32 protein-coding genes (1 of these 32 running past the window's edge) are annotated in these 45,094 nt (G+C 52.8%); 1 reads left to right on the top strand and 31 read right to left on the bottom strand.

Features of this window, described 5'->3' with window-relative positions; all coding sequences use genetic code 11:
* Nucleotides 1-131, top strand: partial view of a tyrosine-type recombinase/integrase gene (locus EKN00_RS02405; RefSeq protein WP_127848551.1) — the 3' end only. It extends 946 nt beyond the left edge of the window; 131 of the gene's 1,077 nt are visible here — the last part of the coding sequence; the start codon falls outside the window, past its left edge; the stop codon is at nucleotides 129-131.
* Between the two features lie 65 nt (nucleotides 132-196).
* On the opposite strand, the gene pglX is transcribed toward EKN00_RS02405, so the two are convergent.
* The 31 genes from pglX to priA form a co-directional block, all read right to left on the bottom strand.
* Nucleotides 197-3,835: a BREX-1 system adenine-specific DNA-methyltransferase PglX gene (gene pglX / locus EKN00_RS02410; RefSeq protein WP_127848552.1), complete on the bottom strand. Its 3,639-nt coding sequence runs from the start codon at nucleotides 3,833-3,835 to the stop codon at nucleotides 197-199.
* A gap of 20 nt (nucleotides 3,836-3,855) precedes the next feature.
* Nucleotides 3,856-7,500, bottom strand: coding sequence for a BREX system P-loop protein BrxC (gene brxC / locus EKN00_RS02415; RefSeq protein ID WP_127848553.1), 3,645 nt, complete (start codon nucleotides 7,498-7,500; stop codon nucleotides 3,856-3,858).
* 25 nt (nucleotides 7,501-7,525) lie between these two features.
* Entirely contained in the window at nucleotides 7,526-8,104 is a 579-nt protein-coding gene (locus EKN00_RS02420; RefSeq protein WP_127848554.1) for a DUF1788 domain-containing protein, read from the bottom strand.
* 1 nt (nucleotide 8,105) lies between these two features.
* A complete protein-coding gene (locus EKN00_RS02425) occupies nucleotides 8,106-8,699 on the bottom strand; it encodes a DUF1819 family protein (RefSeq protein WP_164847994.1) in 594 nt (197 codons plus the stop codon).
* A gap of 590 nt (nucleotides 8,700-9,289) precedes the next feature.
* Nucleotides 9,290-10,363 carry a hypothetical protein gene (locus EKN00_RS02430; protein WP_127848556.1) on the bottom strand — a complete coding sequence of 358 codons (1,074 nt, stop codon included), beginning with the start codon at nucleotides 10,361-10,363 and terminating at the stop codon, nucleotides 9,290-9,292.
* 292 nt (nucleotides 10,364-10,655) lie between these two features.
* On the bottom strand, nucleotides 10,656-11,459 hold the full coding sequence (locus tag EKN00_RS02435) for a DUF2399 domain-containing protein (protein WP_421825368.1): 804 nt from the start codon (nucleotides 11,457-11,459) through the stop codon (nucleotides 10,656-10,658).
* Nucleotides 11,452-14,568: an SbcC/MukB-like Walker B domain-containing protein gene (locus EKN00_RS11025; protein WP_241559444.1), complete on the bottom strand. Its 3,117-nt coding sequence runs from the start codon at nucleotides 14,566-14,568 to the stop codon at nucleotides 11,452-11,454. The genes EKN00_RS02435 and EKN00_RS11025 overlap by 8 nt, the downstream gene beginning before the upstream one ends.
* A 22-nt stretch (nucleotides 14,569-14,590) precedes the next feature.
* On the bottom strand, nucleotides 14,591-15,586 hold the full coding sequence (locus EKN00_RS02445; protein ID WP_127848557.1) for a hypothetical protein: 996 nt from the start codon (nucleotides 15,584-15,586) through the stop codon (nucleotides 14,591-14,593).
* Entirely contained in the window at nucleotides 15,564-17,102 is a 1,539-nt protein-coding gene (locus tag EKN00_RS02450) for a hypothetical protein (protein WP_127848558.1), read from the bottom strand. Before EKN00_RS02450 ends, EKN00_RS02445 begins: the two co-directional genes overlap by 23 nt.
* A gap of 341 nt (nucleotides 17,103-17,443) precedes the next feature.
* Nucleotides 17,444-18,379: a phosphoglycerate dehydrogenase gene (locus tag EKN00_RS02455; RefSeq protein WP_127848559.1), complete on the bottom strand. Its 936-nt coding sequence runs from the start codon at nucleotides 18,377-18,379 to the stop codon at nucleotides 17,444-17,446.
* A 28-nt stretch (nucleotides 18,380-18,407) separates the two neighbouring features.
* Entirely contained in the window at nucleotides 18,408-19,715 is a 1,308-nt protein-coding gene (locus EKN00_RS02460; protein ID WP_127848560.1) for a cation:dicarboxylate symporter family transporter, read from the bottom strand.
* Between the two features lie 342 nt (nucleotides 19,716-20,057).
* On the bottom strand, nucleotides 20,058-21,014 hold the full coding sequence (locus EKN00_RS02465) for an ABC transporter substrate-binding protein (protein WP_127848561.1): 957 nt from the start codon (nucleotides 21,012-21,014) through the stop codon (nucleotides 20,058-20,060).
* Nucleotides 21,015-21,398: 384 nt separating this feature from the next.
* Nucleotides 21,399-22,148, bottom strand: a complete 750-nt coding sequence (locus EKN00_RS02470; RefSeq protein WP_127848562.1) for a TIGR02452 family protein — start codon at nucleotides 22,146-22,148, stop codon at nucleotides 21,399-21,401.
* Between the two features lie 73 nt (nucleotides 22,149-22,221).
* A complete protein-coding gene (locus EKN00_RS02475) occupies nucleotides 22,222-23,484 on the bottom strand; it encodes a methionine gamma-lyase family protein (protein ID WP_127848563.1) in 1,263 nt (420 codons plus the stop codon).
* Nucleotides 23,484-24,503: a signal recognition particle-docking protein FtsY gene (gene ftsY, locus EKN00_RS02480; RefSeq protein WP_127848564.1), complete on the bottom strand. Its 1,020-nt coding sequence runs from the start codon at nucleotides 24,501-24,503 to the stop codon at nucleotides 23,484-23,486. The genes EKN00_RS02475 and ftsY overlap by 1 nt, the downstream gene beginning before the upstream one ends.
* Before the next feature lie 37 nt (nucleotides 24,504-24,540).
* Nucleotides 24,541-28,116, bottom strand: coding sequence for a chromosome segregation protein SMC (smc, locus tag EKN00_RS02485; RefSeq protein ID WP_127848565.1), 3,576 nt, complete (start codon nucleotides 28,114-28,116; stop codon nucleotides 24,541-24,543).
* A 12-nt stretch (nucleotides 28,117-28,128) separates the two neighbouring features.
* A complete protein-coding gene (gene rnc / locus EKN00_RS02490) occupies nucleotides 28,129-28,830 on the bottom strand; it encodes a ribonuclease III (protein WP_127848584.1) in 702 nt (233 codons plus the stop codon).
* A 234-nt stretch (nucleotides 28,831-29,064) separates the two neighbouring features.
* Nucleotides 29,065-29,310, bottom strand: coding sequence for an acyl carrier protein (gene acpP, locus EKN00_RS02495; protein WP_164847995.1), 246 nt, complete (start codon nucleotides 29,308-29,310; stop codon nucleotides 29,065-29,067).
* 106 nt (nucleotides 29,311-29,416) lie between these two features.
* Nucleotides 29,417-30,436 carry a phosphate acyltransferase PlsX gene (plsX, locus tag EKN00_RS02500; RefSeq protein ID WP_127848567.1) on the bottom strand — a complete coding sequence of 340 codons (1,020 nt, stop codon included), beginning with the start codon at nucleotides 30,434-30,436 and terminating at the stop codon, nucleotides 29,417-29,419.
* 102 nt (nucleotides 30,437-30,538) lie between these two features.
* Complete coding sequence (recG, locus tag EKN00_RS02505) at nucleotides 30,539-32,578, bottom strand: ATP-dependent DNA helicase RecG (protein WP_127848568.1); 2,040 nt, start codon at nucleotides 32,576-32,578, stop codon at nucleotides 30,539-30,541.
* A gap of 15 nt (nucleotides 32,579-32,593) precedes the next feature.
* Entirely contained in the window at nucleotides 32,594-34,258 is a 1,665-nt protein-coding gene (locus EKN00_RS02510) for a DAK2 domain-containing protein (protein ID WP_127848569.1), read from the bottom strand.
* Between the two features lie 32 nt (nucleotides 34,259-34,290).
* Complete coding sequence (locus EKN00_RS02515) at nucleotides 34,291-34,653, bottom strand: Asp23/Gls24 family envelope stress response protein (protein ID WP_127848570.1); 363 nt, start codon at nucleotides 34,651-34,653, stop codon at nucleotides 34,291-34,293.
* A 242-nt stretch (nucleotides 34,654-34,895) separates the two neighbouring features.
* On the bottom strand, nucleotides 34,896-35,081 hold the full coding sequence (rpmB, locus tag EKN00_RS02520; protein WP_054677482.1) for a 50S ribosomal protein L28: 186 nt from the start codon (nucleotides 35,079-35,081) through the stop codon (nucleotides 34,896-34,898).
* Nucleotides 35,082-35,256: 175 nt separating this feature from the next.
* Nucleotides 35,257-35,925, bottom strand: a complete 669-nt coding sequence (locus EKN00_RS02525) for a thiamine diphosphokinase (RefSeq protein WP_127848571.1) — start codon at nucleotides 35,923-35,925, stop codon at nucleotides 35,257-35,259.
* On the bottom strand, nucleotides 35,922-36,575 hold the full coding sequence (gene rpe / locus EKN00_RS02530) for a ribulose-phosphate 3-epimerase (RefSeq protein ID WP_127848572.1): 654 nt from the start codon (nucleotides 36,573-36,575) through the stop codon (nucleotides 35,922-35,924). The genes EKN00_RS02525 and rpe overlap by 4 nt, the downstream gene beginning before the upstream one ends.
* Nucleotides 36,576-36,650: 75 nt before the next feature.
* Nucleotides 36,651-37,547 (bottom strand): ribosome small subunit-dependent GTPase A, encoded by an 897-nt coding sequence (gene rsgA, locus EKN00_RS02535; RefSeq protein WP_127848573.1) that lies wholly within the window; start codon nucleotides 37,545-37,547, stop codon nucleotides 36,651-36,653.
* A gap of 156 nt (nucleotides 37,548-37,703) precedes the next feature.
* Nucleotides 37,704-39,443: a Stk1 family PASTA domain-containing Ser/Thr kinase gene (gene pknB / locus EKN00_RS02540; protein WP_127848574.1), complete on the bottom strand. Its 1,740-nt coding sequence runs from the start codon at nucleotides 39,441-39,443 to the stop codon at nucleotides 37,704-37,706.
* Entirely contained in the window at nucleotides 39,436-40,185 is a 750-nt protein-coding gene (locus EKN00_RS02545) for a Stp1/IreP family PP2C-type Ser/Thr phosphatase (RefSeq protein ID WP_127848575.1), read from the bottom strand. Before EKN00_RS02545 ends, pknB begins: the two co-directional genes overlap by 8 nt.
* A 17-nt stretch (nucleotides 40,186-40,202) precedes the next feature.
* Nucleotides 40,203-41,537, bottom strand: a complete 1,335-nt coding sequence (gene rsmB, locus EKN00_RS02550) for a 16S rRNA (cytosine(967)-C(5))-methyltransferase RsmB (protein WP_127848576.1) — start codon at nucleotides 41,535-41,537, stop codon at nucleotides 40,203-40,205.
* Nucleotides 41,537-42,481, bottom strand: coding sequence for a methionyl-tRNA formyltransferase (gene fmt / locus EKN00_RS02555; protein ID WP_127848577.1), 945 nt, complete (start codon nucleotides 42,479-42,481; stop codon nucleotides 41,537-41,539). Before fmt ends, rsmB begins: the two co-directional genes overlap by 1 nt.
* Before the next feature lie 85 nt (nucleotides 42,482-42,566).
* On the bottom strand, nucleotides 42,567-44,855 hold the full coding sequence (priA, locus tag EKN00_RS02560) for a primosomal protein N' (protein ID WP_127848578.1): 2,289 nt from the start codon (nucleotides 44,853-44,855) through the stop codon (nucleotides 42,567-42,569).
* Nucleotides 44,856-45,094 lie beyond the last annotated feature (239 nt).

Consider the following 45,094-nt stretch of genomic DNA (forward strand, 5'->3'; position numbering starts at 1 on the left):
GCGTTCTATCGGTATCAAAACGCTTGGGGCACGCAAACATCACCACGACACAAGCGACATATCTGCACGTAATTAAAGAATTAGAAGAACAAGATAACGATAAAATTATTTCAATTTTAGATAATTTATAATTTGGCACATTTCAAGGCACAACAAAGGCCCGTCGACATTTTTTCGACGGGCCTTTGCATTGAATCTATTTGAGTGGCGCCAGTAATTTTTCGCCACACTGTACTTTTTCATGGTTTAAAAGAACACCATCATCTAAGTCCAAAACCACATGTTGATTAGCAACATGTTGCAATACTTGGTCGTACTTAACTAGTTCATCTAATTGGGAAAGAACCTTATCAAGCTCCTTTGAAGCCACAATCTTATCCCGACCATCTAAACCCTGATCGAGCATTTTTCTAAGCTGAGTGATGCGGTTTTCGTACGCCGCTTGTAGTGGGTGCAAGTACCTTGTCCGAATTGTCGCCATCGTATTTTCATCATAACGATGCAGATACATTAACGCCTTAAACCCGTTCTTCTTACCAGACTGAAGCTGCCAGTATATCGGGCGCTTTTGGTATGTTGATAGATGGTCTTTCTTATAAAAATCATCTAAGAAGTACTTGCGTATTTGAGCCTCTGCATTGTCCCCCTTCTTGCCAAGAGCACCAGCAATGAACTCAAGATTTTCTTGCAAATGTGGTTCGCCAAACGTTACCGTCAAAAACTCCTTTAACCGATTGATTATGTCACGATTATCACCGAAGTAGTCTTCATCAGTAATCATTACCACATCATCGGTATTTGGAATGTAAGAAGTATACTTGCTGGCATCCCAATCGCCACCAGCAAACGCCAGTCCTGGTACATCTAGTGAGTAGCGGCCAAACGTGACACCAATAAAATAGGACAATAATGCCTTCATATCACGTTCATAGCATGCACGACGTACTGAAACATCCTTGTCCGCCACTTCCGGTGTCAATTCATCTTGTAAACCATATAAATCAATGAAAATACGGTTTAATTCTTCCTCGTTCGCCTTCAACTGATTGAAACGGTCATCAGCTTCTTTCTTCCAGTCGTTAAATGCCTCCTCAACAGTCCAATTTCGATTATGGTCAGCAATATGGTTAAATAAATTTAGTTTCTCAAAATTCCAACTGGTTTCAAAACCATCCCAATCTTTTTTCTCCAAATTTATCAAATGATTTATCAATCTGTCTTGAGCTGAAGAATCAGTAACATCTCTTAATACAGGAAAATTCGTAAAATCACCAACCTGTAAATTGATAGTTGGGTTTAGCATTTTAAATACATAGTTTCCAATCGGTGTATTCATTAGCCCTAGTATTCTTAACAAGTGGTCATGGCTTTCTGAAAAGGCAGACATACCAGAAACATCATGTATACTTCCTGGCTCCCGATACCTCATACTGAATCCACCACTTGTAATTAAAGACCAGGTTATCGCTTCACGAAAGTAATAATCTGGATTTCTGATAACGGATCGTGTCCGGCCGTCCGGCCAAGTAAAGTTTCTTATCTTACGTCCATCATGTTCCCAATTAACCACGTAATCGTAGTTTCCATACCATTTATGGAAAGATCCTCCTTTATTGTATGGAAACCATTTTTTGTTTGATAAGACCGAATCATTAATCGAAGTTGCATCAAATTTTATGTCATCAAAACTAACTTCAAACCATTGACGTAAAAAGCGATTGTTATCACCTGTCTGAAGGCCAACTTTTGGTTTGACAACTTTATCCATGGGTAGGCCACCGACAAAATCTTGAATTAATGATATCGGAGCCCAGTACACAATTGGGCTTCCTGGAATCTTCTCAAAGTTCGTTTGGTTAGTTCGATACACATAATTAATTTGCGGGTTTGAGACCGCATCTAAATATGCATTTTCTTTCTTTTGCTGTGAATCAAAGTCTACCAGTCGTTCATAAGTACCCAAATAATCATCAGTAAGTGTCTTCTTAAACACAAACGCTACTGACTGAACAACTTCGCCGCCAATTTCTTCAAATGCCCTCGTTCCCAAATGTGCCAAATTTATTAAGGTGTCTCTACGTAGAAGTACACGTAAATTCTCAAAACTAGATAGAAACATCCACTGATGCTGAGTAATCATTGCGTAATACCCTGCGCCTTCAGTAAACTCATGCAACCGTTCCATAAAGACGGCAAACAAATCAGACTTACTATTTGGATAGTTCTTCTTCACAAACTTCTGGAGTACACTTGGCATTTTACCCGATCCCATATAAGGGGGATTTGTCACGGCAATCGTATAGCGTGCCGACAGTATCTGAGCAACCGTAATTGCTTGCTGCAGTTCGCCTCGTAACTCGGTCAAATGAGTTGCTTCTAACGATAGTTGACCGTTAGCCGCATCATCACTGGAAATTTTCATTAACGTCTGTAAATCAAAACTCTTTGGAAAACTAATGACCGAACCAAGTTCATCACCAGACTCAAACATCGTTATCAACTTAATTAAATTATCTTTGTTTCCTACACTATTGCTACTTTTGATTACTAAATCAAGGTCATCTTGACTCCAATTCAGCTGTGGAACATCAAAAACATGCACCGAAATATTTAGTGTCAAAGATCGTCGATTATACTGGCGCAGCTTCATCATCAATGCAAAGTAGGTGAGCTGGTAAGCACGAGTGTCTATGTCCAAACCATAAAGATTATTCTCAACAATGCTTAACGCAGCTTCGCGTCGGCTATACCCCTCAGATTCGTAAAGTTGCAAGAAGACATCAAACGCGTATACCAAAATGTGTCCAGATCCCATTGATGGATCAATAAAAGTTATTTCGTCCAAAGTAAGCCCATTGAGGGGCTGATCATTTTCGCGTAAGTGTAAGCTAACCTGTTCTGGTTGAGTTGCATCTGGCATAAAGTATGCCCACCCAAATTCACTAGCAATTGTTGCTGGTTCACGCTCGTCACCATTTGAAATTAGCCGATTAATCCAAAGTCGTCCAAGCGAATTTTCAACCAAATATTTCACAATCCAATCCGGAGTGAAAAGCTGAGTAACTGCTGGAATCTCTGCACGCGTGTATTTAGATTTTTTGAATGCGGCGTCTTTGGGTTCTTCATTGTAATACTGATACAGCCACCCAATAATTTCGACCTGTCCTTCACGCTGCACGTCAAAATCAGCTTCCGGCACATCCGTCACCAGCGCCTTAATCACGCCGTTGTTATAGCTGGGGGTGAACAAAAGCTTCATGTAGTCGTCAGTATTCTCAAACAACTTCGGCAGATTCTGGTTAAGGGCATCGACCTGCTTTAGGAACAACATACGGTACAAGCTGTCCATTTTGGCAGGTTCTTGCGTTGCCCAAGCGTCATCATACAACTGCTTTTCCGCCGCACTAAAACCACCTAAGTCATCAGGAATCGCCATGGCTTCGGTCATAATGTCGGGTTCATTCCGCCCATCCGCAGATGACAATACACGTACATGGCTGGGAAGATAATCGTTAACTTCCATGAAACGAATTGCAACGATTCGGTTAAACCAGGTATACGCCACTTCCTCAACTAAATCGTTGTATGCCACTGACCATTTGTCACTCTTAGCGGCTTTATTTAACCGGTCCACAATCGCCCGACGCCAGGAGATTTCATCCCCAGTAAGTGGCCGATCCTGCCTAGCGTAAAATTCTGCCTCCCGTGTAGAACGGTCCTCTTTGTCACTAGCACCCTTATCGTCAATTCCGAGTTGTGCCAGGCGTAACTTAATTTCCTCAATCAAGTGTTTGCGCGCGTTTACGGCAAACTTTTCAATTACATGTTTGTCCATTCATGAATCCTTTCAATGAACTAAAGCGTTAGTTCAATTCCGGCAGTATCCTTCTCATCAAGCTTCGCAATCAGAATTTTGCGTAGTTCATTCAACTTCGCATCGACATCCTGCTCATCTTTTAATACCCAGGTTTGTTCTGCTCCTAGTTCCCCGTAATTTAGATACTTCGTGGTAGCAACCGGCTTCGTTTTAGGTTTAGGCGTAGCAGTTGGTTGTGGTGTAGGCGTCGGCTGCGGGTCTACTACAGTAATAGTAGTAGGATGTGTCCGCTTATATTCTTCATCGGCAAAACGCTGTACCTCTCGCTGCAAATCCTGTGAATTTCGGTCTAATACAGTGCGAGCACGGTCCGATTTTGTGCGTAGAGTCCCAATATCCTGAGCGTTACGGTTTCTAATCTCATTAATTTCATTCTTAAATGACTGCGATATGTGCTGCTTGTACTCATCACTTACGACAGCCCGGTCAAAGCGCGCCAATCCGTCTGCCTGAATTCGCTCAATTTCGGCATTTTGCTTTTCTTCCTCAACGTCAAATACTTCACTGAACCGCGTATCAAATTCTTTATCTAGTGACCCAATTTTAGGCGTGTTGCCCATCGGTTTGTTGGACCGCAGTAACTTAGTCAACTCAGCCACAATGTTTTGCAACTTGTCATCAGCGATAAATTCCTTGGAAGCTTCGTAGATGTCCAGGTCAGTCAGACCAGCTTTCCAAATTTCCTGTTGAGATTGATTCATATAGAAATCAGAAACACCACTATCCTCATAGTCATCGTGCCAATCAAGCAGTTCATCACTGATAGCCCGCAGCTTGCTAAAGAATGTGTCCGTATCATTCGTTTCAATCAATTGCTGCAGCAGATTAATTCCGTTGCTAATAATATTTTGTCCTGGGAATCTAACATTTTTCTTGGCAAAATCCTGCAAATTATGCAGATCAGTCGTAATTTTAGCCTTCAGTTCCACAATCCGCTGATCAATGTTATCCGAACTAAATGTCGTCTTATTAAAGACGTCACGCGCAATGTCGCGGAATAAGCGCAAATCACGCTCTGAGGTCACCTTTCGTAGTTGAAGTTCCACACGGTCAAGATTCTGCTTGCGGGTCAGCAAATCAGTAATTCCCTTATCCGTAAACTTATCCCTAGAAACAACAACCCCGTTGTACGTCAACTTTACCTTGCTCGATGCATATAGCTTAGCTAGCAACCACTCGATGTCTTCTTCTGTGTAGCCATACGGAATACGCTTGAATTGATCTAATACTGTATGCAGCGTAACGTGCGCCTGAGTCTGATTAATACGTTGAATGTAGTTTGCAACTTCGTTAACCGCTAACTCGTTTTCACTTGTTTCGACCAAGTCACCACTAGCGAGCAACTGCATGATATCCTTTTCGCCCTTTGCGGCGGTGATATAGCTGAGATTCCGGTAATTATTATCAACCAACGCCTGCTCGGCATCTTTTAACCGCGTCTCAAAATCACGCTTGGATTCAAGCAACTGACCGCCAACAATGAGTTTCGCATTTTCCAATGCATTAGTCACCTGTCGCTTAGCTTCAGCTTGCAGTTCTGTCCGTTCAACTGAGCGTGCTTGACTGAGAAGCTGAAATTCAGCATCGGCGTTGCTGTAATTCGAGCGCAAAAACTTATCAATTTTCAAGGCACGACGAGTGTTATCAATGTATTCTTGGTCGGCTTGCCCCGATGGTAATACAATCAGAACCGATTTAGCCCCTTCACCTGCTGAGTACATCAATTGCATGGTTTCATCAGCCAGCTCAAACTGCAAGGGTGTGATAACCTTCAGGGATAGTTCGTTGCTTGTCTTCCCAACTGGTGTATCGTCAATGTAGGCGTTCAGTGCAAAGGTGTAGCGTCCGCCTAATTTCGGGTATGAATACTTATTCCTAATAATGTTCCCACTGAAAACAAACTCACCAAGCTTACCTGCAACCTCAGCAGGGCTAACACTTTGATTTTCGATTTCCTGATTAATATCCTGTTCAGCATCAGTCAAAAAGACGTAAACACCAAGGTTTCTTTCAACCAAATTCTGCCGAATTAGTATGTTCAAAGCATTCTGGACATTCTTCTGTAGCTGAACCCGATCTGAATCAATGCTGTCAATCATCAGTGTGGTGATATTAGTCAAAGTTGCTTTGAAGTTCTTTACGTACTTCACCATGAATAGAGTCTTCAGTACTTGAACTGCAAATGGGTTGTCTTCATGGCTGGGGTTAATTGCATCATTTTCCTGGGCTCTTGTGATGACAATCTGGTGTGTGTTATCCAAGAATTGGTCGAGACCATCAAAGAACAAACTAAATGGCACCAACATCCCTGTCTGTTCATGCATCACTGCCTTTGCGGACTTTTGGAAAATAGCCAGCATTGACCGCTCACCCTCTGACAGATGCTTACCGTAAGAGCCATGTGTCCGAATCGCAGTCAACACGTCCTGAAGCAAGTTGAACTGGTAAGGCACAAATGGGTAGTTATCGGCAAAGTTTTTTTCAGATGTATACCGCGTGCGCGTTACTTCCCCGTCAAAATCAATGCTATTGTTAATAGAAGCCGAATTCCCGCTGTATTCCGTTTCTAGAGCCCGCTGCGCAGGTTCATTCTTTGCCAGAATTCGCTTTCTAATAACCTCATCAACGTTAGCGGAACTCATGTTGATACGAGTTTTAAACCGTCCTTGAATCTTAGAAAAGTCCTGGCCATTGACGTTTTTCGTTACTTCATTAATTGCTTGCTGAGACGTTACGATGACCCAAGCCTTGCCCCTAGCTGCTATCCCCAGTTGTTCCACCATCGTCTGGAGATTAAGCATGAGGGAAACACTGTCCCCAACAAACTGACCAACTTCATCCACTAGAAAGACCACACGCCGACCGCTTGATTCAATATGCTTTGCAACTAACTGTGCAAATTCAGCAATACTCATCGGATATGGTGTATTCCACTGTTGCGTGAATCCATCCGCGTCCGCAGCATTCATAAACCCAGACGCAACTAGTGCCTCTTTAATTGCACCGGTATTAAAGGCATACAGTTCGCGTCCGTCCTGATTCCAGACCAGGTTGTGCGTGTTGTGTGCATTGAAGTATTCCTGAAAATCATCGTATTTGCCATCAGCAATTAGCTGCCTCTCAAGATCTGCAATCCAAGCTGTATCAGACAATCCCTGGCTCTTGTTGAATTCTTGCAAGAAAACATCCAGAATTGCGCTGTCCTTTGACTTAGCCGAGGCCTTAGACACCGCGTCGATGTTAAAAGAAATCACATCAGTCGGCTCACTTGCAGCACGGTCCATTTGATTTAGTGTCATCTGATCAACAATCTTATCCTGAAAGTACTCAACCGGCCTCTTACCACCAACTGGAGTATCTTCCAGAACATCAGCAATAATCTTCATGAAGTGGGATTTACCTGATCCAAAGAACCCTGAAATCCAAACACCCATTTCATCAGTCGGCTCGTTAAGACTGCGTTCATATGCACTAAAAAAACGTGCAAACAGATTCTGCAACTCGTTAGTTACGACATATTCGTCCAGCTCCTGCTGCAAGACGTTATCCTGGTCTTGACCAATCTTAATCACCCCTTGGATGTGGCGGTCAATCGGCTTCAAAAAAACATCTTTAATTTCCATTAATAGTTCCCCCTGTCACACATTCCTAATTCAAACTAAATGCACGGTAATAGTTGTCATCCTTCAATTCACCAAACATCTCGAGCCGTACACTGTCATAATTTCCCGGATAAAACATTACAACCGGACCTTCATCAATAATTTGATTCATCGTGTTCAGCACTTTGTGTGCTCTTACCAACGGAAATACAGCACCAACTCCAGTTAAAAATATGATTATTTTTCCAGGTCTAAGATGTTGCTGAATATACTCCACAATACGATTGCTTTCACTGTTCATTCGTAACAATCGTTCCATTTGTTCAATGACAAATGTCATTCCGTACTGTTTTTCAAACTCTTCAAATTGCTTCCGATAACCAAATTCATCGACTATGCTCATCATGATTTTGAACAAATCGAAAACCTGAATCGATGCACCATTAAGCATTGGTGGCAGTGTTTGAATCAGATTATTGATTTCCTCACGCACTCGCATTTCCTGACTAGGGTCATAGCTAAAAATGTAATACCCTACTTCGTTAGAAAGCCCCTCGTTAGCTTGAAACGAGGGCGACTTAATTTTATCTCGTAACTTCGCAAAATCTTCGGTTAGTTTATCCATCCTACATGCCTGTCAGCGCCGTAACGTACTCGCTGTAGCCTTCCTCATGTAATAATGATTCAAGTTCATAACTCAATATTGGCCGCTGAATAATCAAATTATCCCCATCGGCCACGGCCAGACCTGCCATTTTCAAATAGTTTTTTATAGTTCTGCTCAATCTGTGAATGGTTTGATCAGTCCACTGCGCAACGTCTTCATGAGTTGCCTGCAGATGATCAAAGAAAGACTGAATCTCATAGGGTTCAATCGTGGAGTCACCTAGAATCAACTCATCGCGAAATTGCTCAACAACAAATGTTTTTATGAGCAACTCGGTGTTCATGATTGCAATTAAATTAATAATCTTCTGGCTATCCAGATCAAATGTTGGTATGCGATCAACTATGGGCATTGGTAATGAAGATAAGCGCCGGTTCATGACGCCATACATTTGCGTTGCCCGTTGCCTTGACGAAATGAGTAAAACATTGTCATCAACCATTGCGGACTTAATGGCGGCCCAATCATCACCATCCAGTCGCATCTCTGCAACTGTCACAAGTTCATTGAGCCAAAACCCATTCTTGTTAATCCCAGCACTGTATTTTGCCAAGGTTTGGTCCTCCCTCATATGTACTAAACTATATTCTATCAAATTTTGGCACATAGTAGAGCATATTTGGCACATGTTTAGAAAACGCCATCATCGCCGAGATTAAGTTTGTTTTCTAGAAGTCGAGTGAACTAAAAAAGCCCTCGAAATTGATGAGATTTTTCGAGAGCTTTTATTTAGCTTATTCTTTAAATTATGCCTAGGAATATCATCCGGCTGTTTTTCTTAGCAATGGATAATTATAGGACTGATTTACCAGAGGTTTAATGGCGTATGGCGACATATTCCACTCACCTACAACCCGACCTAACAGTCTCTAACTTCTTCCAGTTACCAAGCGTTTCATGAATGTATCCCGTCCAGTTGGTTAAGCTGACGGTGCCATCTTCTCCAATAATTAACGTATACCAGAGTTAACTCTCGGTGGAATTATTGAACTGGATAAACGTCACTTAATCACCCTCAACAAGTTCCTGTTGAATGCTAGGTTCATCCATTCGCTCATCAAATCGGCAAGTAATACCATGGTGAGAACGAATGGTAACATTTAATAGCCATGTTGCCTATAATAGCCGCTACATCCGTGTTGCTTAATATTCAGGGTCAGGAGCAGGCAGGCCCGCTAGTTTTCTAACGTTTTCTTCTGATTGTGCCAAATCAGAATTTGTAGCATTACCTACCCCCGCCATGGCCTTCATAATTAAGCTGTCCGGAATATTATTGATATCGTCAGCATTGTACCCATCATCAATCATTTTCTGTCTCATGTTTTCACAAATCTCTTTATCTGCATCGTCAATCGAACCTGAATCTGAGTCTGATGAAGTAAGAATATTTGGATACTGATCCGCCAGCAACGACCCAGTATAACTAGGGTCACCGCCTGCAGCGTCTGATTTATTAGTTGCAGCCAAAATCGCTGAGTCCGGAATCTTTTCCAGTTGGGCCACCGTGTAGCCCAAACCAGAATCGGCAATTAGCTTGCGCATAAACTCAGCGTCGGCATGATCCTTGCTGTTGGTTGCCTTGCTGGTTGCCTTGTCGGATGAGCTGTTGGCTGACTTGGTTGCGGTACTAGAACTTGCTACCGCCGCAGCCTTATCATAAGCGTCGGTGCTTTGCTTAACCTTAGTTTGCAGTTTCTTCAGGTAGGTCTTCTTGTCCCAATCAATCTTATTCAGTGCCTCGGCGATTGGCTTTGCTTGTGTATAATTCTTAGCCTTAAGTGCTGCTTCTAGGTCGTGCAGCTGCTTTTCGACAGCGGTGTACTCCTTATACTTGGCTGAAACGTCTTTCTTCAGGGCTTTTAGCTTACGTGAAAGTGCCGCTGAGCCGTTTTTAATTTTTACCAGTGAACTGATTTTATCTTTCGCTTTTTTCAGTTCCCCGTTCTTAACGTCCTTCTTCACATTAAGATAACCCTGAGCCTGCTTAAGATAGACCGTTGCCTTCTTGTCTTTAGCCTTCTGGTCAAGGGCCGTCTCAAAATAAGTGACGGCCTTATCCATGTCATCCTCGGCAACAGCACTGAGACCTATAGAAATAGCCGTGTCATAGCCCTTGTTGTCATTGTTAGCGGTTTTCTTAGCCCCACATCCGGTGATCACGAGCAAAGCTAGTAATGACACTAGTAATACCCAATACCGCTTAAACTTGAACTTCATGATATTCCTCCAATTTTACTGTGCCATTCTCCTAGGTCAACTAAAGCCTTCCAACTTCAGTATAGGCAACTAGGCGACGACAAAATTCGTGGTTAGATGCACGTTCATTTAATAGTATTGTGCCAATGCACTTGATACTCCTAAACAATTGTTCTTGCTGAGTATTGGCGATACCCGGCTGTCAATAAAGCATATTGATTGATGTTGGTTTCGAGTCCAATTCCTACACCTTCTGCCGCTGTTTACAGCATAAAACACCACCAGCTTCCCGCCGATGGTGTCTCTATCGCCCTTATCCCTGCAGCCACCGTCCAATTCTCAGCTCGTACTCCTCGACTAACTGTTCCTGCTCCACAAATCGCTGCGTAACAACAACCGCATCCATTTGTGCCTGAAGAACTGGGTCTTGAACCTGCCGGCGCTTGGTCCGCTTCACATCCTGTTGCCCGTATGCGCCCAACCAGTAATTCACATCTGCCAGTGGCTGCAACGCCATGATGTCAGTATCTGGCTGGTCCAGCAATCCACAGAAATGGTCCGCCATCTGAATTCCTTTGCTGTCAATATCACCGAGATATGCGTAGTGCAAGCCGCGACTGGCGAGTTGTTGAATCAGGGCTACATAAGTTGAATTAAAATCATTCCCACTCTGCAGTATCAGTGGCCACTGCGGGTGCATTTGGTGCAACAAAGCAAAGACCCCATTGTTTTCCAGGACCACCACCCGCATATGTGCGAGCGGAAAGGTCGCCATTGCCTCTTCCTGCCACGGATTAATGGTCAGTGGCTGGGGCAGGTCCGTTTGAAAGACGTTCGCGGAAGTGAAGGCCATGCCGATTAGCTTCGCTGTCACCTCATTAATGGGCCGCCCAGCAAATGCATGCGTTAAGACCCACGTGTAATAGTGGTACAAATTGGGGTCCACGTGCGAATCAGTTAACGCATGTGCTGTTAGTCCCAGATCAGTTGCCTGCTGGCCGCGATTGGGCAATGCTTGACCGTCTACAATCGCCGCGAATAACCGGTTCAACACGGCCGCATTAATCGGCAACGGTCGACCAGTTTGGCGGACATACTCGGCAGGAACATCACTCAACGAAATCATCATCAAAATCCCCCCACTGGCCGACCTCAACCACCGAATTAACCCGAAAGTTCCTATCGCTGACGCTTGGGGCAATTACCTCATAAATACCATTGGTGACACCGTCAGCCAGGACCTTGTTCTGCGCACCACTTGGCATCGTGGCGATAAAGGTAAAACCAAAATTGGCAATGGTCTTAGTGAATGCCCGCGCTGTGTCTGGGTCAAGCTTGTCAGCAAACTCGTCGAACATCACTAGGTGCGGGACATCCTTGCGCGTGGCTTGTTGCAGCAACATTTTCGGTACTAGTAGCAACGGGAGCACCATGGCTTGAGCCTTCTCCGCTCCTGACCCAGCAGCTTGGACAAAATTATCGTCAACCTCTTCGTACGCATCGTCAGCCTGGTGGGCACGACGAATCAACACGACGAAATCGGTCCAGTTCCGTACATCAAACTTTTCTGCAACTTCATCGGCAAACGTGTCATCGTCGTTTTCGAGCTTAGCGTCATTTTCAAGCAACTGCATCCGACTTTTAATCTCAGCACGTAGCAATGGTCGGTCGGTTAACAACCCATTCATCGATTCCTCAATTACCGCTGCATCAACGCTGCTGGCCCGCAATTCGACCTTCAGCGCAATCCCGCCGTTGCGATTGAGCCCATCAGCAAGCATTGCGTTGTAGACCTCAATTTGCCGGAACTGTTCCTTGATTAAGTTAACCGCAGCAACCATGTAGTTGGTCAAACTCAGCTCACTGGCAGTTTTGGCAACATTCAGGGCCTCCTCAACTCCGGCAGCCCGCCTGTTCAGGTATTCAATCTCCTTGCGAATGTCAAAATGGACCCCAATCACATCATTAGTTAGCTTGACGGCATGCTCATCCAGGCGGCTGACCAAATCTGTGCGGGCTAACTCATCAAACAGGACATCGAGTGCATAGCGGTCGTTGTCCCCGCCATCCCCATGAATCACGCGGCGAATGCGGTCAACCAGCTGCATGATGTCTGCGTTCTTCACCCGAGACCGGTGTTCCCGAACAAAAGTAGTCACTGCCGTCACATCAGTCAAGTCAGCATTAGCGGGAGCATACGGTTGCAAAATTTTAATTATGGCCATGATTTTATCAGCACAGGCCGTCAACTGTGCTTGCAACGCGTCACTGCTGACAACAGCCGCACGGGCCTTTGCCGCCGCGGTACTATTCTTGGTGGTCAAATCTGTGACCATCTGTTCAAAGTTGGTCACTTGTTTCTTGGCCGTATTGATTTTCTCGTCAATTTGCGTGTCCAAGTGAATCTGACTTAGCCGCTCCTGCGCATTGTTAATTTGCTGCTTCAGCCCAGAAAGATCCACCCGGTGCATACCGCCAACCAATTGTTCCCGCTGGGCAAAAAGGTGCTGTTGGTTGGCTGTTAGGTTCTTTTTTTGCGCAACGAGATGGTCGATGTCCTCAGTCACTGCCTGTAGTTCCTTAACTGCAGACTGCACCGTTTTAAGCCGACTAGCATCATTCAAATATACTGGCACGTCAGGATGCGCCGCAACTAGGTCGGATTGCTTCTGGCGTAATTTTGCAAACTCCGCATTCATTTTCGCGGCACCGTCTTCGTGCACTTCGAGGTTGTCTTGGTGCAAAACGGTGCGGACGTGACTGGCCATTGGCATTTGCACGTGCTGGTTAATGCGCTCATCCATTGAAACCCGCATCCCCGAGACAATCGCCACATCTTCTTCAAGCGTGTCCATCAGTTTGGCCGTGCTCCGATAAGTCGTTAGGTGCCGGTCGATACTTCGCACATACTTTTTGAGCGCCGTCACCGTTGCCGCCAGATTCGCCTGAGCCATAGCTGACGCTAATTCCGTCAACTGTGCACTCTGCGTACTCAGTGTTGCCTGCACCTGGCGCAGTCTACCCGTTTGCAGAGCACTTGTCGCTTGCTCGTTGTCCTGAATTTCAGCAGCGTTTGCGTTGATATTGCCTTCGAGTGTGACCAAGCGTTTGACCGCCTGAACAAAGTCGTCAATTGTCTGCTGCTTGGTTGCAATTTCCTGTTGCAAGAATTGACGCAGTTCCGCGGCACTCGCCTGCTGCACCTTCTTTTCACGGAGAGTGTCCAGTCGCTCCGTTGCACTACCCAAATTTTCGCGTGCAGTCACCAGCTGCTTAGAATAGTTGTCCGCAGCTTCCTGCGAAGTAGCAGCAATCTGCCTTTGTTCGTTCAGCCTTGCACCAGTGTCAGTGTATTCTGCCAACTGCTTGAGCGACAGCTGGTTGAGGTTGCGCCAGAATATTTCATCCTGCAGCTCTCCCAGTTTTTCAATTCCCCGCTGAATTCGGAAAAGCAATGCGGAGCGAGAATTGACCAACCGTTCCTTGGTTGCTGCGCCATTCATCACGTCGGGATCAATCCCCGCCTGTGAAGCCTTAAGTGCCTTCTTGATTGGCGTAAACTTCGCACCACCACTAGTCAGAATTGGCGAGGCAAGTAGTCGATAAGCATTTGCCAGCTGGTCCAGTTGCGTGCGCTCGGTGAAACCATAAACATGGCTAGCGACAAAATCATGGTACTCATTCGGCCGCGTAAAAATGTGCAAGCTATCACCCAAGTGTGCATTAGCCGCGATGAATTCTTTGTGGCCTAGACTTTTACCCGCGTCCGTGACCGTCTGCAAATCAATATTCACACCGGGTTCAGCATCAACCACGAACCACCACGTCGGCGCATTTGTGTCACCGACACCGCGGTAGGCACCAATACCCAAAATCACCTGCCGCTCGTCACTAACCATCCGCATGTACGTGTACCCGGTCCGGGCCTTCATTGCGCCAGGCCCCCAGCTTAGTAACATGCTCTCAAAGTTACGCGGTTCACGTTTGCTGTTCCGGGCCTTACCGTCTGAATCCAGCTTTTCAGTCCCACGAACAGGATTAAACGAGGCGGTGGTAATCGAGCCATCCACTAGCACTGGGAAGAAACAGTTAGCGAGCGTGGTTTTCCCGGCCATGTTTTCGCCAACCAAAGTCATATTACCAAGCTCAGACGCACTCAAATCCAGCTTGAGGTATTTGTTGAAGTTACGAAGATGAAAACTCACTGGTGTCAAAAATTGTGGCATAACGTATCCTTTCCGTTCCATATTAAACTGGCTTCACATCAAACCGAACCATCAACGCTGTCGGCACCACATTATCCCCACGGAAGTTAGCAAGATCGAACTCCTTCATGGCCTCGCGAACGTTGTATGCCTGCGAACTTTTATCATCAGGAAATAATTCAGCCTGTTTGGTTTTAATCAGTGCACTAAGTTGGTCAGCCGGTACGCCTACACCTAGATCTTTCGCCACCGACAACGCGATGAGGTAAGGCTTGGACTGGCTAATCTGGCGCTGTTCATCCAGAAGCAATGCGTAGCCGTCACCCACTTCAAGTGTCAACCGGTGTAATACCGACCATGTTTCGGCAACCGCGCCCTTGTTTTCCTTAAGCAGCGCCCACAACTCGGGATTTTGGGCCGCGCTCAGGTATCGCCTGGTCAAAAGTTCGCGATTGAGGCGCTGCAGTGACGTAACTTCCGTGTCAGAGGTCCCGCGAGAAATCGCATCAACCATGCACCGCGCAATATTGGTAAAATCCGCATCGACGCTCCAAAAAGCGGCTGCATCCGGGCCCATTTCTGGATCTGGTTCAGCCAAAACTTCTGGTGTGAGCAAATGCCACCGGTCGACAAACAATCGACGCACAATTTGCAGTGCCTCTCTTGGTGATAGTTCTGTCACCTCACTGCAAATTTGCGTTAACGTTGACTGCACTGCAATGATCCAATCATCACCGGACCCCTCAACATTCGGTTGGTTAATTACAGCCCGCAGCGTCGCGAGCAGTACATGTACCGCACTTGCATCGAGGCTGTCGGCGCCCACGAGCAGCAAGAGGTTGCCTTGAAACTCAAGGGGCACCACGCCAAGCAAATCCGACAAGTACCGGTTAATTCGCTCCTTCGTCCGCGTCTTGCGTAGCGCCATGATGGCCTGTTGCCGGTTAGCTGGTGTGCGCCTCGTAACCGAACGTGTGAATATCCCGCGGTCAATAAGCTCATTGACAATAAATTGTTCATCCTTCGTTAGTGGTGCCACTATGCCTTACCCCCCGCTTGTTTGGAACCGCCTTTAGTGTCAACTCAAATCCCTGGGGCAGTCGGTAGGAGAACTGCTCACCGGCGCAATCTAACACAATTGGGCCCCCACCTAACGCAGTCGCTGCCACCACGGGCCGACCAAACACGGCAAAGGCGCCGTACTTACTGTATTTAACTGCTGCGTACAATCGCACCGCCTCATCTCTTGCTCTGGTGGTAGTGAAAGTGACGTTTTGATTAATGACCACGTGATTGGCATCTGGCATTAGTTGTTGCCTGAATTCTTTAAACGCCGCCTGCATTTTGTTTGCTGTAATCGTCGTCGCAACAACCGGTGGATTATCCGCTTCAGTAGCAGCTGTTCGCACGGTCGCCGTTGCATGATATTCGACGAAGCCAATATCTGCCGCATGCAATAAATCAGACTTGTTTTCAACATCGCGGTCATACGGTAAATGGCGCGGAATTGCCACTGGGATTTTGATTGACTGATAATGCCGCAAAAGATGATCGATCTCGTTAGTTAATGCCTTAACGTCGACGCTCTGTTGCTGTGCGTGCTCGTACTCATCCCCCAGCATCTGGAGAGCCCCATCGATGGTTTGATACAGGGCAAAAAACGAATCCATGCTTCGGTCAATGACATTCGTGACGCCGACGAAGCTGTCAGCAAGCCGCCGCAACTGCCTGGTGACATACTCCTGCACTTGCTGGCCGCGCAAAACCAGCGACTGTTCATCACTGGTGGCCTTGTCGGCATTAAGGTCGTCACTGCCTTGCTGTGAACGCGCAACCGCCTCAATGAATCTGTCGTTGTAGGCAAGCGAGTCCAAAATGTTGCCGCGCTCAATCATCTTGCCGTACGCTGGAATTGCCTTATCCATGAGCATCGAGCGCAGTTGCTTAGCTGCGATTCCCTCATGGTTGAAGGCCAGGTTCGTGGTGAGGCTGGCCAAATCATCATCCAGTTTGTGCATGCCCTTCATCACATCATCAAAATTGGCGACCATATCCCGAAAGTTATTAAACAAGCGGGTCGTCGTGTCTGACAGGTCTGCCGCCTGCAGTTTGGCCAGGTTGGTACAAAAATCGCCAATGCGCAGAGTATTTGCCGTAACCGTGGTGTCCGCGTCAACCACTTGCTGCATCGCCCGCATGTATTCAATGCCGGCGCTGGTAATCCGGTAAACATCTCTGTTCACCCGCGTCCGTTTGCCAGAAGTCGTAAACACCCGCACGCGGCGAAAATTAACTGTCACCAAATCCGTCTCGTCAACTAAAACATGCATGATTTTAATCAACGCACCCTTACCCACTGGCTCTTCCGCTGATTGTTGATCCAAGTACTCTGAATTGTACCGCCGCATAATGTAGTCGAACGTCGACGCCTCGTTACTTGTTGCGCTGTCACGGTACAGCATCGTCAGAATCGACCACCCAGCAAGCGGGTGGTTCATGTTATTTCCTAGCCCAACACCGAGCAATAATTTTCGCAATTTGGTTGCGTACTGCATTGCGGCACCTCCTAATTAAAGACTTGGGTTCAGTATACCAAACACATGGAAAGCGGTGTCGTGGTGCGGAAATATTTGGCCCGCTTTTTTGGTTAACTAGTAGTTAAAGCATGCTCGCCGAAGCTTTTCCACTCCTCTTTCTGCATGTTGCCGACAGTTTGCGCCTCAGCAGCTGTCGTAAACCTGTTGCCATCGAAAAACGGCCCCGCGCCGGATGCCAGGATGGCGGTCGGAAACTGGACACCGTGGTAATAGCAGTAACGCACGTAGATGTACCCGCTGTCACCAGCCACACAAAAAGGCGCCGACCATCCGTCAACGCCCCTTTACTTCTATCTGGTTTACACCCGGTTAACCGGATGCTCCGGCTTTTGCCCCGACAGCACCCGGTCGATTTCCTGCGCCGCAATCAGCGCCATCTGCCGGTTGGCTTCCTCTGTGTTGGCCCCGACGTGCGGGGTGAGCACAACGTTCGGTAGCTTCAGCAACGGTGAATCCGCGGGCAGTGGTTCCTGCTCGAAGACATCAAGCGCGGCACCGCCAATCTGGTGGCTGGTCAGCGCACTGATGAGTGCCTGCTCGTCGACGATGGTGCCGCGGGCTAGGTTGACCAGTCCGGCAGTCGGCTGCATGAGCGCGAACTCGTGTGCCCCAACCACGTGCCGCGTCTCGGCATTGGCGGCTAGGTGCAGCGAAATGAAATCGGACTTGCTAAATAACTCATCCCAGTCAACAAAAGTTCCGTCCGTGGATTCCCGCGGCGTCCGGTTGTAAATCAAAACGGACACGCCCAGGCTGTGCAGCATCTTGGCGACCTCCCGCCCAACGGCTCCGTACCCGACAATGCCGACGGTGGCCGACGTCAGGTCGCGGCCGAGCAGCTTGTACGCGCCGCCCCAGTCGTTCGCCCGGGTCTTGCGGTCAACCTGCGGGAAGTTCCGCGCCAGCAGCAACATGTCCATCAGCGCCATCTCGGCCACACTATGCGCGTTGGCACCCGGCGTGTTGGTCACCCACACGCCGCGGTCAGCCGCGTAATTCACGTCAATGTTATCGTAGCCGACCCCACGCCGCGCCAGGATTTTGAGCTTAGGCATTTGGTCATAAATGGTGTTGGGCAGCTTCTTGCTAATCATCATCACCGCCGCAGCATCTGGCGCCAGCTGCAAGATTTCGTCCGGCCCCGGATTCGGGCACGTCAATACCTCGTAGCCGTGCTTGGCCAGATAATGATCCGTCAATTCATCCGCAACAGTTGGGACAATCACCTTTTGCATTGTTTACTTCCTCCAAACTAACGCGACATTAATCCCCATGGGTGGCAACGGCCGCGCCGCCATTGTGCAGCTGCGCGAGGTAGGCCTCCGCCTTGGCCTCGTCGAATTCGCCCTCGGACTTGGCGACCACGATGGATGCCAGTGAGTTCCCGAAGACGTTCACCGCGGTGCGGCCCATGTCGATGATGCGGTCAACCCCGGCGATGAACGCCAGCCCGGCAGTCGGCACGCCAATCGTGGACATGGTTGCCAGCAGCACAACGAACACGGCCCCGGTAACACCCGCGGTCCCCTTGGAGGTGATCATCAGGACGAGCACGAGTGAAATTTGGGCGCCGATGCTCAGGTTGATGTTGTACGCCTGGGCGAGGAACAGCGCCGCCAGTGATTCGTAAATCGCCGCGCCATCAAGGTTGAACGAGTAGCCGGTGGGAATGACGAAGGAGGTCATGCTGCGGCTAACCCCGAAGCGTTCCATCTTGTCCATCAGCCGCGGCAGAACGGTTTCGGAACTGGAAGTCGAAAACGCGAGGACGACCTCATCCTTCACCACGCGGAAGACGTTGCTAATCCGCAGACCGAAGATGCGCGCCACGATTCCGAGCACCACCACAATCAGCAGGGCAAAGGCGGCGTAGGCCAGGAAGATAAAGTAAGCAAGTGGCTTCAGTGCACCCAGCCCCATTTGGGCAATGGTGGAACCAATCAGGGCACACACGCCGATTGGGGCGGTCTTCATGACCCAGTTGGTCACCTTGAACATGACTTTGGAAACGGCATCGAGAAAATCAATGATAATCTTCCCCTTTTCGCCCAGTGCCGCGGTCCCGAGGCCGAACATGACGCAGAAGAAAATAATCGGCATCATGTTGCCGGCGTTCAGCGAGGCGAAGATGTTGGTCGGGATAATCCCCATCAGCAGGTTCCACATCCCGCCGTCCTTGGCCACGGTCTTGGCGCTGGCAACGTACTGGCTGATGTCCGTTGCCTTCAGTGCGTGAATGTCAACCAGCGTACCGGGGTGGAAGATGTTACCAATAATCAGCCCCAGAATGATGGCGATGGTCGTGATGATCTCGAAGTAAACCAGGGTTTTGACCCCGACGCGCCCGAGCTTTTTCACGTCGCCCATCCCCGCAATCCCCACGGTGAGACAGGTCACCACGATTGGCAGGACAATCATTTGAATCAGGTTAATGAACATCGTCCCAATATTGGCCATGGCCGTAATTGCGGTCTGGTTCTGGTAGAATACAGTGCCCAGGATGACCCCGAGCACCAGGCCGATGGCGATTTGCCAGCTTTGCGAAAGATGCCACTTTTTATGTGCTTCCATTATTATTTGTCTCCTAACGTGAAAATGCTAACTTACACAGTTAACCACCCAAATTTGACGAAAATGTGAACTTTAGAAGATTAAGCTCATGAAAACGCCATCAACAGCGTTACTCCCCGAAATAAGCTACGTTCAACCCGGGCAAACCGCGGCCGGGCAAGCTCACGGCACACAAAAAGGGGCGACCCGTTACGCTTGGCAGGCCGCCCCTTACTCATTCTTGTACCGTTCGTACACGTCATTTTACCACCATTAGCGCCAGAAACCAATCTGAAAACGGCGTAACCACAGCGCTTTGTGGGCCTTTTTTGCGGTACTTGTGTAAAAAGTTCGCAGGGAGCGTTATTTCAGCACGTCCGCGCTCACCCCGAAGAACTGCATCCGCTTCTTGTTCATCACCAGGTGAATCTTGGCGGGACCTTCAACTGGGATGTCCTGAACCTTCTTGCCCTTCAGCACCTTGATGGCCATGTCGGCGGTCTGCTTGCCGATGTCCTCGAAGTTCGCCCCCTTGGTGGCCACGCCCGCGAACTGAATCATCGTTGGGTCCGTGTTCACAACCGGCGTCTTGGTTTCGGTTGAGACCTTACCAATCGTGTTCATCCCGACAGCCGCCACGTGGTCGTTCGGAATGAAGAAGGCGTCTGACTTCTTGGCCAGAGCCCGCGCCGTTGCTTCAACGTCGGAAGCGTTCGCCACCGTCATCTCAACCGGCGTCATTCCCAGTTGCTTCATCGCCTTGCGTGCGAGCTTGACGATGGCCAGGGCGTTGGGTTCGCCGGCGTCGTACATCATGCCGATTTTCTTAGCTTTGGGGAACATCTTGTGCAGCAGTTCAAGCTGCATCTTGACGTTGACGAGGACGGTGACCCCAGTCGCGTTCTGGTTCGGGTGCAACAGGTTCGCCTTCGTAATCAAGCCGGCCGCAACGGGGTCGGTGATGGCGGAGAACAGTAGTGGCGTCTCGTTGCCGGCTTTTTCCATGGCCTGAGCCGCCGCGGAACCAATGGCGATGTTCACGTTGTTGCCCATGCTGGTCAGTTGGTGGCTCATCTGGTTCAGGTTCGTCTGGTCCCCCTGGCCATTCAGCACCTTAATCTTGGCCTTGGTGTACCCCTTGGCCTGCAGTTCCTCGACGATACCCTTCTTGGTGTCATCGAGTGCGGCCTGATCGACCTGCTGCAAAATCCCGATTTTAACGGTCTGGCTGCTGCCTTCCTTGGCATCAGCCTGTTTCCCGCAGGCTGCAAGTAGCAAGGCAGATGCGACGGCGGCGATGGTGAACAAAGATTTTTTCATAATTTTTCCTCCAAGAATGAATGCGTGATTAGAATAAAAACAGCCATGGCGAGAATCACTCACCATGGCTGGCCACATTCTTTCTGACGAAAAAATACCACATGTGAGTAATTCCCCCATGTGGTATTGATGATTGCAGATTGCATATCAATCAAACGGCCACATGGATGCGAGCGTCGGCCCGCACCCATGTGCAAGCCCACTATCCGTAATAGCCGTAGTAATAATTGTTCAGCTGTGTCGAAATTCGTTTGTTCATAATTTAACACTCCTGTCGTGGGTATGCAGTGAACTATACGCCGGTAAATTATAAACGTCAACTACTTTTTTAATTTTTATTTCACCGTATTCTTCTTTTACGCAAATTTGCGCAATCTATTAGCCTTAATCCGCCGCGCTGGCGACCAGCCCCCGCCTGAATTCGCTGCGCACCGCATCATCACGGTCGTAGATGGCAAAGACCACCTGATCAAAGGCGCCGTTGAACTCACTGCGCCGTAATTGCCGCCCGAAGATTGCGCCGACTGGGGCCACCGGGTTACCAAACACGCCCGTGCCGAACGCACCCAGAATCAACTTGCGCGCGCCGTTTGCCTTGAACGCGCGCAGTGTCTGGCTCACCTTCACCTCAATGTCACGCAGGCAGACATCTTCGGTGAGGTCCGGCCACGCCCGCCGGTTCGGTGCCGCAATCGTCATCACGTCCACATAATGCGGCTCGAGTCGCCGGCCACCCTGGTCAAACACTTGCCGGCAGTGGCGCGTGTAGATGCCCGCCGGCGAGTACAGTCCATCGTTCGGGTGAGCCTGGTTCGCAGCGTACCAGCTCTGAAACTTGCGCAACTCCGGCAGCAGGTACGTGCACTTGGCGATGCTTTCTTCTTGCGCCCTAGCGCCGTATTCGACGCCGCCACCCGGGTTAGTCGGACTGGCGAAGTTCATCACGCCGACGCGGCCCTGCCAGCGCGCCATTGCCGCCACCACGTCCAGATTTTCGACCGTCCAGTTCGCGCTTGGTGTGTTCCCCAGCGCCGGCGTTTCCGGCAGCCGCTTAGCGATGAGGAAGCTGTCCGGCTTATCCGCATCCGTTTGGTACGCCGCCAGACTCGCCTTCAGCATTGTCACCTGATCCAATTGCTATGCCCCCTTTTACAATCAAACCGCCGTCAAAAAAAGGGCAGCCCAAGTGCGCTGCCCGCAAAACCGGTTATTTGTCATCGCTGAAGAACGTGTCTGCCGCCGCACCAATGATGGCGAGCTTGACGTGTGCGTAGGTCAAGCCACCCTGCAGGTACAGCGTGTATGGTGCACGCAGCGGGCCGTCAGCGGAGAATTCGATGGTCGCACCCTGAACAAAGGAGCCGTCCGCCATGATGACGGGGTCTTCGTAGCCCGCCATGGTTTCGGGAATTGGGGTCACGAATGAGTCGACCGGCGAGTTGTGCTGGATGGCCTTGGCGAATTTCACCATGTCGTCCGCATTACCGAAGTTGACGGTCTGAATCAGGTCGGTGCGTGGTGCGTCCCACTTCGGCGCAACATCCAGGCCGAGCTCTTCAAGCAGGGCCGCCTCGAAGATTGCCCCCTTGATGGCGTTCCCGGTCGTCTGGGCCGCGATGAAGAAGCCCTGGAACATGTCACCGAGCGCGCCGTAAGTTGCCCCTTCAGCGCCACCCAAACCGGGCACGGTGAACCGGTAACTGACCCGTTCGACCAGGTCCTTGCGCCCAACGATGTACCCACCGGTCTTGGCCATGCCACCGCCAGCGTTCTTAAACAAGCTACCAGCCATGAGGTCCGCGCCAACATCGAGAGGCTCGGTTGTTTCGGACAGTTCACCATACGCGTTGTCGACGAAAATCCAGGTGTCCGGCGCCACTTCGCGCACGGCCTTAATCATCTCGGCAATCTTGGCCACCGTGAATGAATCACGGGTGGCGTAACCGCGCGAACGCTGGATGGCCACCACGGTGGTCTTCGGCGTTACGCGCTTCTTGATGGCGTCCAAATCTGCATCCCCGTTTGGCAGCAGGTCAACCCAGTCCACGCCGATGCCGTATTCCTTGGGGCTGCCAATGCCGTCACCGGTAATCCCGAGGACTTCCTGGAGCGTGTCGTACGGCTCGCCGGTGATGTAAACAATCTCATCCCCAGGGCGCACGAGTCCGAGCAGTGCCACCCCGATTGCGTGCGTGCCGGAAATCAGCTGGGGGCGCACCAGGGCGTCCTCGCCGCCAAGGACGTCGGCATAAATGGCCTCGAGCTTGTCGCGACCCTCGTCGTAGTGCCCGTAACCGGTGGAACCGTTCAGGTCACTTTCGGCAACGTTGTGGTCTTGGAATGCCCGCAGTACCTTCGCCTGGTTTTCGAGAATCACATCATCCATCTCTGCTAACTTAGGGGCAATCTTCTTGTCCACCCGGTCAACAGCATCCAGCAATTTAGCGTCGTAACTATCACGCCAACTCATTAATCGTTATCCTCCTCAGTTGTCTCTGGTTCTGGCGCATCAATCAGGCCCTTGAACAGGCCGTAAACGAACTTGGTTGGGTCAAAATCAGCTAAATCATCAATACCTTCGCCCAGACCGACCAGCTTAACCGGAATATGCAACTCGTTGCGCACGGCCAGCACGATGCCCCCCTTACCGGAGCCATCCAGCTTGGTCAGCACCAATCCCGTCATTTCGGTGGTCTGGTTGAATTCCTTGGCCTGGGTCAACGCATTTTGGCCGGTGGTCCCGTCAACGACGAGTAGCACCTCAGCCGGCTGCTCCGGCAACTCACGCTGAATCACCCGCTTAATCTTCGCGAGCTCCTTCATCAAGTTGACCTTGTTCTGCAGCCGGCCGGCCGTGTCCACAATTAGCACGTCGGCGTTTTCCTTCTTGGCGCGAATCACGGCATCGTAAACAACCGCCGCCGGGTCGCCACCTTCAGGGCCCGCAACCACGGGCACACCGTCGCGTTCACCCCATACCTGGAGCTGCTGAATCGCACCGGCACGGAACGTATCCGCCGCGGCCAGGAGCACGGATTTGCCCTCCTTGTGCAGCCGGTTGGCGAGTTTACCAATCGTCGTCGTCTTGCCGGCACCGTTAACGCCAACGAAGAGGAACACGGTCGGGCCCTCAGGTGCAAAGTGCAGGCTGTTGTCCTCATCCTTGCCGGCCTCACCGTAGAGGTCAACCAGCTTCTGCACGATGACGCGCGCCACTTCACTTGCATCCTTCACGTTGCGCAGCTTCACTTCTTCGCGCAGCTCGTCCGTGATTTTAACGGCCGTTTCAAAACCCACGTCGGCGCCAATCAGGGTTTCTTCAAGGTCATCGAAGAAATCCTCATCAACCGTCCGGAAGTTGGCGAACAGCTTGTTCAGCCGGGCACCGAAACTGTCGCGGCTCTTCTCGAGGGCGGCGTCGTACTTTTCGGTCTCGGCGGTCTCGTCCTTGCCCCCGAATGCTTTTTTAATGCGGTCAAAAAATCCCATAATCAGCCTCCATTAGTATAGTGTTGAACGTCTAGCGTCAATTCGATGCTTTTGGTTGCTCATTGACTTTTGCCTCAACGGCCTCATCCAGCGAGACGGCCACCATCCGGGAAACCCCGGATTCCTGCATCGTCACCCCGTAAAGGACGTCCGCGGCCACCATCGTCCCGCGTCTGTGCGTGATGACGATGAACTGGGTCGAGCTGGAGTAGTGCTGCAGGAAGGCGCCGAACCGGTCGACATTGGCCTCATCCAAGCTGGCCTCAACTTCATCCAGGATGGAGAACGGCACCGGCCGCACGCGCAGAATCGCAAACAGCAACGTGATGGCCGTCAGCGCGCGTTCCCCACCGGAAAGCAGGGACAGGCGCACGAGCTTCTTGCCCGGCGGTGACGCGATGATTTCAATCCCCGTGGTGAGCAAGTCATCCGGATTCGTCAGGCGTAATTCCGCGTGCCCGCCCCCGAACATCTGGGGGAAGATCTCCGTGAACGCCTTGGCGGTCGCATCGAAGACTTCCTTGAAGCGCGCCCGCACCTCATCGTCCAGCTCGGACATGGTGCCGAGCAACTGCTCCTTGGCCGCGTTCAGGTCATCCTGCTGCTTCGTGAGGAAGTCGTAACGCTCCTTGACTTCCTTGTACTCGGCCACGGCGTGCGGGTTAACCGGCCCAAGTTCGTCAATCCCGCGCTTCAGCAGCTTGATGCGGCTGCGCAGTTGCGGTTGATCCGGTTCCGGCTGTGGCACTTTGGCCAGTGCCGCTTCAAAACTAATTTCATATTCATCACGCAGCGTATCCAGCCGCGTGGTCAAATTCTGCTTTAACCGGCTCAGCGTGACCTGCTGGGTTTCGGATTCGCTCATCGCATTTTGCAGCTCGGTGTAAGTCGTGGTGGTCTGGGCCGAAATCCGGCTCAGCCGCGTGCGCATGTCAGCCTTGTCCGCCGTGAGCGTGGTCTGCCGCTCCTTGAGTGCGGCGATTTCCTTCTTGAGGCGCGCCAAGGTCTCCTTGCGCTGCTCCCGGTCCTGCTGGGTCAGCTGGGCGGCCTCGTGAATGTCGGCAATTCGGCTTTCCAGTTTGGCGATGTCACTTGTTGCCTGGACCTTGGTGTTTTGCCACTGGTCCTGCTGCGCCAGCGCCGTCTTCCGGTCGTTTTTGGCAACCGCCAGTTCGGCCTGAACCTTGGCTTTTTGTTCCTGCCGCGAGTCGGCGGCGCTATTCACGTCCGCCAGCTGCTGCTTGAGCTTATCGGTTGCCGCTTGCAAGTCGGCAAGTTTAGCCACCAGCTCCTGGCCGCGTTGCTGCAGATTAGACTGCTTCTGTGCCAGGTCAACGGTGCCGGCCGGCATGCTGAGTTCCAGGTTTGCGCGCTGGCGGGCCAGGTTCTGCAGCTGCTCGTCGAGTACGCGGGCATCCCCCTGGCTCGTCTGCAGTGCATTCTTGGCCTCGTCCCGCTTGGTAATCAGCGCAGTCATCTTGGCCTGGGCCGCGCTGTACACGACATTCAGGTCATCAAGGTTTTGTTCCTCGATGGTCAGCTGTTCGCGCATCTGCGTGAGCTTGGTCGCAAGTTGCTGCACTTCCTGGGCTCGGGCTAACGGACTGGACTTGCCCTGCTGCTTGGAACCACCGGACATACTGCCCCCGGCGTTCAAAATATCGCCGTCGAGCGTCACAATCCGGTAGTGGTGGCCGGTCGCGCGGGCAACGTTCACCGCGTTGTCCAGGTTATCGGTCACAATCAGGCTACCGAGCAAATTGCCCATGATGTTGGCTAATTCCGGCTTGAATTGCACCAGATCAACCGCGACCCCCACGAACCCGGCCTGGTTGGCCAGTGTTGCCACAATGTTTTGCGGCAACGTGCGGGGGCGAATCACGGACATCGGCAGGAAGTTGGCCCGCCCGCCACGCCGCTGCTTCAGGTAGCTGATGGCCGCCTTCGCTGCGTTTTCGTCACGGGTCACGATGGACTGCAAACTGCCACCAAGGGCCTGATCCAGTGCTTCTTGGTACTGCACCGGCACCGTCATGAGTTCCGCGACCGCGCCGACCACGCCCGTTAGCTGGCTTTTGGCCTTGAGCACGGTCCGCACCCCGCCGTAGAAGCCAGCGTAATCGTCCGCCATCTCGGCGAGGGTCTTGTGCCGCTCCTCGGTGCGCATGTACTGGCCGCGGTGGTCATTGTACGTCGCCGTGGCCTTCTGCAAATCCTGACTGGCCGCAGTCACGGCCGCGTTTTGCGCAGCAACTTCAGCTTGGGCCGCATCGTATGCACCGCGGGCCGCTTCTTCCGCAGTTTTGCTGGCAGATTGTTTGGCCAGCAACTGGTCTTTTTGCCCATCAAGTTCAGCCAACCGCGATTGGGTGGCACTAAGCTGGGTGGAAGAGAGTTGCTGCTCCTTTTCCAGGGCTGAAAGTTCGTTGCGGTTGTCCGCCTGCGCCTGGAGCGTTTCGATGTAGTCGGCCTGCAGCTGATCAATCTTCGTGTTCAGCTCTTCCGGCGTCACGGCGGCGTTGCCTAATTCCGCCAGCTGGCCAGTGAGGGTCTTAATGCTGCCATCCAGCCCCTTAATCTTGGCCGTGAGCTCAACTAACTTCGCCGCTGCCGCACTGGCATCACTGCGGGCCCGTTCGAGCTGGTCGTTCAAATCGGCTACCGTCGTGTTCGCGTTCTCGGTGCGCTCTGAAGACACGTTTTCCTGCCCGTTGAGTGATTCCTGCTGCGTTGACTTGGCCAGCAGGTCGTCATTGACCTGGTTTAATTCGTCCTCGGTCTTGGCCTGCGTTGCCGTGAGCTCATCCGAATCGGCCTCGAGCTTTGCAATCAGCGCCTTCAGTTCGCCGACGCGCTTCTTGGTGGCCGTTGCCTGAATTTGGGTTGTCTCCTGCTGCTTGCCCATGTCCCGGATCTCAAGGGCCAAAAGCTGCTGGTGGAGCGTCTTGTACTCCTTGGTCTGCTGCTCGTAATCTTGGGCAATGGATGCCTGCTCCGCCAGTGGGTCCATGCGTCCAGACAGCTCGTGGACAATGTCGAACACGCGGGCCAGGTTATCGCTGGTTTCCTGGAGCTGGGCTTCGGCCTTGCCCTTTTGCTGCTTGTACTTGAGCACGCCCGCGGCTTCTTCGAAAATCCCGCGGCGATCTTCCGGTTTGCTGTTGAAAATGGCTTCAACGCGTCCTTGGGAGATGAACGCGAACGACTCGCGACCAAGGCCGCTATCCATGAACATCTCCACCACGTCGCGCAGGCGCACCTGCTGGTTGTTGATCAGGAAGTCACTTTCACCGCTGCGAAACAGGCGCCGCGTAACGGTCACCTCGGCCGGCTGGTTCTTCAGGTAGCCGTCCTCGTTATTGAATGTGAGCGTGACCTCGGCCCGGTTCAGCGCCGGCCGCTGGGCGGTCCCGGCGAAAATCACGTCACCCATCCGTTCGCCACGCAAACTCTTGGCGCTCTGTTCACCGAGTGCCCACCGAATCGCTTCGGTAATATTACTTTTCCCACTACCATTCGGGCCGACAATGCCGGTCAGACCGTGGTCGAATTCAATTGTGGTTTTGTCCGCGAACGACTTGAAGCCGTTCAGCGTCAATGCTTTCAGTTGCATCCGTTAACCTACCTAGCTAATCACACCTAAGCCAACCAGCGCTGCGTGTGCCGCAGCCTGTTCAGCACGCTTCTTACTCTTTCCACTTCCGCTACCAAGCAGCTGGCTGCCGAGGTAAACGTCGACGTTAAACTGCCGCGCGTTCCCGGGCCCCGTGATGCTGACCTGCTCGTAGTGGATATCGGCGTTCCCGTCCTGCTGCAATTCTTCCTGCAGCGCGGTCTTGAAGTCGCTAATACCACGGTACTCACCGGCATCAATGCGGGGGAAGATAATCTGCTGACAGAACTTAATCACGGCCGCGCGCCCCTGATCGAGGTACAGCGCCCCGCAGAAGGCTTCAAACAGGTCTTCAAGCAGCGTGTTGCGTTGCCGGGCCCCGGCCGCTTCTTCACCGTTACCGAGTTTAATGTATTTGTCGAAATGCGCCTCACGCGAGAACGACGAAAAACTCTTCGTCTGCACGATGGCCGCCCGCATCCGCGTTAATTCCCCTTCAGGTAACTGGGGGAACTTGCGGTACAGGTAGTCGGACACAGTCAGCTCGAGGACAGCGTCACCTAAGAATTCTAGACGTTCGTTGTCGCTGATCCCGAGCTCACGGTGTTCGTTGGCGTAACTGGAGTGGGTGAACGCTTCGTCAAGAATGGAAAGGTCCTTGAACTCAATTCCATAGTTCCGGCGCAGTTCACTCACGAATTCTGCTACAACCATCATAAACCTCCTTGGGTTTGGGGCCGGTGAACCATCGAGATTCAGGCGGCCCAGATAAATAATCAATTTGCGCAATCTACATACTTACACATTTTATTATTATACAGGTTTTCAGGGCCAAAAACGAACAAAACAGACATTCGCGGCGGCCCCTCACGTGCGCTGCCCACTTCCGGCACCAAACAAAAAGGACGCCCGCCGAAGCGAACGTCCCTTACTGAATTAATTTTGCAATTATTTGCCTTGGTGTGCAGCAATGTAGTTGACCGCATCGCCCACGGTTTGAATCTTCTCGGCGTCTTCGTCCGGAATTTCGGCGTTAAACGTGTCCTCAAGTTCGAGAACAAATTCCACGATGTCAATCGAATCTGCGTCCAGGTCCTTCTTGAAGTTAAGCTCCCGGGTTACCTGACCTTCTGCTAATTGAAAGTGATCCTGCAGAATCGCAGCAATCTTGTCGAAAATTTCTTGTTCGTTCACGATAATCCTCCTCATATATTCCGAACTGATACTTAGTTTTACCACAATTACGCGGAGAGCAAAAGAAAAATATTGATGAGCGTTATTCTAATGCAATTAGCGTTATTTATTCAACCGTGGTCGCGTTATCAACACCATGCTCATTGAAATAATCAATTACTTTGGCGATTGTCCCGTTTTCGACCATGGCCTGAACCTGCAAAACGGTGTAGTAGACGGTCGTGGCGTCGGCCGAACCGTGCGCCTTGACCACTGGTGACTTCAGCCCCAGCAACACGGCCCCGCCGTAACGGGAGGCATCGAACTTGTCGACAATCCCCTTGATGCTGCCCTTCAGGAGCAACCCGCCCAGCTTGCTCGAAATGCCGCCATTCATGATGGCCGCCTTGATTTCGTGCAGCAGCGTGTGCGACGTGCCTTCGATTGACTTGAGCACCGCATTCCCGGTGAAGCCGTCCGTCACGACAACATCGGCCGCCCCGTCAAGTAGGCTGGATGATTCAACGTTCCCAATGAAATTGAGTCCGGACGCCTTTTGCAGAATCTGGTAGGTCTGCTGGTGCAGCTCGTCGCCCTTGGTCTCTTCGGTCCCGTTGTTGAGCAGGCCCACACGCGGATTCTTAATCCCGCGCACGTCACTGGCGTAGAAGTTCCCCATAACCGCGTACTGGTACAGCTGGTTTGGCCGGTTGTCCGCATTGGCACCGACATCAATCATCACGAACCCGTTATCGGAATTAACGGATGGCAAAGTTGGCATGAGGCCGGGACGATCGACACCACGAATGCGGCCGACGATGAACAGCCCGGCCGCAAGCAGCGCCCCGGTGCTCCCAAGGGACATCAGCGCGTCTGCCTCACCGCTCTTCACGGCATTTGCCGCCAGCACCATGGAGGCTTGCTTCTTGCGCCGCACCGCCTTGACTGGGTGTTCGTTCATCTCGATTTGTTCGGTGGTGTGCACGATGGTGATGCGCTCGTCACTTCTCAGCAGCGGGCGAATCTGCGCCTCATCCCCGTACAAGATAAATTCAAGACCGGACTGTTCGTCACGGGCCCGTTCCACCCCTTCAATTACAACCTTAGGCGCGTTGTCTCCGCCCATTGCGTCAACTGCAATCTTCATGTCTTTCCTCCTGAAAAAATGGTTAGTGCCCGCTGCAAGTGTGCAATGTGCATTAACCGTCAACTTTGCCCGCAACCCGCAATCCGGTGCGCCGCGTGGTAATTAGTTCAGCGTCCCGTTAACCGCGGTGAGGTGCGCGAGTTCCGCCCTGAGTGGCGCGTTTTCTGGTTCGTTAAGTTCGGGATCAACCGTGAAAATCTCACTGGCCGTCCGCTGCGCCGCGTCAAGCACGTTAAAGTCGGTGACTGGGTCGCCAAGCCGAAAGTCGGGCATCCCCGACTGCTTGTTCCCGAAGATATCACCCTGACCACGCAGCTCCAGGTCCTTTTGCGCAACCTTGAAGCCGTCCGTGGTCTCGGTCATGACCTCCATCCGGCTGATACCCTGCTCCGTCTTTGGGTCCGCGACCAGAATGCAGCGAGCGGCCTTGGTCCCCCGGCCGACCCGCCCGCGCAGCTGGTGCAATTGCGCCAGGCCAAACCGGTCGGCATCTAGAATCAGCATCAGCGTTGCGTTGGGCACGTCGACCCCGACTTCGATGACCGTCGTGGACACAAGGACCTTGGTTTCGTTGTCCGCAAACGCGCGCATGATGTCCGCTTTTTCTTCCTGCTTCATTTGGCCGTGCAGCAGTGCGACCGGAATCTGTGCGCCCAGTTGTGCCTGCAGGTCCGCGAACACCGCCTCCGCATTCTGCAAGTCGATTTTCTCGGACTCGGCAATGAGTGGCGTAATGACGAAGCACTGCCCCCCATCAGCCACCGCCGAGCGAATTGCGTCAAGGGCGTGGCCCATCTGGTTCTTGCGCAGCCACTCGGTTTTGACCATGTGGCGACCAGCCGGCAGTTCATCAATCGTGGACACGTCCATTTCCCCGTAAGCCGTAATGGCCAGGGTCCGCGGAATTGGCGTAGCGGTCATGGCCAGCACGTCGGGCTTTAATCCCTTGTCCCGGAGCAAATCACGCTGATTAACCCCGAAGCGGTGCTGCTCGTCAATGATGGCAAGGCCGAGGGCAGAGAAATCAACGTCCTTTTGAATCAGCGCGTGCGTGCCGATGATGATGTCGATGTCGCCCCCGCGCAAATCGGCCAGGATGTTGCGCCGGGCCGCCGCGGTTGCCGAACTCGTCAGCAGTGCCACCCGCACGGGCAGGTTCTTGAACAACTTGGTCAGCTTGGCAAAATGCTGCTCGGCCAAAACTTCGGTCGGCACCATCAGGGCGCACTGGAAGTTCGCGGTCACCGCGGCGTACATGCAAATTGCCGCCACGATGGTCTTCCCACTCCCAACGTCCCCCTGGAGGAGCCGGTTCATGTGCAGTGGGCGACGCATGTCCGCACAAATCTCGTTAACCACGCGCTTTTGGGCGGTGGTTAACTCGAACGGTAAGGTACTGATGAAATCCCGCACCCGCGCGTTGTCAAACGGAATGACAAGCCCGTTTGCCGGCTGGGCCGCGTGGTGCTTCAGCGACTGGAGCCGCGATTCAAACAGGAAGAACTCACGGAAGATGGCACTGCGCCGCGCCGCCGCGGCTTCTTTTGCGGTGTGCGGGAAGTGCATCCATTCAACTAGGGTGCGGTCATCCAGCAGTTTGAACCTAGTGCGGATGGCTGCAGGCACCACATCCTGAATTTCACCCGCATAACGGGCAAAGGCCTCTTTAATGAGGCCCATGAGGAAGGTTTGGTGCACTGATTTATTGAGCGGATAGATGGCAGCAAGCGCCGGACTGTCCGCATCCTGGGTGGCGAGAACGCGCATCCCGGAAAGGCTGCTGCGACTGGCATCCCACTTACCGTAGACCGCAACCTCCTGATCTTCATGGAACTTGTCCTTGAGCCAAGGCTGGTTAAAGAAGGTCACCATCACGATTGCGTGTTGCACGCGCATGCGGATGTTCACCCGCGTCTTGCGCGGCCCAAAGCGACTAACCACGGGCGGCGCAACAACGGTGCCCTTAATCGTGATTTTCTCACCATCAACGGCGGTCTCGAGGTCGCGCTCCTTGAGGTCATCGTAACGGAAGGGAAAGTAAAACAGTACATCCTTCACCGTCACAATGCCAAGCTGGGCAAGCCCCTCGGCCCGTTTTGCACCAACGCCGGGCAGCTCCGTCACCGAATCTGTCAGTGGCATCTCCCCGCCCCCTTTTTATTCGACGGAAACCAGGTATGGGTAAAGTGGCTGACCACCGTCGTGGATTTCAACTTCGATTTCAGGGTACTTGTCTTCAATCGTTGAACCCAGTTGCTCTGCTTCTTCCTCGGAACCATCAGCCCCGACAATCAGCGTTACGATTTCGGAATCTTCGTCGATCATCGCGTCAATCATTGCGGTGGTGGCACTCAAACGGTCGCTCGTGGCCACCTTGATGTCACCATCAATGATGCCAATCCAGTCGCCGTCGTGGATTTCCAGACCGCCGATGGTACTATTCCGGATGGACTGGGTAACCTGCCCGGACACAACGTTGGCGAGCGCAGCCGTCATTTCGGATGCGTTCTCCGTCAGACTCCGTTCAGGGTTGTAGGACAGCAAGCTGGTCATCCCCTGGTTGATTGTCCGGCTCTTCACGATGGCAACGTTCACTGGTGCTTCCTTGGCCGCTTCGTCTGCAGCCATGAAGATGTTGGAGTTGTTCGGCAGCACAATCACGTTCTTGGCGTGTGCCTTCGTGATTGCATCCAAAATGTCGTTGGTGCTTGGGTTCATGGTCTGACCACCACTCAGCACGTAGGTGACACCGAGGCTCTTGAAGAGTTCGGCAACACCCTTACCACTGGCAATGGCCACAACGCCGAATTCTTCCAGCGGCTTAGCCTTTTCCTCTTCTTCGGCACGTTCGATGATGCTTTCGTGCTGGAGGCGCATGTTGTCAATCTTGATCTTGTCGAGACTACCAAACTGCTGACCGTAACGGAAGACCGTTCCTGGGTGCTCCGTGTGCACGTGCACCTTAACCACTTCTTCATCAGCGATAACAAGGAGCGAATCCCCGAACTGACTGAGGTAGTTGCGGAAGGCATCGTAGTCGAACGTCTTGGTTGCACCGTTCTTGCCGAGGCCAACCATCATTTCGGTACAGTAACCGTACACGATATCGTCAGGGTTCAGTTGCGTCTGGGCACCCTGCTGGTGGTTGGCGTTCACGATTTCATCCATCTCGTTGTCGTCGGGTACGAATGCCTCTTCGGTGTTCTCACCGGACAGACCGTCGAAGAATCCTTCGTAAATGAAAACAAGGCCCTGGCCACCGGAGTCGACCACGCCGACTTCCTTCAGTACTGGCAGCAAGTCTGGTGTCTTCGCGAGAGCCTTCTTGGCCGCCTTCACCGTTGCTTCAAGCACTTCGACAGCGTCATCAGTGCCGGCAGCCTTCTTCATCGCGGCCTTGGCAGCTTCACGCGCCACGGTCAAGATGGTCCCCTCAACGGGCTTCATCACGGCACTGTAAGCCGTCTCCACACCGTGGGCAAGGGCATCAGCCAAATCCTGCGCGGTTAAACTAGACTTCTTTTCAACGTTTTTCGCGAATCCGCGGAACAGTTGGGAACTGATAACACCAGAGTTCCCGCGCGCACCCATGAGCAGTCCCTTACCGAGCTTCTGGGCCAATTCCCCAACGCTCTGGGCGTCACTTTCAAGCACCGCCTTCGCCCCGCTTTGGAACGTGAGGTTCATGTTGGTCCCAGTGTCACCATCGGGCACGGGGAAAACGTTAAGTGAGTTGACAAACTCGGCATTCTTATTAATGCGGTGCGCCGCTGTCCGGATCATATTCTGGAATTCGGTAGCGGTAATTTCCGTAACTTTCAAAAAAATTGACCTCCTAAACCAAGCCTTCGGGATTAATCCCCGATGACCCGTACGCCCTGCACAATAACGGTCACAGCATTTGCCGTGAGTCCGAGCATCGTCTCAAGGTTATACTTCACCTTCGCCTGAACATTGCGGCACACCTCAGAAATCTTGGTGCCATAGCCAACAATAATGTTAACTTCGATGTTCACACCGTTATCTTCCTGCCGGACCACAACTCCGCGTGAGTAGTTCTCACGGTTCAAGATGTCGTTCATGTTGTCCCGAATCTGGTTCTTGCTGGCCATACCAACAATCCCATAAATATCCGTCGCCGCACCACCGACAACTGTTGCAATAACCGAGTTATCGATATCAATGGTGCCGAACTTGGTTTTAATTTTGACCGCCATGATGTCCCTCCTTATATCACCGGGTACGCGTCCGTACCGTTGTGTATACACTATATCCCAACTATTTTACCATAATGCACCGCATTACAACACGCTGTCGTGTAACACATGGCCGCGCGCGGGTGATTCTAACGCCGCAACCAGACACTTAATTGCAAATGGCCACCAGCGAATAAAAAAGAAGAGGCGAGTTAGCGTGCTGGCTATGCCAGGTTGCTATCTCACCTCTACTACATCTGCGCTTAGACGCGCGTAACCTTACCTGACTTAAGTGCACGAGCGGAAACCCACACGCGCTTTGGCTTACCATCAACCAAGATACGCACCTTCTGAAGGTTGGCCTTCCAAGTGCGACGAGAACTGTTCAAAGCGTGGGAACGCTTGTTGCCGAACGTTGTGTGCCGGCCTGTAATAACGTCAACTGCCATCAGTTTGACCTCCTTGCTGTTTCAAGGTACCCCTCGAATTAATTCACTTGACCAATTTATCACACGGCGGAACGCTTTGCAAGCATAATGCAAAGTAAAAACCCTTGACACCCACAAATAACTGTCAAACTTACTTAATTTGTTGGCCCTTGCCGCTAATTTTGCGGGAACCGGCCTAATTAAAGGTCTTTTGGCCGCGGCGATCCCGGCTGTAAATCAGTGCCAGTGTTCCCTTTACCACCGTAATATCAATCGGCGTTGCGCCCACGAATTCGTTGGACGCCCAGCTAAACGGTGCCGAACTGCTCCATCTTGTCAGCGGGTACTTGGCGCCGCGGATGGTCAAATCCACCACCGGCGTCAGGCACACCACCCCGAAGTAGCGGTAATCGCTGCGGGGCGCAAAGCACTTTTGCCCATCGGTTAGGTATTCCAACCGGTTACCCGCATCGAGAATCACCAGGTGGTCCGTCAAAAACGCGAGATCTTCGGCCAGCGGCAGGTACAGGTTGGCCAGTTCGTGATCCAGCCGGCCGCCCGTCGCGCCGAACAAATTAACGGCGTCGACGTCCCCCATCGCCTGCGTTTTCAGCAGGGCCAACTGGGTGTCCGTGAAATCTTTTTCGGGTGGAAAGCGCCGGTGCTGCGGCACGCTTGTTGCCACTTCATCGAACTCACTGTCCGTCAGCGAATCGTAATCACCAACCGAAAATATCGGGGTGATGTCCGACTGAAGCAGGCGCAAAGTGCCGCGGTCGATGCCCGCCCAGCTGCCGGGAGTTTGCTGCCAATCTGCGGGCAGGTTATCCGTGGGGCCCCCCGCCATCAGGTTGAGCGTGGTCATCGAATCAATTCCTTCAGGTGGGCCAAGTTCGCCGCGGCATCCCCGCCATCGTAAACGGCGGATCCAGCCACAGCCACGTCAGCACCGTAACGCGCAACGGCGGCAATGCGGTCCTCGTTAACCCCACCGTCGACTTCAATCTCAAAGTTTAATTCGGGGTTGCGGTCGCGGATGGTGACGAGTTCGTCAATCTTCGCCAGGTTTTCGGGAATGAAGTGCTGCCCGGAAAAGCCGGGGTCAACGGTCATGACCAGTACCTGCTGGACGATTGGGAGCACCATGTCGATGGCGGAAACTGGCGTGCCGGGGTTAATCACGACCCCGGATTTTGCGGTGCTCTGATTAATCAAGCTGAGCGCGCGGTGAATGTGCGGCGTTGATTCAACGTGGACCATGATGATGTCCGCCCCGGCCGCCGCGAATGGTTCAACCCATTTTTCCGGATTTTGGACCATTAGGTGGACTTCAAGCGGCAAGTCGGTCACCTTCCGCAGAACCTCCACAATCTGGGGGCCAAAGCTCAGGTTCGGCACAAATCGCCCATCCATGACGTCAATATGAATCCGGCCCGCGCCCGCCTTATCGACAACGCGAACCGCCTCCGCTAAGTTACCAAAATCAGCACTGAGAATTGATGGTGCAATTTGCATAATAGTTTCCTCCCAACAAACATGACTAACTAGCGGCCAGCCATGTTCCCCCGTGCGGATCTTGGTGCACGGAGCTTATTTTTTATTGTACACGGGCCGCTGATTTTTCAGCTCAGCCCGGAATTGCAGGTAATTATCGTAGCGACTTTCCATGATGTCCCCCGCCGCGAGTGCAGCCCGAACGGCGCAGTGTGGTTCACTGATGTGCTCACAGCCGCGGAACTTGCAGCCGGACGCCAGAGCAACGAACTCAGGGAACCGGTGGCGCAAATCATCGAGGGTGACATCGAGCAGGCCAAGTGAGGAGAATCCGGGTGTGTCCACAATCAGACCATCGTAGGCCCGGTAGAGCGACGTCGCGCGGGTTGTGTGCTTCCCGCGCCCGAGGCTCTTGGATATTTCGCCAGTGGCCAGCTCGAGCCCCGGAACCAGGTGGTTAATCAGCGTGGACTTCCCCGCCCCGGTTTGGCCCGTGAAGATGGTCAGCTTGTCCGCAAATCCGGCCTTGAGCGCGTTTAGTGTGCTCTTGGCAAACGCGGCGCGCGGTGCATGCACTTCATAACCAATATCAGCATACCCGTCCAGAACAACGGCCAAATGCTTGTAGTCCTCGTCATTCAGCAAATCGGTCTTGGTGATGTAGATTAGTGGTTCAATGTGCTTACCTTCCAGATAAACCAGGAACCGGTCCAGCAGGTTGGTGCTAAACGTTGGTTCCACCGCCGCCGTCACCAGAATCGCCTGGTCAATGTTAGCCACCGGTGGCCGGACGAGTGAATTCATCCGTGGCTTAATCTTGGTCAGGTAACCGAGTTCTCCTTGGTCATCTGCTGGGGTAAATTCGACCCAGTCACCGACGAGCGGTGATTGCTTCTTGTTGCGCATATTTCCGGCGGCGCGGGTGCGAATTACCTGTTCGCCAACCGCGACGTCATAATAGCCGCTGATCTGTTTTACAATACGACCTTCCATTCTTACCTCTTATTCTTTTGGCGGATAGACAAAGGCGGCCCGCAACTCGGGCCGCCTCATCATGTATACGTTAATTACCCATGGGCCTAGTTTATGCCGACTGGCTAAATGTTGCAAGCCCTTTCCAATTGGGTGGGTTAATTCATCAACTAACTGTTAGTTATTTCCAGATGATGCATTGGAAGCCGATGACGACGTAGCTGGCGTTTGGGTGCTACTGCTAGAACTAGCGCTGGACGAGCTAGTTTTTGGTGCATCCGGCTTTGCTGGTTTCTGCGTGCTTTCGCTGCTGGAACTGCTGCTTTCTGACGGCTTTTGTTCCTCGCTGGACGAGGTGCTCTCGTCCACCTTGGGACTAGGCGTAGAACTAGATGCCGACGAAACACCTTCGCCCGTATCCCGCTCGCTGACCTTCGCCACGGTCAAGATGATGGTGGTCTTCTTCGGATTAACCTTTGTGCCCGCGACCGGGGTCTGTGACAGGATTTCGCCGCTGAATGCATCTAATTTCTGCACCGGCCGCTTTTTCACCTTGAATCCTTTTTCGCGCAGACTAGCCGCGACGTCCGCGTACACCTGACCTTCATAGTCCTCAATGGTGAACTTCTTGATGCCCTTGCTGACAACCAGGTCAACGGCCGAATCCTTCTTCACGCTGAGACCAACTTGTGGGTTGGTGCGCATGACATCATTTTTCTTGTACTTGGTCGAGTAACTCTTGGTGATTTTACCCACCTTCAAGTTCTTCGACTCCAGCGTTGCTGTTGCCTGGGCCTGTGTTTGGCCCACAACGTTCGGCACGTTCACATCACCGTTCGGCCAAATCATCGCCAGGACAACGGCGCCGATAATCACCACCGCGGCCAGAATCAGCCCGTAAGTGTACCGCTTGCGCCAGCGCCGCTTCTTCTTTGGCTTCGGCTTCGTGGTGCGCTCTTCGGTGTCCGCCTCCGCTTCATCATCAATCTTGACCGCCCCGTTATGCAGCGCGGCGACGGCAACCGGCGTGATTACCTTGGTGGCGTCCATGTCGACCCCGGCATCCGGCACAAAGCGCGGCTCATTTGCGCGCGCTTCATCCAGCGATGTCGCCAAATCGGCACTCATCGCGCTGGCACTGGTGTAGCGCTGGCTTGGTTCTTTCGCCGTCGCCTTGAGCACCACGTTCTCCAGCGCCTGGGGAATCCGCGGGTCGAAGTCACGGACCGACGGAATCTCCTGCTGAAAGTGCTTGAGCGCAATCGACACCGCCGATTCACCCTCGAACGGCACCGACCCGGTCAGCATTTCGTACAGAATAATCCCGAGGGCGTAAATATCGCTCTGGCGGGTTGGCATGCTGCCGCGGGCCTGTTCGGGCGAGAGGTAGTGCACGGAGCCCAGTAGCGAATTGGTCTGCGTCATTGAGTTCTCGGACAACGCGACGGCAATCCCGAAATCGGTAATCTTGGCCGTCCCGTTTTCGTCCACCAAAATATTCTGGGGCTTGAGGTCCCGGTGAATGATGTGGTGGTCGTGCGCGGTTTGGACCGCACTCAAAATCTGCGTCATCAGGGCGATGACCCGCGCGTACGGAATTGGGAAGTTCAGCGCGATGTACTTCTTGAGGTCGGTCCCTTTGACGTACTCCATGACCAGGTACTGCTGGCCCTGACTTTCCCCGACGTCATAAATGTTAACGATGTTCGGGTGTGACAGTTCAAGGGTCGCCATGGCTTCCCGGCGAAAACGGCGCAGGGTGTCCGGGTCATTCTGCAGGTCAAGGCGTAACACCTTGACCGCCACGTCCCGGTCCAAAATCAGGTCGTGGGCGAGGTAAACGTTGGCCATCCCGCCTTCGCCCAGGGTCTGGGTGAGTTGATAACGTTCGTCTAGTATTGATCCTGGCTCAATCATTATCGTCATCCTCCCCGTTTGCGTTGACTAGTAGTGCCGTGACGTTGTCGGGCGCACCCGCGTCGTTGGCCTTTTGAATCAGGACCTGGGCCTTAATGCCAAGTTCCTCATTGCTGGCCAAAACATCCGCAATGGCGGCATCGGGCACGGTCTTGGTCAGACCATCCGAGCACAGTAGCAGCATGTCACCCTTCATCATGTCGTAAATATTCACGTCGGCATCAACATCCGGCGCCACCCCGAGCGAGCGGGTAATGACGTTCTTGCGCGGGAAGTTTTCGGCCTCTTCTGGCGTCAATTCACCGCTGCGCACCAGTTCGTTGACCAGACTGTGATCCTCGGTGATTTGGACCAGGTGGTTGTGCCGGTATAGATAAGCGCGCGAGTCACCAATGTTGGCCACAACAAACCGGTTGGCCAGGATGAGCACCGCCACAATGGTGGTCCCCATTCCCGTCAAGTCCGAAAACTGTTGCCCGCGCGCCAAAATCAGGTCGTTTTCCTTTTGCAATTCAAAAATCAGCCACTTGGCCGCAATTGCAATGTCGGTCGCTGCGGTCTTCTCAAACGCATAACCGATGTGGGAAACCGCCATTTCGCTAGCGACGTCGCCACCTTGATGACCGCCCATGCCGTCAGCCACGATGGCGAGCGTTGCGCCGACCTCGTTTTTGAACAAGCCAACATAATCCTGATTATCCGCACGTTTTTGGCCTACATCTGTCCGATAGGCAAATTCCATAATAACCTCCGTGAACGTTACCGCGTCCGCACCAAACTGGCGATGAAGAACCCGTCAGTGCCGTAATCGCTTGGCAATAGCTGCAAGCCGGCCGCTGCGTGATTCTTACGCAGATGCTTGTCGGTAAATACTTCCTCTTGGTGATATTCGGGGTGGCGCTGCAAGAATGCCGCAACCACATCCACGTTCTCTTCCTTAGCAATTGTGCAGGTGCTGTAGGTGAGCCGACCGCCAATTTTCGTGACTGGTGCGAGCGCATCCAGTAATTCGCCCTGCACGCGGGTGAGGTTGTCGACGTCCGTTTGCGTCTTCTCGTACTTGATTTCTGGTTTCCGGCGCATCAGCCCGAGTCCTGAGCATGGTGCATCAACTAGGACCTGGTCGAAGCTTTCGGCACCGAACGTCTTGAGGGCCTTGCGTGCGTCAAGTGCCTGCGCGTGCACGCGGTCGGCCAGCTGCAAGCGCTCGGCGTTTTCCTCAATCAACTTCACCTTGTGTGGGTGCAAATCAAGTGCGACCACCTGTCCGCCCTGCTTCGGGTCTAGGTACTGGGCGATGTGGGTCGTCTTCCCGCCAGGTGCGGCGCATGCGTCCAGCACTTTTTGATTCGGCTTGATCTGCATGCTTGGTGCCACCAGCTGACTGCTTTCATCCTGAACGGTGTAATAGCCGGCACCAAATTCAGGGGTGAGTGCCAAATGGCCACTGTCGGCGGTGAGCCCTACTGGCGAAATTGCGCTCGGGGTCAGTTCAAACTGCTCACCGAGGCGGAAGGTCAGGTCGTCGGCGTCCGTAATCGTGGTGTTGAGGCGAATGGCCGCGCGTGGTGCGTGGTTAATGTCCTCCAGCACCGCCTTAGCCTCGTCCATGCCGTACTGGTCGATGAGCTTGCTAACAATCCATTCGGGCGTGCTGCTGCCAATCGACAGCCGCTCAATGTCGTCCTTAATCTGACCCAGGTCGGGTACGCCTTCCCGGTCGATGCGCCGCAGAATCGCGGTTACAAACTTGGCAATCCCAACGTGACCCAGCTTCTTGGCGATTTCCGTGCTGTCAAAGAAGATGGCGCGGTTAGGAACCTTGTCCAGGTAAAACATCTGGTAAATGGCCGTCCGGAGCAAAACCGTGACCCAGTCATCCAGTTTGCGGCTGCCCACGAATTGCTTCAGGTAGTAGTCAAGCGTCAACTGGTGCTGAATGACCCCGTAGACAATGTTAGTGAGCAGACCGGCATCCCGGGAGTCCAGCTTGGCCTTGCGGATGGTCGCATCCAGGGTCAGGTTGGAGTAGCTCCCCTTACTGACCCGAGTCAAAACGTTAACGGCGAGCAGACGCGCGTTATTTTTATCCATTAATCAATCACCTTCGTGTTGACCTCAAGCTTGCGCCCCAGGCCGTTCATGTATGCAGTTACTGTTTGCTTGGCCTTACCAGCCGGCTGCAGCTCATCGATGCTCAGCACAGTCTTGTTGCCGGCAGCCAGCACCAGTTCGTGCTTCCCGGACCGCAGGAGTGTTCCCGCTTCTGCAGTGGTCGTTTCGTCAAGCGGCGTTACGGCCCACAACTTGGTCCGCTGCCCGCCTAACTGCACCCAACCACCAACTGCGGGGCGCAGACCGCGCACCCACTGGTCAATTTCCTTGGCGGTAAGGGTGAAGTCGAGGTGCTCTTGATCCTTGCTGATGGTTGGGGAGAAGGTCACCTGGTCTTCCGGCTGCGGCGTGCGCGTTGCTGTGCCGTCGATAATGTGCGGCAACGTTGCAAGAAGCAGGTCGCGCCCAACCGGACTCAGCCGTTCGAACACGGTGCCCGCATCATCAGCGCGGCTCAGCGGGATGCTAGCCTGGGCGAACATGTCACCGGCGTCCATCTTCTTAACCATTTCGATAATGGTAACCCCAGCTTCGGTATCACCGTTGATGATAGCGTACTGAATCGGCGCACCACCGCGATACTTCGGCAGCAGACTACCATGGACGTTAACGGCGGCAATCTTGACGGAATTAAGGAACTTGGTCGGCAAGAACTGCCCGTAAGCCGCAGTGACAATTAGATCCGCGTTCAGCGCGATGGCTTCTGCAAGCTCCGGGGACCCGGAGAGCTTTTCTGGCTGCAGCACCTTAATGCCGTGGCGCACCGCCGCCTGTTTAACCGGCGACTGCTGCAGAACCTGTTTGCGCCCAACCGGACGGTCCGGCTGGGTAATCACTAACTGCACATCGTAATTCGCCCCGACCAGGCCATCAAGCACCGGCACGGCAAATTCTGGGGTACCCATAAAAATAACTGAGGTCAAATATTTCACTCCTAAATTTTTAACTGTCCAGCTGGCGGCTGCGTTGCTGGCGCATCGACCGCACCTGGACCTAACTAATCTCTATCTAAACGAAGGACAACGGTTCCCGGTCAAAGGCAATCTGGAACCCGTTGCGGCTACTCTTCTGCGTGGTTTGCAGCATCTCTTGCAGCGTTGCGGTCAGATTTGGTTCGCGCTTGTACTTCACCACAATCTGGTAGTAATACCGGCGCTTAAGCCGCGCAATCGCCCCGCGCGTCGGACCTAGGATTACGGCCTGCTTGCTGAGTTTTGCCTGCAACATGTCGGCGAGCCGAAACGCTGCCTTTGCTGCCTGGTCCTCATCTTCGTGGCTAACGGTCAGCCGGAAAGTGAAGTAGTACGGCGGGTAACCACCGGAATGCCGCATGTGCATTTCGTAGGCGAAGAACCGCTCGTAGTCTTGGTGTTTAGCCAGCTGAATGGCGTAGTGATCGGGGTTATAGGTCTGAATGAAGACCTCCCCCGCCTTATCCGCACGCCCAGCCCGGCCGCTAACCTGGGTCAGCAACTGGAACGTCCGCTCACTGGCCCGAAAGTCGGGCAGACCGAGGGCGGTGTCGGCGTTAATCACCCCAACAAGGGTAACGTCGGGAAAATCAAGCCCCTTTGCAATCATCTGCGTGCCAAGCAAGATGTCGGCCTCGTGGTTGCCAAAGGTTTTGAGGATGCGGCCATGCGCGCCCTTGCGCCTCGTGGTGTCCACGTCCATCCGCAGAACCCGGGCTTTTGGAATCAGCGTGTGCAGCGTCTGCTCGACCTTTTCCGTCCCGGTCCCAAAGTAACGAATCTTGCGGGAATGGCAACTAGGACACTCGCGCGGCACTGGTTCTTCATGACCACAATAATGACACCTGAGTGTGTGCGTATCAAGGTGGAGCGTGAGGGAAATGTCACAGTTTGGGCACTTGGCCACGTAGCCGCATTCCCGGCACATGACAAATGACGAAAAACCGCGGCGGTTGAGCATCAAGACACTCTGTTCGTGACGCTCCAGCCGCTTCTTCAGTGCATCCAGCAAGTCAACGGAAAAATCACCGGATTGATCATCCAGCTCCGCTTCCCGCATGTCAACAATGTGCACCGGCGGCATCGGCTGATTATTAGCGCGTTCCGGCATGCGCAGACCGACGTACACGCCCTTTTCCGCCCGCGCCCGTGACTCCAGGCTCGGGGTCGCCGAACCGAGAACGACGGGGGCGTTATGGTATTTAGCCCGCCACAACAGGACGTCGCGCGCGTGGTAGCGCGGACTGTCCTCCTGCTTGTACGAGGCCTCATGCTCCTCGTCCATGATGAGCACCCCAATGTTGCGCAGTGGCGCAAACGCGGCACTGCGCGCGCCAACGACCACCTGGGCCTCACCGCGCGCGATTCGCCGCCATTCGTCGAACTTCTCCCCGTTACCAAGACCGGAATGCAAAACGGCAACCTTGCTGCCAAAGCGGCCCTTAACGTTCGCCACCATCTGTGGGGTCAGGCCAATTTCCGGCACGAGCATGAGCGCGGTCCGCCCAATTTTCAGGGCTTCGGCAATCAGCTGCAGGTAGACCTCCGTCTTCCCGGACCCAGTGACCCCTTCAAGCAGGAACGTTTTATCTTCCTTACCGTCAATCGAGCTGGTGACAGCATCATAGGCTTGCACCTGCTGTGGGGTGAGCGTTAACGGCTGCGTCCGCTCCAAATCGTCCAAGCTCGCATACGGCGTGCGGTATATCTCGCGTTGCTGCAGGCTGAGCCAGCCGAGCTGAACGGCCTTATTAATCGTTGTCCGGTCAATCTCGAGCTGCTTTTCCAGCTGCGTGACGCGGATACCTTCTTCGGGAATTGTCCCCTGACTGAGCGCTTGCAGCAGGTGCAACTGGCGCAGCGCGTTTTTGCGCACGTGTGCCTGTGCGTCCGCATACGCGGGTTGATCGAGAATCGGCGTGACAAAGTCCACCATTTGGGCCCGGCCCTTGTCGACCACCGTCTGCTTTTTGTTCAGCATCTTGGTCTCGGTTCGCAGCGCGCTGGGCAACATGGTCTGGATACAGGTTATCCAAAACGCATAACTATCATCAGCGAGCCAGCGGGACAGCTCGAGCATCTCCTGATTGAGGACTGGCTTCTTGTCGAGCACCGACTCAATTGTCTTGAGCTCACCCGCAAAATCGGCGCTTTCCTGCAGGCCAACGACCATGCCCATTACGCGCCGGCTGCCGTTACCAAAATTAACGACAACACGCTTACCGGGAACAACCTGGTCAACTAGTTCGGCGGGAACCGCATAATCATACGGCTGGTTCGTCTGCATCGTGGGAACATCCACGACTACTTTAGCCACTACTGCCACTTAATGCGCCTCCCTTTGCTAAAAAACCCTAGATTAATTATAACAGCAAACGTCAGCAATGTCTGAACCTATCGCCAAAATGCACGGTGGCAGTCCGGTGACGGTGTCCGGCAGTGTCAGCTCTTGGTGTAGGTAACCAGTAGGAGGGAGGCTCCGCGTTGCGGGGTTTGGCCTCCGGGTCCGGGCTGGGCCTCGGGTGTGCTTCGCCGTGGACGCTGTGGCGGTCGTCTGGAGCCGGA

The organism is Lacticaseibacillus hulanensis, from assembly GCF_004010095.1.
GTDB lineage: Bacteria > Bacillota > Bacilli > Lactobacillales > Lactobacillaceae > Lacticaseibacillus > Lacticaseibacillus hulanensis.

Coding starts and splice junctions, on each gene's coding strand:
- pglX (WP_127848552.1), bottom strand. CDS start 3,835: ATGGACAAACATGTAATTGAAAAGTTTGCCGTAAACGCGCGCAAACAC.
- brxC (WP_127848553.1), bottom strand. CDS start 7,500: ATGGAAATTAAAGATGTTTTTTTGAAGCCGATTGACCGCCACATCCAA.
- EKN00_RS02420 (WP_127848554.1), bottom strand. CDS start 8,104: ATGGATAAACTAACCGAAGATTTTGCGAAGTTACGAGATAAAATTAAG.
- EKN00_RS02430 (WP_127848556.1), bottom strand. CDS start 10,363: ATGAAGTTCAAGTTTAAGCGGTATTGGGTATTACTAGTGTCATTACTA.
- EKN00_RS11025 (WP_241559444.1), bottom strand. CDS start 14,568: ATGCCACAATTTTTGACACCAGTGAGTTTTCATCTTCGTAACTTCAAC.
- EKN00_RS02450 (WP_127848558.1), bottom strand. CDS start 17,102: ATGCAGTACGCAACCAAATTGCGAAAATTATTGCTCGGTGTTGGGCTA.
- EKN00_RS02455 (WP_127848559.1), bottom strand. CDS start 18,379: ATGCAAAAGGTGATTGTCCCAACTGTTGCGGATGAATTGACGGATCAT.
- EKN00_RS02460 (WP_127848560.1), bottom strand. CDS start 19,715: ATGGAAGCACATAAAAAGTGGCATCTTTCGCAAAGCTGGCAAATCGCC.
- EKN00_RS02465 (WP_127848561.1), bottom strand. CDS start 21,014: ATGAAAAAATCTTTGTTCACCATCGCCGCCGTCGCATCTGCCTTGCTA.
- EKN00_RS02475 (WP_127848563.1), bottom strand. CDS start 23,484: ATGAGTTGGCGTGATAGTTACGACGCTAAATTGCTGGATGCTGTTGAC.
- ftsY (WP_127848564.1), bottom strand. CDS start 24,503: ATGGGATTTTTTGACCGCATTAAAAAAGCATTCGGGGGCAAGGACGAG.
- smc (WP_127848565.1), bottom strand. CDS start 28,116: ATGCAACTGAAAGCATTGACGCTGAACGGCTTCAAGTCGTTCGCGGAC.
- rnc (WP_127848584.1), bottom strand. CDS start 28,830: ATGGTTGTAGCAGAATTCGTGAGTGAACTGCGCCGGAACTATGGAATT.
- plsX (WP_127848567.1), bottom strand. CDS start 30,436: ATGAAGATTGCAGTTGACGCAATGGGCGGAGACAACGCGCCTAAGGTT.
- recG (WP_127848568.1), bottom strand. CDS start 32,578: ATGCCACTGACAGATTCGGTGACGGAGCTGCCCGGCGTTGGTGCAAAA.
- EKN00_RS02515 (WP_127848570.1), bottom strand. CDS start 34,653: ATGGCGGTCAAAATTAAAACCAAGTTCGGCACCATTGATATCGATAAC.
- rpmB (WP_054677482.1), bottom strand. CDS start 35,081: ATGGCAGTTGACGTTATTACAGGCCGGCACACAACGTTCGGCAACAAG.
- EKN00_RS02525 (WP_127848571.1), bottom strand. CDS start 35,925: ATGACCACGCTCAACCTGATGGCGGGGGGCCCCACGGATAACCTGCCC.
- rpe (WP_127848572.1), bottom strand. CDS start 36,575: ATGCAAATTGCACCATCAATTCTCAGTGCTGATTTTGGTAACTTAGCG.
- rsgA (WP_127848573.1), bottom strand. CDS start 37,547: ATGGAAGGTCGTATTGTAAAACAGATCAGCGGCTATTATGACGTCGCG.
- pknB (WP_127848574.1), bottom strand. CDS start 39,443: ATGATTGAGCCAGGATCAATACTAGACGAACGTTATCAACTCACCCAG.
- EKN00_RS02545 (WP_127848575.1), bottom strand. CDS start 40,185: ATGGAATTTGCCTATCGGACAGATGTAGGCCAAAAACGTGCGGATAAT.
- rsmB (WP_127848576.1), bottom strand. CDS start 41,537: ATGGATAAAAATAACGCGCGTCTGCTCGCCGTTAACGTTTTGACTCGG.